The following is a 47,328-nucleotide window of genomic DNA, read 5'->3' as shown; positions in this document are numbered from 1 at the left end:
TCCAGGTTATGAGGACGAAATCATCTCACAAGATGAGATTACTATTTTAGGACGAGTCTGGTGGCAATCATCTATACTTAACTAAGAGCCCGATAATCAGACAAAAACATACCATATCAATCAACCAGCACAGGTTGGAATGATAACAATTGATAACACAGACTACTCCCCCGCCACAACAGCCCGTTATTGGGCTGAGACCGTTTCACCTCAATAATGTAGCGTTACCTTTAGCGATAACAAATAATAACCAAAAAACACAAATTAATAACTTTAATTATTGACACTGATGATAACATATATTATCATTACCACATCAAAACCAATCAAGTTAACAGCGTCATTAAACAAGACTACGAGTTATTTAATGTGTTAACAAGATTCAAGTAGCTAGCAGGGGCATATGAACATACTGCGGTTTTGATACATGTCACAGGCATGACGGTAAACTGCGGCTGATGGCAGTGTTAATTGCACATAACACAATTAATACTGCCATATCTTATCCTATCAGCACTCACGCACACTGTTGTTAGGAAAAGGACAGCGGGAAAGACTGCGAACAGACCACATCCTTCGCCCCAACATGTTGGGGCCTTTTTTAAGGAAATATCATGATTAATAGAGATTTTATTAATATTAAAACCAAAAACAGATTTGACAAAGATTATCAATTAACTAAACACGAAATCCGATTTATCTACTTTGCCAATCTAATATTAATCTTTATGGGATTGGTCGCCTTGTTAATTGCTTTTTATTAATGACAATTGGGTGAATCATGCGTCAGTTGCAACAATTAGTCGAAAATAGCTACGAAGCGAGTTATTACAAAATGCTCGATAAAATCGAACAACAAGATGCTCAAGAGGAATGGATTGATAAACGTGCTGATGAGCTAATGGGCAATTTTAGTAATGAAAATGATTGGCAAATATTGGCATTACTTAAATTAAAATTAGACAACCATAGTGTTGATGCAAAGATATATCACCAATTTATTATTGATATTTGTTATTCTCAAGCACAGTTTGAATTTAAACAACATTCACTAATGTTATTAAATAAAAATGCTTATTAATGTAGCTTAATTAAATTAACAGAAAATAAATTAGATGATAAACAACTCAGTATTCATGCTAAAAAACAGAGACAGATATAAAAGAATAGGTTGATATTAAAACAGATATACAATACAGATTACATTAATTTACAATTTTCCTTATTAGCAAAAATACCAGTCTTTTATCAAACAGTTAATCTGAGCGAGATACTGAATAACAAAATAAAGTTATTAAATCATCGTTGAATTTGAAAATCTTATTTCATTATTGAGGATAATTTGTATGGTAATAAAAAACAGTCCTGAAAAGGATATAGAATCAATCTTAAATGATTCTAATGTATTTGCTCAAAAAATTAACAAATACTGCCGTAATTGCAACAATCCAACTCCTGATGGATTAGCATATTGCAACCAGAATTGTAAAAATGAATTTGAAATCAAACATCGCAATGATTTTAAAGATTAACTACCTCATTATTTATATAAATAAAAAACATTAAAATTGTGAAAAATAATGGCATTTATTCAATAGATGAATTATCAAATTAATCTATTAAAATAATACATTCAATCTTTACATTATGTTCTAAAATAATTTTTTGATCTTATACCATAAAAGTACTTAAAAATAATAATTATAAAGAATAGCAAAACTAAAAAATAACCATAACGTTACGCTAACATATAACTAAATGTTTGATCCAAATAGTCACAAAAGAAGCTTGTCATAGTTTGTCCACTATAAACGGTTAAGTATGCTTGTGTTTTTTATGGATGTTGCTTATCGCAATAACAAAAAAGTCATAACATAATTGGTAAGCTAAAAAAGTAAAGCATAATTGAATAAGTAATAAATATTTTTCAATTTTAGATAAATCAATTGCTTTCAATAAAACGCCCTGAAATTGTTTAATCTTGTTTTAAGAATAGATAAGACCTAGATATTATCCAAACTTAGTACACAATGATAACGAAGTATCAAAAAACATCGCCTAATGACAACGCAATAGATTTGAATTTTCTGATACAGATATGTTTATCATCACATTTAACGCAGTTTTAAACACTCTATAAATTTATAGATATTGTCGAAGACGGACATACAAATTGACGTTTGATACTAATATCGATTCAGAGTAATTTTTTAAGATTTTAAAAAAATCTATAATATAATTTTAAATGAAATAAAAAATATAACTGAATACAGACAATAAAAAAGCCCTAACTATCAAGTCAGGGCCTAACACTGTTAACTTGTTAAGATTAAATTGATGTTATCAGTTACTTACTTTTTGTTTTATACTCATCATAATATTCCTGAGCCAGTTTACGCATTGATAAACCGATTGCGGCATATTGATACTCATTTAAATTGGCCAAGGAAGCACGCGCAGACGGATGCTGCACCGCAAATCCTTTACCTGGAAGCAATACCACTCCTGCTTCATCGGCAATTCTAAATAGCATTTCAGAAGGATTTTTATTTTTTAAGATCCATTTAGCAAACTTATCATCATAAAGTTCTCGACAAATATGTTCTAAATCAATTAGCGTATAGTAATCGACATTGTTTTCATCTGTTTTGTGTTTCAAACCTAAATGCTGATAAAGTGAAGCCGCACGGCGACGAATAATCGTCTTTAACGTCGCCTTATAACTTTGATCGGCATCCATCATTTCACATAACGCAAAAAGAACCATTTGTACTTGCTGTGGCGTTGACAAACCGGCAGTATGATTTAAGGCAACCGCTCGGCTATCTGCTACTAAGCGATCAATAAATTTGAGATTTTCAGGATCGGTAACAATTGAGCTGTAACGTTTATCAAGAATCTTTCTTGTCTTACTTGGTAATGCTCTAATAGTTTTGTCGATAACATTATCATGGCTAAGCGCAATTACTCCTAAACGCCAACCTGTCGCGCCAAAATATTTAGAAAATGAATAAACTAAAATGGTATTTTTAGGGCAAATAGCAAATAAAGATTGAAAGTTATCAGCAAAAGTCCCATAAACATCATCAGTTAAAATGATCAAATCAGGGCGTTTTTTCACAATATCAGCAATAATTTTTAAGCTTTTATTATCGATTTTAACTGAAGGTGGGTTAGACGGATTAACAAGGAAAAAAGCTTTAATGGATGGATCTTCTAATTTACGTAATTCAGATTCAGGGTATTGCCAATTTAGATTTGGATCTGAATTGATTAGTACCTCAACGAGTTGATAATCATTTAAACTCGGTATTTCAAGATATGGGGTAAAAATAGGCGCGCCGATAGCTATTTTGTCCCCTTTTTCAATTAATCCATTCTCTTTCATTGAATTAAATATATAGGCCATAGCAGCTGTGCCACCTTCAACTGCAAAAAGGTCTAATTCATCACGATGTAAATACTGCGCACCCATTTGCTCAAGCACATAAGATTTTACCACTTCCTCACTTAAGGTTAACATTCGATCGGGAACGGGATAATTACATCCTAAGATGCCTTCAACCATTTCTTGCAAAAACTTATTCTCATCAAGACCTAACTGATCACGAATATAAGAAAATGCTTTACCTAAAAAAGCAACACCAGGCGTTTGGTAATTTTGTCGAATAAAATGCTCAAAACGCCCAGTTAGACCGGCTTTAATGGGAAAGCCACCTACCCCTTCATTCAAGTAAGAATAAGACATTTCTGATTCTTGAATAGCAAACACGCCTAATTGAAAAAACGCCTGACGAGGAAAAGTAGCAAGAAAATTAGGATTACCACGACCGGCATTTAACATAACGCGATCTGCACGACTTTGTGCAAGTTTAATTAAATTATCTTTTAACTCAAAAGGACTCAAATTGGCATACTTTGAAAAGTCTGTTGTGTTTTTCATGATCTGTACCTTTACTTTTATATTCCAATTAAACAAAAGCCACAACTAATGGACCTAACAAAGTTAGGAAAACATTAGCTAAAGCATAAGTAATAGCAAAAGAATTGGTTGGTGTAGAATTTCCTGCCTTATTTAGCACTTCACCGAAAGCTGGATTAGCACTACGAGCTCCCGCCAATGCACCAGCAAATACCGCTACATTTTTATAGCCAAGAACATATTTACCAAAGTAAATAGCTAATAACATAGGCAAGACAGTAACAACCACTCCAATTAAAAATAGCGATAACCCTTGTTCTTCAATGGTATTAATTGCCTGTAAACCAGAACTTAAACCGACTACAGCAACAAAACCAGCTAAGCCAAAATCTTTCAATAATTGAATAGCACCACTTGGAATGTTACCAACAGTTTGATGAATTGAACGGTACCAACCAAATAACAAACCTGACAACAAAGCCCCACCACCAGCGCCTAATGTAATTGGGATATCGCTCACACGGATAACAATTAAACCGATAATAAGACCAACTACCAAACCTAAACCATGGAAAATCCAGTCAGTTTTTTCACTACGAGTAATCGGTGCACCAATTTTATCAACAACACGTTTAAGATCGCCATCAGAACCATAAATAGTTATCACATCACCTAATTTTAAATAAATATCATTATTTAGTGGCAATGACTCGCCATCTCGATGAATAGCAATTAGATAGATACCATGCTTTAATTGAATAACCTCTTCCGATGATAGGACTTGTGTTAAATTTTCGCCAACATAACGTGAATTACGCATCTCAACGTCTTGAGTATTCATCACAACATCCATACCCGATACTGAATTAATTTCAGTGCCAAGAAGATCACTTGCTTGAATCATTGCATCACGGTGGCCAACAACTAAAATAATATCCCTAACTTCAATAACTGTGTCTGGTGTGGCTTCAATAATTTTATTGCCACGCTTTATTTTTTCAATACTTATACCATTAACTGTTTTCTCAATTTCGCTAACATTCTGATCAATTTTATTCGTCACGCGATATAAACGACCGGTAATATCTGATAGTGCTAAATTTTGATTAGAACCTAACAATAAAGAACCATGCAATTGTTCTGCTTGTGCTTTTATAGCGTCATCAGCAATATCTTTTCCCATGATTTTTGGCAAAATATTGACACAAATAATAATGGCGCCTAAAGAACCAAAGATATAGGTTACTGCATAACCAATAGTGACATTAGCTTGCATTTTATGAAGTTCTTCAACACTTAACCCTAATTGACTTAATGCATCAGATGCGGTGCCCATAATGGCAGATTGAGTAAGGCCACCAGCAGCAAGCCCCGCAGCTAGACCTTTATCTAAATTAAACACTTTAGCTAACACAACAACTGTCGCTAAACCTGCAACGGCAATAAATAACGCTAAAAAGATTTCACGCAAAGTTTTGACACCAAGCGAACGAAAAAACTGTGGTCCGCTTTCAAAACCAACCGCATAAATAAAGAGCGCGAAAAGAACCGCCTTAACGCCAGCATCAACTGTCACGCCAAAAACACTCAATGCAACGGCAACCAGTAACGAACCTGCAACACCACCCAGTTGGAATTTACCAATCCGAATAGCACCAATTAAATATCCTAAACTCAAAGAAAGAAATAAAAGAATTTCGGGTGAGTGTTGAATCCCATTTAAAATCCAGTGTGAAAGCCATTGAAACATAATAATTGTCCTCAAGTGCTAAAAAGATGAATTAAGAATGTAAGAAAAGAAATAAAAAGGGACTTAAAGAATATTCATTCAATTTTATGAATACGTTTATATATTAAACTGCTATTGCAAGAATAGAAAGTTAATTTTTATAATTGATATTATTTATAAAAAAATAACAATGCAATATCTCATTTTTTTATAACACTACGATATTTATAAGATCTACACTTTTGCTTGTTTGCCCGTCGTTAATCGTTAGGCAACTATAACCCTATAAATACAACGAATAGAAATATTTTCTTTGATACTTTACATAAAAAAGAGAATGGGAAAAGTTTTCACTCAGTCAGTATAAACAATTAACATAATCATAATTGTTTATTTCCAAAAATGTTTTATCCGAAAAACTATTTTCAAAAAATATTATTTGAACAAATAAGTTAAATATAAATATCTTACTTTTGAAGTTTCCCTTACATATAAGGCTAACTCGTATGTAGTTTTTTACTATGCGATATATTTTTGTTGAATAATAAAAATTGTAGAAAATAAAAAGGGCTTTACAGCCCATTTCCTTGTCTAAAAAATAGTCTTTCCATACTTTTTACCACGTTTTTTGACAATTTTTCAGAGAGTTTTTGCTTACGTTGATAACTGACCGAGATAATTTTATGGGTATCTAAATGCGATAAGATAAAGTCATCACTGGTACTAATTTCGTCAACTAAACCTTTATCTTTAGCTTGAGTAGCAAACCAATGTTCGCCGGTAGCAACTTCATCTATATTGATATTAGGCCGATATTCTTTCACAAAATCCTTAAATAATAGATGCGTTTCTTCCAGCTCTTGCTTAAATTTTTGACGACCTTCATCCGTATTTTCACCAAACATCGTTAATGTACGTTTGTATTCACCTGCTGTCTGTAATTCAATATCGACATCATGCTTTTTAAGTAAACGGTTGAAGTTTGGAATTTGCGCAACCACACCAATTGAACCAACGATTGCAAAAGGTGCCGCGACTATTTTATTGGCGGTACATGCCATCATATATCCACCACTTGCTGCGACTTTATCGACAACGGCGGTGAAAGGAATATTACGTGTTCTAAAACGTAATAGTTGCGAAGCCGCTAAACCATAACCATGAACGACCCCGCCTGGGCTTTCAAGCTTAACGACAACTTCATCTTCGGGTTTAATAATGGCTAAAACCGCAGTAATTTCTTGGCGTAATTCGTCAACTTCATGTGCATCCATACTGCCATTAAACGATAACACAAATAGCTTTGGCTTGGACTTTTGCTGTGGTTCGCTTAAGGCTTCAATAGCTGAACTGTCTACAGCCGTGGTATCTGTCGTTTGTTCACTGCTTTTTATTTGTTGTTTCTTTTGTTTAATCGCTAATTTTGCTTGTTTTTTCTCATTTTTTTTCTGTTTTTTTAGATCTTTATTAAACTGTTTAGCCTCAACTTCATCCATGCTAGAGACTAACATATCATCTTTAACTTGTTCGTATTCTTCACTGATATCTTTAACAGATAGGCGTCCTGCTGCTGTTACCGATTTTCGACGTTGACTAATAATAAAAATCAGTACCGCTAAAATAGCGACTACCACTGTCACGGTCTCAGCTAAAAAAAGTGCATATTGTGAAAAAAAATTCATTTAACAATTATCCTTAGAGTGAATGTTACAATTATTATAACAATATAATAAAGGAATGTGCCGAAAATTAACAAAGATAAAATTGTTGCTTTATTCGGCAAATCAAATTATTTATACTGATAGCCTAATTTACTGTTATATGAGAATTAAAATGTCTTTACGTCCAATTACCGAAATCGCCAAGCAAGCTAATATTCCTGAGGAGTTTGTACTACCTTACGGCAAATATGTCGCAAAAATTGACTTATCACTTATAAACGCCAACCAAAATAGAGAAAATGGTAAATTAGTCCTTGTAACAGCCATTACGCCAACGCCTTTAGGTGAAGGGAAAACCGTCAATACTATTGGACTAAGTGAAGGTCTAAACTATATTGGGAAAAAAGCAATTGCTTGTATTCGTCAACCAAGTCTTGGTCCCGTTTTTGGCGTTAAAGGTGGGGCCGCCGGTGGTGGGCAAGCCGAAGTATTACCCATGGAAACCTTAAATCTACATTTAACAGGTGACATTCATGCAATTACTGCGGCTCACGATTTAGCTTCTGCTGCATTGGACTCTCGTTTATATCATGAAGATCGTTTAGGTGATGAATTTACCGCACAAACAGGGTTAGCCCGATTAAATATTGATATCAATCGTATCGTTTGGAAACGTGTTATCGATCACAACGATCGTGCTTTACGCAATATTACTGTTGGAGTTGGTGGAGGCTTAAATGGCGTTGAAAGACGTGATGGTTTTGAAATAACAGCTGCATCAGAATTAATGGCAATTTTAGCGTTAGCCTCAGATTTACAGGATATGCGTGCTCGTATTGGTCGCATTATATTAGCTTATAATACGCAAGGCCAACCAATAACTGCCGAACAGCTTGAAGTAGCTGGCGCAATGACTGTATTACTAAAAAATGCCATTAATCCAAATTTAATGCAAACAGTTGAGAATACGCCGGTGTTAATTCATGCAGGTCCTTTTGCTAACATTGCACATGGAAACTCCTCGGTGATTGCTGACCGCATTGCATTAAAACTTGCCGACTATGTGGTTACTGAAGCTGGATTTGGTTCTGACATGGGAATGGAAAAATTCTTTAATATCAAATATCGTCAAGCAGGTATCAAAGCCGATTGCGTGGTATTGGTGGCAACTGTTCGAAGTTTAAAATCTAACAGCGGTAAATATAATATTAAACCGGGTCAAGCAATTCCAAAAGAAATCTCTGAATCTAATGTTGAATTACTTGAAATTGGCGCCGCTAACTTAGCATGGCATATCAAAAATGCCAAAAGTTATGGGCTACAAGTCATAGTTGCGATTAACCGTTTCCCACATGATAGCGAAGAAGAACTCGCATTCTTACAAAAATATGCCGTTGAACATGGCGCATTTGCTTGTGAGGTTAGCGAAGTGTTTACTAAAGGTGGCAAGGGTGCTGAAAAATTAGCTAACCATGTAATTAAAGCGTGTGAGATGCCAAGTGAAATTAAATTACCTTACCCTAACACAATGCCACTAATTGATAAAATCCAAACTATGGTGAAAAAATACGGTGCTAACAAAGCTAACCTATCAGCTAAAGCAATCGAAAATATCAAAGAAATTGAGGCATTAAAGCTCGATCATCTACCGCTATGTATTGCTAAAACACCAATGTCAATTAGTGCTGATGCCAACTTAAAAAATGTGCCAACCAACTTTGACGTTGACATAAGCCATTTAGCAATTTCAGCAGGGGCGGGATTTATTCGTGTTTACGCAGGCAATGTGATGACTATGCCAGGGCTTGGGACTAATCCGGCTTATCGACAAATCGATATTGACAAAGATGGTAATATTGTAGGTTTAAGTTAATGCAAGAAGTGATTATGCAAACCAAACAACAATATAAAGCGTTTATTGATGAACAAAACTGTATAGGTTGTGGCAAATGCATCCGCGTCTGCCCGACAGATGCAATTGTTGGCAGCAAGCAAGTATTACATACCATTTTGCCGAAGTTATGTACTTCATGCAGTAATTGCATCAATACCTGCCCTACCGACTGTATTACCCTAAGTACTTTAGGTGAGGCATTAACCGAAAGTGAAGAGTTACAATTAACACAAAAAAAACAACAACGGTTAAATCACAATCAACTGGTACCGCCAACGATCTTATTTCCGCGCACAATGGAAGTTAAAAACACAAGTGATACGAGTCAAAAAGATCGAAAACAATCCATTGCTGATGCAATAGCCAGAGTTAAGGCAAGAAAAAACCTCGCTAATTAGCGAGGTTTTCAATTTAAGCAGAATAAATGCTAACAACCCATTGAACTGTTAGCATTCTCAACAATTAGTCTTTATTGTTACTTCTAAATGCGCGCTTACGATCATTTTCAGTTAAATGACGTTTACGTAAACGAATAGACAATGGCGTAACTTCGACTAACTCATCATCATCAATAAACTCTAATGCTTGTTCTAATGACATTTTCACTGGTGGTGAAAGCGTGGTTGCCTCATCAGTACCTGATGCTCGCATATTGGTTAGTTTTTTACCCGTTAAACAGTTAACAGTTAAATCATTAGAGCGTGTATGAATACCAATAATTTGACCTTCGTACACTTCGGCACCATGACCCAAGAACAACTTACCACGGTCTTGCAAGCTATAAAGTGCATACGCTAATGCTTTACCGGTACCGTTAGAAATCATCACACCATTATTACGTTGACCAATTTCACCAGGACGAACATCATCATAATGACTAAAAGTCGAATAAAGTAAACCAGTACCTGAAGTCATTGTCATAAATTCCGTTCTAAAACCGATAAGACCACGACTAGGAATGACATAGTCTAAACGCACACGCCCTTTACCATCTGGTAACATATTAGTTAGATCACCTTTACGCAAACCAAGTGCTTCCATCACTGAACCTTGATGTTGTTCTTCAATATCAAGCGTTACTTGTTCAAAAGGTTCTTGTTTTTTACCGTCGATTTCACGATAAATAACTTTAGGACGCGAAACACCTAACTCATAACCTTCACGGCGCATATTTTCAATTAACACAGATAAGTGCAACTCACCGCGACCCGACACTTTAAATGCATCAGGATCAGGCGTTTCCTCAACACGAAGTGCCACATTATGAACCAGTTCTTTTCTTAAACGTTCAAGAATTTGACGAGAAGTGACAAACTTACCTTCCTTACCGGCAAAAGGTGAACTATTAACATTAAAGAACATGGTAACCGTTGGTTCATCTACGGTTAACGCAGGTAGAGCTTCAACACAACTATTATCACAAATCGTATCAGAAATACCCAATTCACCAAGACCAGTTAAAGCAATAATATCACCCGCTTCGGCAACTTCAGCTTCATAACGTTGCAAGCCTAAATGACCTAAAACTTGACCCACTTTACCAGTACGTTTGTTGCCCTCACTATCAACAATTGTTACTTGTTGATTTGGTTTAACTCGACCACGTTTAATACGGCCAATCCCGATAACACCAACATAATTATTATAATCAAGTTGTGAGATTTGCATTTGGAATGGACCATCTAAATCGACTTTTGGTGGCTCAACATATTTCACAATTGCTTCAAATAATGGTGTCATGTCTTGCGCCATATGCTCATGATCAAGACCTGCAATACCCATTAATGCTGAAGCATAAACTATTGGGAAATCCAACTGTTCATCAGTTGCACCCAAATTAACAAATAGATCAAAGACTTGATCGACAACCCAATCAGGTCTTGCGCCTGGACGGTCAACTTTATTAATAACAACAATTGGTTTTAACCCATAAGCAAACGCTTTTTGTGTTACAAAACGGGTTTGTGGCATAGGACCATCCATTGCATCAACCAGCAATAAAACCGAATCAACCATCGACATTACGCGTTCAACTTCACCACCAAAATCGGCATGTCCTGGGGTATCAACGATATTAATGCGATACCCATTCCAATTAATAGCCGTATTTTTAGCTAAAATAGTAATTCCACGCTCTTTTTCAAGCGCATTTGAGTCCATTATTCGCTCGTTATCATCACCACGCAAATTATCAAGCGTGCCCGATTGTTTCAACAATTTATCAACCAATGTTGTTTTACCATGGTCAACGTGCGCAATAATGGCTATATTTCTTAAATTTTCAATCACAATTAAAATCCCAATTAGGAGACAGATTCTTTAGGCGCAATATTGTACACCTTTTTACTCGAAATGTTGATCTATATCACAAAGTTTATTTATCAGACTATTTATTGGTAAAAAATCAATAAAAATCTTATTGTTTTACACCATCTAAAACTGATGGAGCACAGACTTGCTGATAAAATTGTGCGGCAAATTCATCAACCTTAGCCCAATTGGTATATTCAATCACAGGTTTAGTCACATCAGTATCGCCCTTTCCTAACCACATAATAAAGCGAATCATATTACGATCGAACCAATTATATTGAGGATAATAAAGTGCACCAGCAAAAACCGCTTTAATGGTCGGATTCCAGGCAATTTTAGCTAAAAACTTTTTAGTATATAAATTGGTTTCTGGCGTATTTTTATTTGGCTTACGAGCCACCACATTGACACCAAAAAAACCAGATCGAATGGTATTTAATTGCTGATAATTATCATCGATAAATTGCTTCATCACTTTACTATAAAAACCATAACGTATTGAAGATCCCAACAAAACTGCCTGATATTTAGTTAAATCAATATGGCTATCAGGCAAAAGTTGAATAACATCACAGTCGCATTTATCACCAAGCTGTGTTTTTATGCGTTGCATGATTTTGAGGGTTTGCTTTTCATGCGTAGTATAAAGTAATAAAACTTTCACAACATGACTCATAACATTGCTTCCTTATCTAATAAGACATTGGCAAATTTCACTATTACTTTTTTCATGATAAAAATTAATAAATTCGGGGTGATTTCATTAAAAACTTTGATTATAGTAATAAACAAATTTACACAAAATTAAAGAAACCGGACAGATTATGACGATTTCAGTTCCAAAACTTAGTGCTATTATTTTGGCGGCAGGGAAAGGCACACGGATGTACTCCAACCTACCTAAAGTTTTACATAAAATTGGCGCTAAACCGATGTTACAACATGTTATTGACACAGTTCAACAACTAAATATCGATCAGATCAATATTGTTTATGGTCATGGAAAAGAGCAATTAGAACACGCACTCAAAAATCAACCTGTGCACCTTATTTATCAAGCAGAGCAGCTCGGTACGGGACATGCAGTACAACAAGCTATTCCTCATATTGCAGATAACCAAGACATTTTAATTTTATACGGTGATACCCCGCTCATATCACAACAAACTTTAGAAAACTTAATTACCAGCAAACCAGAACAAGGCATAGCACTATTAACGGTTATACTTGATGATCCAACAGGTTATGGCAGAATAGAACGGAAAAATGATCAAGTCGTTGCCATTGTCGAACAAAAAGATGCGTCACCAGAGCAACAAAAAATAAATGAAGTCAACACCGGCATAATGCTTGTTACTGGTAAACTACTTAAAAAATGGCTATCGCAAATAACCAATAACAATGCCCAAAAAGAATATTACCTAACCGATATCATTGCGCTGGCACATCAAGATGGCTACCCTATCCTGACATCTCACCCCGTGCAACAATTTGAGGTAGAAGGTGTAAATAACCGCTTACAATTAGCCACCCTAGAACGCCAATACCAGCATCAACAAGCACAAAACTTATTACTAGCGGGTGTAACATTACTCGATCCTAACCGCTTTGATTTACGCGGTACACTTACCCACGGTAAGGATGTCACCATCGACAGTAATGTTATCATTGAAGGGCAGGTAAAGTTAGGCAATAACGTCACCATTGGTGCAGGTTGTATTTTAAAAAATTGCACTATTGACGACAATTCAATCATAAGTCCTTACAGCATAATCGAAGATTCAACCATCGCACAGCAATGCACTATAGGTCCATTTGCTCGACTCAGACCGGGTTCACAGCTTGATGAACAAGCCCATGTAGGTAACTTTGTCGAACTCAAAAAAGCTCATCTAGGCAAAGCAAGCAAAGCGGGACATTTAAGTTATCTTGGTGATAGTGAAATCGGCAACAACGTCAATATTGGCGCAGGCACCATCACCTGTAATTACGATGGCGCAAACAAATTTAAAACCATTATACAAGATGACGTATTTGTCGGCTCCGACTCTCAGCTAATTGCTCCAGTTAACATTGGTAAAGGTGTCACTATTGCTGCCGGCACAACTGTCACCACCAACGTTAAGGATAATGAATTGGTAATAAGCCGAGTAAAACAAAAACAGATTTCTGGTTGGAAACGTCCAACAAAGTTAAACAATAAGGAATAAATTATGTGTGGAATTGTGGGTGCTATCGCCAAACGTGATATTGCTGAAATATTACTGGAAGGATTAAAACGTCTGGAATACCGAGGATATGACTCAGCAGGACTTGCTATTATCTCACCAACAGGCGAACTGCAACGCGTTCGGCGTGTAGGAAAAGTACAAGCATTAAAAGATGCGGTTGAAGCCCATCCACTTAAAGGCAGTACAGGAATAGCCCATACCCGCTGGGCAACTCATGGTGAACCTGTCGAACGCAATGCCCATCCACATGTATCAGATTTTATTGCTGTTGTTCACAATGGTATCATCGAAAACTTCGAACCTTTACGTGAAAAACTCATTGCCAAAGGTTACCAATTTCGTTCAGAAACTGATACAGAGGTGATTGCCCACTTAATTCACGACATCATATCAACTGAAGGTTGCTCATTATTTGAAGCAGTACAAAAAGCCATACCTCAATTAAGAGGTGCTTACGGCACCGTTATAATGGATACACGTAATCCCGATATTTTGGTTGCGGCTCGTTCAGGCAGCCCTCTCGTGATTGGCTGTGGTGTTGGTGAAAACTTCATTGCTTCCGATCAACTTGCCTTACTGCCGGTTACACGTCAATTCATCTATTTAGAAGAAGGTGATATCGCACTAGTAACACATCGCACCGTGACCATATTAGATAAAAACTTTCGCGAAACAACGCGCCCTTGTGTTGAATCTGATGCTAGATACGATGCCGGAAGTAAAGCTGGTTTTAATCACTATATGCAAAAAGAGATTTATGAACAACCAAACGCCATTAAAAATACCCTTGAAGGTCGTATGCAACATGGCAAAGTTGACTTATCCGAACTGGGTGAAAAAGCTGAAACCATCTTAAAACACGTAGAACATGTACAAATTGTTGCATGTGGAACAGCGTATAATGCCGGCATGGTTGCGCGATATTGGTTCGAAGCTTTAGCGGGTATACCTTGCGACGTCGAAATCGCTTCAGAATTTCGTTACCGTAAACCTGCTCGTCGAAAAAACAGCCTATTTATTACCCTATCCCAATCAGGCGAAACCGCAGACACTCTAGCAGCACTACGGTTAGCGAAAGAAAATAACTACCTAAGCACATTAGCTGTTTGTAATGTGGCGGCATCAACACTAGTACGTGAAGCAGATTTGGTACTCCTTACCAAAGCAGGGGTTGAAATTGGCGTAGCATCGACTAAAGCCTTCACGACGCAATTAACCGTACTCCTTTTATTAGTTGCCAAACTTGGGCGACTCAATGACATGGCCGAAAGCACCGAGCAAGCAATAGTCCATGCACTACAAACCTTACCAAATCGTATAGAACAAGTTTTAATGACAGAGCCAGAAATCAAAAAACTCGCGGGGCAATTTGTCGATAAGCATCATGCGCTATTTTTAGGACGAGGTGATGAATACCCAATAGCCATGGAAGCGTCCTTAAAGCTAAAAGAAATATCCTACATTCATGCCGAGGCTTACGCAGCAGGCGAGCTCAAGCACGGCCCATTAGCACTCATCGATGCAGATATGCCTGTCATCGTGATGGCACCAACGAATGAAATGCTAGAAAAATTAAAATCCAATATCGAAGAAGTTCGAGCGCGAGGCGGTCAACTATACGTATTTGCCGAACAAGAAGCAGGATTTGTCAGTGATGACACAATGCACATCATCAACCTACCACATATAGAAGAACTCACTGCGCCAATCTACTACACGGTTCCAACACAGCTACTGGCGTATCACGTAGCATTAATTAAAGGAACAGACGTCGATCAGCCAAGAAATCTGGCAAAATCGGTAACAGTAGAGTAAGTTTCGCTATATAAAATGTGAGGAATTAATGTAGGTTTTGATATCATCATCAAAACCTATGTTTCCACATTAAACCAATCAGATAAAGATTGAAAACACTTACCCAAAAAAATCTTTATAACAATTAAACCACTTTTTCCCCTGATAAAAACGCATATTTGACTGCTACAAAGCCAAAATTGAATTGGTCGTTAACCAATCAGTGAGTCATTAAAAATAACAAAATCACCAATATTCTAACTTACGATAAAAAGTAGTATTGGTCACACCATCGGGCGTTATGCAATACCCATATGTCCAATCACCGTGTTGATTATGTTTAGCAAATGTACATTTGATATTGTATGAATTCGAATTGTCAGTTTGATTATTTTTAGATTGACCATTATTCACATCATCATCAATGCTTTTACTTTTGACTCTTATCAACCAACCAGCTGGATTATAGAAATATTCACCTAAACTACACCCATCATCCCAGCATTCAGTATAACGAACAACTTTATTATTTGCGTATTCATATCGCCTTTTTAACGGTTGTTGCCAAACCGCATCATCAGTATTTTTCTCAATAAGTTGACCTGACTGATTATAGATAAGTGAACTGACATTTTGTTGCTTATCATCAACAATCGAAGTAATGTTCTGCTGTTCATTTAATTTAAACCAAAGTTTTTTATTAAGATATTTGATTGAATGAACGGAATAATCAACATCAATATTATACTGTGCATCACTGGTAATAGCTTTTTCAAAAAAACCTTGCTCATTTGCATGGTAAATTGTTTTTAACGGGCCATCATTATCTTGAGCGTAAGTTGTAATTATCTGTTTTTTTATTATTTTTTCAGTAGGCATGAATTCAGGATCGGAAAAGATATTATAACTATTATTAATATGGATAGGATTAATTTCGTTTGCAAAGCACAATCCATTAAATAAAAAAAGACAACTTAAACTGATTAAAAATTTTTGCATAATTCGATTCTGATTATTTTTTGTTATTTAAATTTATAAAAATTATACAATTAATCTTACAAAGATGCATTAATAAAACTTACGCTTTAAACATAGTTTACCGATACCCCTTATGGCTTCCGCAAAAATTGTGATCTTAATCACAAAAATAAAAAATAGCCCCATACAAACACTGTGACCCTGATCACATTTGTCAATTTTTTTGGATGAATCAAATAACGATATCCTTCTACAATAGCTGCATAATGATTATATCAATCAATAAGGAAAGATTTAAATTATGACAAGTGCAAACATCAAATTGAAAGTCCAAAATTTTGGGCGATTCCTAAGTAATATGGTGATGCCCAATATTGGCGCATTTATCGCTTGGGGCTTTATCACCGCGATTTTTATACCTACCGGTTGGTTTCCAAACGCGACCGTAGCTAAATTAGTTGAACCTATGATTACCTATTTATTGCCACTGTTAATTGGATATACAGGCGGTAAATTAGTCCATGGTGAACGAGGTGCGGTTGTTGGTGCAATCACAACGATGGGCGTTATAGTCGGTTCGTCAATTCCAATGTTTTTAGGTGCAATGATAGTCGGTCCACTTGGAGGATGGGTCATTAAACATTTTGATAAAGCTGTTGATGGTAAAATCAAAAGTGGATTTGAAATGTTAGTGAATAACTTTTCGGCCGGTATTATTGGCATGTTACTCGCTTTATTGTCATTTTTTGCAATTGGCCCTTCTGTTGTTGTCGCATCAAGTGTATTAGCGCAAGGTGTCGATTTTATGGTCCAGCATAATTTGTTACCATTAACTTCAATCATTGTTGAGCCAGCTAAAATATTATTTTTAAATAATGCCATTAACCATGGTGTATTTTCACCTTTAGGAATTCAACAAGCAGCTGAGCACGCTCAATCAATATTCTTTTTGATCGAAGCAAATCCCGGTCCTGGTTTAGGTTTGTTAGTTGCTTATATGTTATTTGGTAAAGGCGCGGCTAAAGGCTCAGCAAGTGGCGCGGCAATTATTCATTTCTTTGGTGGTATTCATGAAATTTACTTTCCCTATGTGTTGATGAATCCTCGCTTAATTATTGCCATGATTTTAGGTGGCATGACTGGTGTATTTACATTGACGTTATTTGGTGCTGGATTAAGTTCTCCCGCTTCACCTGGATCTATTATTGCGGTTCTTGCTGTAACACCCAAAGATTCGATTGTTGGTGTAAGTGTTTCAGTACTTGCGGCGGCGGCTGTTACTTTTGTGGTTGCATCAATTCTATTAAAAACGACTAAATCTGCAACGAAAAGTCTTGATGAAGCAAAATCCGATATGTCGGCAATGAAAAGTGAAGCAAAAGGTAATAAAAATAGTGAATTAGATTTAACTCAAGTGAAAAAAATCATTGTTGCCTGTGACGCTGGAATGGGCTCAAGCGCAATGGGTGCTGGCGTTTTACGAAAAAAAATTCAGGATGCTAATTTAGATATTAATGTCAGCAACACCGCGATTAATAATTTACCGATTGAAGTCGATATTGTTATCACTCATAAAGATCTCACCGATCGAGCTAAACAATATGCCCCTAACGCACATCACATATCATTAACTAACTTTTTAGATAGTGAATTGTATACTCAATTAGTTAATGATTTAATCCATGCTAACAATAAAAAATCATCGACTGTATCAAGCGACAACTCACAATCGTTTGGGCATAAACCCTTATTTAAGCTAAGCGAAAAAAACATTTTCCTAAACTTAACAGCCAACACCAAAGAAGAAGCGATTCGTTTTGCAGGTCAAAAACTCGTGGATAATGGATATGTAAAACCCGCTTACATCGAAGCAATGCTTGAACGTGAAAAATTAACTTCTACTTATTTAGGTGAATCGATAGCTGTGCCACATGGTACTATCGAATCCAAAGATGAAGTCATTACAACAGGTATTGTATTTTGCCAATATCCATCGGGTGTTCAATTTGGTGAAGAAGAAAGTGATAAAGCCAAAATAGTCATTGGTATTGCCGCTCGCAATAATGAGCATCTAAGTGTCATTGCAAAACTAACTAATGCACTTGATGATGAAAGCATTATTGCTAAACTGGCTAGTACAAATAGTATTGAAGAAGTTTTAGCGATATTAAGCTAAAACAAGGTGTAATTCATTTATTATGAAATTACAACTAATAAATTGATTATTAAATATATTGTTAAGGGTCATTATTATGCAAGCATTACACTTTGGTGCCGGCAACATCGGCCGAGGTTTTATCGGAAAATTACTCTCAGACACAGGCATACATGTTACCTTTGCTGATGTAAATCAACAAATTATAGATGCCATTGCTGAGCGCCATGAATATCCGGTAAATGTGGTTGGCGAGCAATCGACGACAGAAATAGTTAAAAATGTCGATGCTATCAATAGTACATCAGCAGAAGTTATCGACTACATCACTAAGGTCGATTTAATTACGACAGCGGTTGGCCCACAAATTTTAACGAGAATTGCCCCTGCTGTTGCCCAAGGTATTATTGCCCGACACCAACAAGGTCAGACAAAACCACTCAATATCATTGCTTGTGAAAACATGGTACGCGGTACTAGCCAATTTAAGCAAGAAATTGTTAAAGCCTTACCTCAGCACCTACATCAATGGGTAAATAGTCATATTGGTTTTGTGGATTCTGCTGTTGATCGCATAGTACCGCCTGCAACATCAAAAACAGGCGATATACTTGAAGTTACCGTTGAAACTTTTTCTGAATGGATTGTGGACGAAACCCAGTTTGTTGGCACCATTCCATCAATTAACGGAATGCAACCAGTTGATAATTTGATGGCTTTTGTCGAACGCAAACTATTTACGCTAAATACGGGACATGCTATTACCGCTTACTTAGGCTTTTATAATAATATTAGCACCATTCGTGATGCAATTTTAGATGAACGAATTCGGTTAATTGTTCGCGGAGCAATGGAAGAAAGTGGTTTAGTATTAATCAAACGTTATAATTTTGATGAACAAAAACATATGGCGTATATCGAAAAAATCTTAACCCGTTTTGAAAACCCTTATTTACACGATGATACTGCTCGAGTAGGACGCCAACCAATACGCAAATTGGGTGCCGGCGATCGTTTAATTAAACCGCTTCTTGGAACCGTTGAATATCAAGTTAAAAATACGAATTTACTTATTGGTATTGCAGCAGCACTTAACTACCGTAACAACGATGATGAACAAGCAGTCGAGTTGGCCAAACTTATCTTAGAAAAAGGTGTAAAACAAGCTTTTTCCGAGCTCTCAGGTATTGATGCTAATAATCCTATTGTTAAGCAGATTGAAGAAATTTATACTGCAATGCAAAATCATCAATTTATTTAACTTCTAATGCCCGAATCGATATTACAAGAAGATACGATACTTGAAAAACTTAACCAGCAAGCTGATATTTACAACTTGCTGGTAGTTGCAATTAAATTAATTAATGACAGTGTTAATCAATTGATTCTAAAGGTTTTTCGTAAAGAGCCGCATGCTATAAAATTTGTGATCCCCTCGTTAGTGGGTAAAAATGGACCGCTTAATGATACCTCTGTATGCTTAAAACTACTGTATGCTTTAGGCATTATCAGCCGTGAAGATTATGAAGACATAGAACTATTAATTGCCATTTTAGAAGAACTTGAACAAGATGATAAAAGCTACTCCTACCTAGATGATGAAATTCTAGGACCAATTAGCTTATTACATGACATGGTACTGCCACCTAATTGGGCATCACAACACGAAAAGGCCAAGCAATCGGGTATTGTTGACACCTTAAAATCGTCCATGTTTCACAATCGCTATCAACAAATGATTCGTTCAGCATTAATCATCGCGATCACAGATTTGACACTTCGAATTGTTAATAAACAAAAAATTGATTATTTCCCATAAATTTTGCAGTGATTTGACTTAATTTACCTGAAAAAGTAATGCGTTTTAATCATGGCTTTTGTTATTACATTCAATGTTGGCTAAAAGCTTATAACTAACGATTTAATTGAGTGATTATTTTTTTCATAAAATTATCGATTATTTAGTCATTTTATTATTCTATTTGAGCTTTATTTCCCTCAGTTACTATTAGTCGGTATAATGCCTACAATTTTATTGTTAAGTGGATTATGCATGAAAACATTATTTGCCAGTACTTCACGAGGTCTGGAAGAGTTATTAAAAAAAGAGTTGGAACAAATTGGCGCTAGCGAGTGTAAAATTGTGCAATCGGGCGTCTATTTTAATGCTGACGAAACAACATTATATCAATCGTTATTATGGTCTCGTTTAGCATCACGTATTTTATTACCTATTGCCGAATTTGATATTTATAGCGATTTAGATCTTTATTCGTGTGTAGTTAATATTAAATGGACGGATATTTTTGCGGTCGATAACTCGTTTGTGATTAATTTTATTGGCGTAAATGATTTTATTCGCAATAGTCAATATGGTGCCTTAAAGATTAAAGATGCCATAGTTGACCATTTTACAAGACATACTAATGAGCGACCTAATGTAGCTAAGCAAGATCCTGATATTCGTCTTTATGCTTATCTTAATAAAAATCGCGTTACACTTTCTTTAGATTTAAGTGGTGACAGTTTACACCAGCGAGGCTACCGCCAACAAACTGGGCAAGCACCGTTAAAAGAGAGTTTAGCTGCGGCAATCATTATGCGCTCTGGCTGGCAAAACGATGAACCATTAATCGATCCTATGTGTGGATCGGGCACACTTCTAATCGAAGCGGCAATGATCGCATCAAAAATTCCACCAGGATTATACCGTAAACAATGGGGATTTTTTGCTTGGAAAGGATTCAACCCAACACGCTGGAATGAACTACTTTTTGCCGCTAAACACAATGTTTGCAAAAGCACGACCCCATTTATCGGTTACGATAATAATTCGGTTGTTCTTCAGCGCGCTGAACAAAATGCAATTCAAGCGGGAGTAGGTGAATTAATTACTTTTGCTATGCAAGATGTCACTCAACTCACTAACCCTTTGCCTACAGCGCCTACAGGGATGATTATTAGTAACCCACCTTATGGAGAACGCTTAGAAAGCGAACCTGCACTTATTGCCTTACATACGGCATTAGGTCAACGAATTAAACAAAACTTTGGTGGGTGGCGATTATCATTATTCAGTGGTGCACCACAATTATTAGATTGCTTACAGATGCGCGCCGATAAACAGTTTAAAGCCAAAAATGGACCTTTAGATTGTGTGCAAAAAAATTATGTTATTGCTAAACGAGATAATTCACAATCACTCAATTCACCAACTTTACCAGCTTTGGATTTCACTAATCGATTACGTAAAAATAAACAAAAACTGGAAAAATGGGCGGCACAACAACAGTTAGAATGTTACCGTCTGTATGACGCTGATTTGCCGGAATATAATGTTGCAATCGATCGATATAAAGATAAAGTCGTGATTCAAGAATATGCTGCGCCGAAAACTATTGAAGAACAAAAAGCCAGACAACGTTTGTTTGATACTATCAACGCCACGATGTCAGTACTTGAACTTAATGCCGATCAATTAGTGTTAAAAACCCGTGAAAAACAGAAAGGTAAACAGCAATACCAAAAACTTGCACAAAAACAAGATTACTTTTTAGTGCATGAATATGCTATTAACCAACGTCGTACCCAATTTTGGGTCAATGTCACTGATTACTTAGATACGGGTCTATTTTTAGATCATCGTTTAGCACGTAAAATGATTGGCGAAATGAGTGAAGGTAAAGATTTTCTCAACCTATTTGCTTATACAGGCAGTGCAAGTGTTTATGCTGGGCTTGGCAACGCTAAATCAACAACTACAGTTGACATGTCTCGCACCTACTTAGAATGGGCGGATCGTAACTTAAAACAAAATGGTTTAACAGGTAAAAAGCATCGTTTAATTCAAGCTGACTGCTTGCTTTATTTAGCACAAAGTGAAGAACAATTTGACTTAATTTTTATCGATCCACCAACGTTTTCAAATTCAAAAAGAATGCATGATACGTTTGATGTGCAGCGTGATCACCTAAAATTGATGACTGATTTAAAACGCTTATTACGACCTAACGGCACGATTGTTTTTTCCAATAATAAACGCGGATTTAAAATGGATGCTGACGGCATGCTAAAATTAGGACTGACCTATCAAGACATTACCGACAAGACCCAGTCGCTAGATTTTAAACGTAACAAACATATACATTGCTGTTTTATTGTTAGACATAAAAAATAAAATATTCCGGAAGGTGACAAATTTAGGATGCAGTCTAATCTGCATCTCTTTACTTAAAATTTTTAAAACGTGAATGTGAAAATTTACGACTTTACAATGTGTTAATTACAGAATAACGGTCTAAAAATTAAAACTAAACGTGGAAGTTCGATACAATGGTGATGCTTTGCCTATTTGCAAATAAAACTTGTTTTGTGCTTGTTGATGCATAGGTTATCTTCGTTGAAGATGATGACTGCCCGTTCAAAATATCCAAAATGTGCTGAACTTGAAATTTGTGTAATACAAAATGTGAAGCAATAAACTTTTTTAGACACAAAAATTGAGGAACAGTATTTTTGGACCAAAAAACACAGATGTCCTCATCAAAGGACATCATAAAATAAAACTAACGAACTACTAATACTGAAGTCTGAGCGCCTCGTACCACGCCCGATGCATTGGATCCTAAAAGGTGAGTGGTAATATTTGGTCGCCTTGATCCTAAAATAATAAGATCAGGTTTGATTTCGTCAGCTAAAGCTAGAATTTCATCTCGTGGATTACCAAAAGCAATTGAAAATGATAAATTTTCACGCGGTAAATTAATCGAATCAATTAACCTGTGTAGTGCTTGCTCGGTTTGTACGGTTGCTTGATCTTTAAATTCATCAAATCCAAATGAATAGGCATTAACTATGGCCGATGCGACAGGTAAAGTATGAAAAAAAATAACTTTGGCATTGGATAATTTCGCTAAACATTCTAAATGCGGAATGACTTTTTGGGTTAATTCGTCCTCAAGGATATCAATAGGAACCAAAATTTTTTTATACATAACTGTTACCTCGCTGTGTAAAAATTTATAACTTACCTATTTTTTTTAATAGCTCTTGATTCATTCATCATACTCGCTTTTAATTGATTAACGAATGATTTTTTGCATCAAAATCACTTCCTTAGCTGAATTAAGGTTATGAGGCTTGCACAGTTGAAATCCAAGTTTTCGATACAAAGCAACGATATCTGTCATTGCCGATAAAATGTTGGTACAAACTTTTTCATAACCAAGTAATTTTGCTTGTTGCACAGCAAGTTTAATCAACTCTTGGCCAATACAAAGTTGTTTATATTCATTTTTTACATATTTATGTATTAATTCAGCAGTGGAATTATCATAATGGCGAAGACCAATACAACCTGCAATGCTTGCCGAAGTCGAAACACCGATGTGAGCAAGTATTAACATTCCTTTAGGGTATAATGCAGTGTGTACAATGGATTTAAATGCATTCTCCATAGTTAACGTGTACAAACTTGGACAAAAAAGATTAGCATATTCAGAAAAAAGTTGTTTCCCTTGTTCAAAATCACATGCTGTTTTAGCAATCTTATAAGTAACTAAAGGCATAAGACATTTCCTGAGCATTTACAATGACTGTTCAATAAACTTACACCTATTTTTCGATTAAATCATATTCATTATTTTTATTAATGCCATAGGTAACGTCATTGTTATAACAGTGTAGATGTTACTTTAAACTTTAAGCTGGTTTAGTTAATTGATTGTTAAATAATAAAGCGATAACATAACAAGCAATCAATGGTTAATGATAATTACTTAGTTAACTCTCTAAATCATAAGTCGTTATCATTATCTACGTATGATCGAATTAAAATTGGAGGCATATGACTAATATCATTTACAGATGTAATATTAAACCCACATTAACACAAGCTATTACGCTATATAATAATTGCAGTTTAGGTGAACGCCGCCCTATTGATGATCATAAGCGGTTTCAAGCTATGTTAGATAATGCAAATCTAATTGTTACTGCATGGGATAAGGATACCCTTGTTGGTATTGCCCGTTGCTTAACCGATTTTGTTTATATTACTTATTTAGCTGATCTTGCAGTTGATAATAGATACCAAAAACAAGGTATTGGTAAACAATTAATCAAAGAGGTACAAAATTATACAGGTTTAGATTGTGCGATTACTTTGCTGGCAGCACCGCAAGCGGTAGAGTATTACGGTCATATCGGTTTTAATTGCCATCCCTCAGCTTGGATAATAAAAGAAGAACTTAAATGAGAATAATCTTAGCATCAACGTCACTTTCTCGAAAAAAAGTATTAGAAAAGTTAGCTATTGCTTTTCAATGTGTTCCACCTATTTGTGATGAAACGCCATTACCGAATGAATCAGCAGAACAACTAGTCATACGCCTATCAAAACTTAAAGCACAATCATTGATAACTCAATATCCTAATTGTTTAATCATAGGATCTGATCAAGTGGGAGTTTTAGAGGATAAAATTGTTTGTAAACCCCATACTGTTGAAAACGCCCGCCAACAATTACGTAACAGTAGTGGTAAATCCTTCTATTTTTACACGGGTATGACGGTTATTAACACCGCTAGTGGACAATCGAACACAATATGTGAACCTTTTAAAGTGACGTTCCGCCATTTAACCGATGCAGAAATTAATGCCTATATAGCAAAAGAAATGCCACTACAATGTGCTGGAAGCTTTAAATGCGATGAATTAGGGATTACGTTATTTGATAAGTTAGAAGGTGATGATATTAATTCATTGGTGGGATTGCCACTATTAAAGCTCAATAAAATCATGATAGAAATGGGCTGCAATCCACTTTTCATGTAATACACATATTTTATGTTATATATGCAAACTATTCGACCAATCGACCAGCTGCCATTTTCATTATTTTTTGGCTATAATTTGCAACATCATGGTCATGTGTCACAATTAATAGCGCTGTTCCTTGCTGATGAATTTCGGTTAATAGTTGCATAATTTCAGTCGAGCTTTCGTCATCTAAATCACTTGTGGGTTCGTCAGCAATCACGATTTGTGGCTGACAAATCAAAGCACGTAAAATAGCAATACGCCGCATTTCACCACCAGACATATTTGCTGGATAAGCATCTTGCAGATGGCTCACGTTTGCTTTCTCTAACAGTTGTTGTGCATAAGTTAGGCTTGTTTGATTGGCGCGCTTAGTTAGATAAAAAGGTAATCGTATATTTTCAAGCGCAGTCAAATTAGGTAATAAACTACTGCCTTGAGGAATATAACCAATATTCTGATTTCGAAATGCTGAAACTTGCTCATCATTAAGTTCAAAAAGATTAGTATCATTAATGGTAATTTTGCCCTGAGTTGGCGTCAGTAACCCTGCAATCATATTAAGTAAAGTCGTTTTACCACTACCGGATTTACCCATAATACAAACAAAATCACCCTGTTCCATATTGAAGCTAATATTATCCACAGCTGAAAAAGTTTGTTGTGCGCGACGATAATCTTTACGCAGATTTTTAACGCTAAGTAACATTATTCCCCCTCTCTTAAAGTGCTGTAAGTATCAAATTTAGTCATAGATAAGGCAGAATAAATACAAGATAGCGGACCAATAATCACTGTGAGAATAAACACAATTACGGCATATATTATTGCATCAAATAACGAAATATTGACACATGGCAAACCAATTGATTGACAAATTAATAAACTAAAAGCATAAATCAATATAGCAGCAATCACAATGCCAGCAATACCACCTAATGCACTAATTATTAATGACTCTTTTAATAACATTTTAATCAAATCACTGCGTGATGCCCCAAGTATGCGTAATAAACTGATCTCGCGTTTACGTTCGTTTAATGAGGATGAAAAAATAACAAAGATCACAATAATAGCTAACACCCAAAAAATAGCCGATAAACTGTACACAATAGTTGAAAATCCACTTAACCATTTTGCAATATTACTTAACATACCTTTAGTCATGACAAAATCGATATTATAGTCCATGGCAAATTTTGGCATGATTTGATTAATAATATCTTTAGGTTGATAGTCATGATTTACTTTAATAAAAATAGAAGAAGCATAATCAGTAAAATGATCAACATCACCTTCTATTAATTTAGCCTCTTTCATTAGTTTTTGCGCAGCTGACATTGTCATAAAAACTGAAGTGTCAAAACCCATGCCTGTGCTATCCATTTTAGCTGCTATTTTAAAAGGCTGATTGAAAAATAGGATCTCATCACCCACTTGTGAAGTAATTTTAGCACCTACAACAACTTGATTGTCGGTTAATGGCTGGCTTAGTTGGGTTTGTAACCATGGTTTAATAACAAAATCACTTTGCTCATCAAAGCCAATTAATTGTACTTTAGTCGTACAACATCCCGCATTCAATGAAGCAATAAAAAGCTGCGGTGAAATAGCTTCAATCCCTTTAATATTTTTAATTTTATCAATTAAATCCACTTTTAGATAAAAACTACTTGGCTCACCCCGTAATAAAGCAACTTCCATATTCTTTTCATAACCATAAGGCACAATAAGAATATCAGCCCCTAACCGATCGGCCATGCCTGAAATGCCTTGACTAAGATTTTTCATTAATACACTGCCACCAAATAGTGTGGCTGAAAAAAGGGTAATAACAATAATCAAACAACAACTACGAAATGGTCGTCTTTGAATATTTTTCCATGCTAAATGAGAAATAGTAATCGGCTTTTCTTGCATGTTAATTTCCTGCAATTATTGAGCTCTTTATTTATCTATTAATATTTATAATGATAAATTCTAAGCGTTAACTTGTTTAAACTAGTCATAATTTTGCTAGCTTATTTGTTACTCGTATCTTTTGGATATTTTATTTAAATAGACTAAATTGATGATTGATACCACAAATGATAATCCAGAGAGTAAAACCAAAGCAGGTTTAGCACCCATATTGCATCGCATCATCTCGTTAGGGCAAACACCAATTAAAATAGTTGGAATCGCGGCTGCTAATAACGAGATGCAAGCTAATGACATTGTTAATCCCATACGAACAAATATCGTGCGGCTAAATAGCATTAAAACTCCAATGGCTATGACTAAACTACCGATGCCAAGTTCTGCTCTTAACGTCCAAAAACATCTCATAATTTTAGCGGGTGCACTATGCATATGTTCACTACCTGCTGCTTGGCTCATTGCATCAACCGGCATAGCTGAAGGTTCTGGTAAAGGGCAAACAGGTAAAATATACATTGGAAACAATATCAATAATGCGCCTAGCATGATAAAAAACAGGGATGAAATCATGCGATTTTTCATATAATAAACCTCATTTAATGGTTAATTATCAATAATACTTGCCACTTTACCGTGTTCAAGTACAACTGTAGTTTGAGCATGCCGAGATACCTCAGGTGAGTGAGTCACCACTATAATAGTGCTCCCTTCTTCATGCAGTTGATGTAATAAATTCATAACCATTGCTTCATTGTTTTCATCTAAATTACCGGTTGGTTCATCGGCTAAAATTAGTTTAGGATAGTTAATTAATGCTCGAGCAATACAAACACGTTGCTGTTCACCGCCTGATAATTGTCTTGGTAAATGTTTTGCTCTGGCCGCTAAACCAACGCGCTCTAGAGCCTGTAATGCTTCTTTTTCGTCAACCATACTGTGATAATACTGCGCTACCATTACGTTTTCTAACGCTGTTAAGTATGAAACCAGATGAAATTGTTGGAAAATCAATCCAATTTTATCACGACGGATTTCGGTCAACTGGGGTAGAGAAAGCTGGGTAATATCTTGCCCATCAAAAATTACTGAGCCTAATGACGGTTTATCCATACAACCGATAATATTCATCAATGTCGTTTTACCACTACCTGAAGGTCCCATAATAGATAACCATTTACCTTCCTCAACAGCTAAATTCACGTCTGAAAGTGCATGTAGTGAGCCATATATTTTTGATACATTCTTTACTTCGAGTATATTCATACTTAGATCCTATTCACCTCGCAATACGAGTGCGGGTTCAACTTCAAGAGCACGTTTTACCGGAATTAAACATGCTATTACCGTAACAAGAGCAGAAATAATAATTGTTGTTGGAATAAGATAAAACTCAATAATTATTGATCGCCCAAAGACATTAGTACTAATAACTTGTGCAAAAACAAGCCCACAAACTACACCTATCATGCCACCAATGATACCTAATACCAACCCTTCAGCTAAAAACTCTTTAGCTATGCTTTGATTATTTGCCCCAATTGCTTTTTTGAGTCCAATTTCTTTACGGCGCTCCATCACAACAGTCATCATCGTTGTCGCAACGCAAATCATAGTAAGCACTAACACCACAAAAGTGACCAAATAAAGTAATGATGAGAGTTTACCTAAAACTGAAGACTCTGATTGTGTTACCCATTTTATTAAATGGGGATCGATAGTATTAATGTGGCTTTTGATTGTTTCAACATAGTGTTTTAATTCTGCTTCAGTAGCAGTTATACTCACTTCAACCACTTCAGCCTGATCGGATTCTTCAAGTAGCACTTCTAAATCATGTAAATCAATAAATATAAATCCATCTTCAGCTCGCCCTGTTTTAATAATACCTGTAATTTTAAGATCTTCATCAAAGCGCGAATCTTGTTTAGATTTACCCGAAATCGGCATCGTACTGCCAATTTTCAGTTTGGTAAAATTAGCAATATCGGTACCAATCATGATTTCATTCGGATTTTTAGGTATTCTTCCTTCGATTTGCCAATAAGGGCTAGTTTTGGTCACTTGTTCGAAGTTAGTACCCACAATGGTATAAGGATGCTGATTGCTACGAATAGCATCATAACGGAAAGGCGTGACGCCTAAAAGCTTGTCTTGAGGAAGTAAATTTACTGCTTGTTTCACATCAGCAAGTGGCATAGTCGGTTGATTATTAGCGGGCATAAATAATAAATTTGCGCCATAAGAACGAAACTCTTGCCCCATTTGACGCGGAATATCATAGCATAATGTTATCATTCCAAGTAAAACAGTAGCACCAATAGCAACCCCTAGCAATGCAATCATAATTCGCGATCGGCGACGAATGAGTGAGCTAAAAATGGTTTTGATAATAAAGCGTCTATTTTTATTCATCATAAGCGACTTACCTTTGTTTTTATCGACCATGTAATACATCTGTTGGACGTAAAAACATCATTATTCGTAAAGCGGGTAAACTACCGACAAAGGTAATTAAACCGACCATAATTAATACTAACGGAATAATAATCATTTTCGGCTCGACAAATGAACCAAATACCGTGTGACCAATAATTTGAGCAAACCCCAAGCCAATAAAGTAACCAAAAACTCCACCTAACAAGGCAATAATCAATATTTCAGTTAATATCAGCATTACGACCGCTGTATTTGTTGCCCCTAATGCTTTAAGTAAACCAATTTCAGTGCTTCGCTCAATAACATTGGCAGTAACTAAATTTGAAATCGCCAACGCCGAGCAAATTAACGATAAAATGGTTAATAGCAACATAAGTAATTGTGTTTTTTGCAGTATAGAACCTTCAGATTCAGCGACTTGCATAATCGCTTTAACCCGAACATCTGGCATTAATTCTTCAAGTTGATAAGCAATTGAACTAATGTAAGCGGTACAATACCAAGTATCCCATTCAGTTCTTGATAAACTATTTGGATCTTGTGCTGCTTTACGTGCCAATTCGTTTTCTGGTGTGGTTAATGCACTCACTTCAACTCGTTCAACAAGCCCTTCTTTATTTGCTAACTTTTGGACCACCGGCAGGGAGACATAGAGCTGTGAATCTTCTACTCCACCACTGTGGAAAATATTATTAACTGTTAACGTTAATGAATTATTTGTTTGTGGAGAGGTAATATTGATGGTATCACCTAACTTTAAATTCCACTGTTTAGCGACAGTTTCGCCCACCATGACACCTTGTAAATTATCATCTTTCATGGTGTTACCTTCAATTGTCCACCATGATTTCATGGCTAACATACCGGTATCAACTTCATCCCCAGTTGGAATAGTCAGGTGTTTATTAAACCAAGTGCCCACAATGGTAATAGGTTTACCATTCAAATTAGCTTGAGCTGTTAGATAGGGAGCAAAATCGACAATGTTATAAGCCCAGAAGATCATCTTAATTTTGACTAAATCATCTTGTTTAATGTACTGCATAGCTTGTTGTTTGCCATTATTATCGTCGAGTTGGTACATTTCACTAACAAGCGCTGTTCCGCGAGGGACAATATTTAAATTAGCACCATAAGCCTTTAATTCTTGATTCACTTTATCACCAACATCAAACATAACATTTAACATGGCTGTTGCAAGTGAAACACCGAGTGCTACTGTCAAAGCAATTAAAAATAATTTCTTTTTTTGACGCACTAATACACTAATTAACATTCTGCGAAACATAAACTCTTCCTTTGGTAACCTTTACTTAAAGCGTGCTTTTTCCGCTTCTAGGTTTGCGGGACGAATAACCATATTCCCATTAATAATTTCATACTTAAGTGGAACAGGATTACAACCACCTGAAAAACCAATCGTTGCAATATTCATCACGACATCACATAAAATACAGACAACTTGATTACCGCGTTGATAGTAACCACTTGCACCGCAAATATCACAGGCATCAAAACCCACACCATAGGCGTTTTCGCTTTTTTTAATCACAATAAAACGAACTAATGTACCATCGGTAGCCTTGTAACCATATCGATGTAAATTACCATCATTGACATTATCTAATGGAATAACAATTAAACCATCGGCATTAGGGGAAACTGGTTCAGCAGGCGTAAGTTCAACACCTTTTTCAAAAATGTAACGTGCTCTTGTTACCGTATAAGCAGTTATTGCTGCACCAGCAATTAGTAATAACGAAGTACGTCTATCACTACGTAACTGTGCGTTAAGTTTACGAATTTGTGCTGGATTGCTGCCAACTAATGACGTTGTTTTGGATTGGATATATAACGCTATGGCTAATAACAATACTATTGCCATAAAAATAAAGATAAAGAAATTAACGTGACCTAATACAAAAATCACCAATTCCATCATCCATTTTTGTGGTTTAATAAATCGCCTTACAATTAAAATTTGGATCAGATTGATACTATTTTGAATCGTAAATATAAGCAAAGCGATCAGAATTGTTGTTTGAACGAATTTATTTGATAAACGCCTACATAGACGGAAGGTAAATACAGCGATTAATCCAGCAATGAGTAAAGCAAAGCAATAACCAACCCATTTGAATAAATAATCGTTATTAAAGATAGACTCCATCCCAACTGAAAATTCGAAGGGATAAAGCATTAAATTCGGTAAAAATTGTGCAGCAATTAATCCAATAGCAAGCACAGATAGTAGGGTAAATAAAATTTTGCCGAGCTGGCAATTGATTGGTGTTTTTAGTATTGCGCAGATAAACAACGGTATCGCAATTATCATCCACAAGGTGATGATGCCAAGGTCATAAAACTCACGAACAGCAAAACCTGTATTTCGCTTCAAAATAGCATAAATTAATGCTGCAAGTAGTCCTATTATAAAACCGAAGGTAAAAATTTTGTTATTATAATTAGGTATTGCTCTAACTATCATCGCACTTAACAGTGCTAATACAACAATGGGAACAAAAGTATTATCGGTGATTTTTATAAGGTATTGAAGCATATTAATTGCCTAATGGTTACAACCTATTATGGCGAGTGAAAACCTCGCCATAATAAATACTACAAAATATTAAGTATAACTGATACTATTTTTTAAATATCATTACCATGCTCGAGGAATATAATCAAAATCCCAAGAAACTTCAATTGGTTTAGTCCAAAAACGTCCTTCGACTCCGGTTTCTTTATCTACATGCAATAAATAACCTTGTTTTTCTGGATTTTCGATAGTAAATGTGACTTTATATTTACCTGCACCATCAAGTTTAATATTGTTACCATAATGCGGACCATCTGATGCGTTCATTGGCATAAAGTTACCTTCGATGGCTTTATCACTACCTTGTTTTTGGATCTTATATTTAACCGTTAAGTAAGGAACAAAATCGCCAACACCATAACCAAGTTTATTGCCTTCTGCTGCTGAAATATCTGCTTCAATGTGCATATCAGATTTTGATGCAGGTAAACCACCCATGCCAGCTGGCTCCATATCTACAGGTTGAAAATAAACCGCACCAATATGTAATGGTCCAACTGTCACTTCATCACCGATTGGAAACTCTTCAAAACCTTTTTGTTCACCTGGAGCAGGTGCTGCTGCATACGCAACAGATGATAATGCAAGTATTGACGAAATACCCGCAACTAGTACTAATTTTTTCATTGAAAACTCCTTTACTTTTATTTAATTACTTATCATTAAAGCAATCACTACTTTCTTTGCTATTTAAATTGACTTCGAAATATCATTAATCAACATCTAACCAACTTTTAAGCAACAAATTAAATGGATCAAACGTTTTGTTTATTATGTTTAGCTTTTAAATAAACCACTGATATGATAACAACTAATATCATAAATATTTGTGGTATTAACGTTTCAATGGTTGGATAAATCCCTAAAATATCGATTGAATGCACAAAATCAACCGGCGTTACAGGAATTATATCGGCTTCTTGTAACTCTTTTACTCCACCTCCAGCAAAAGCTATAGCCATAATATACATTAGTGTACTTGTGCCAATAAAAAATGGTCTAATTGGTAATTTCATGGTACCAAAACGAATTAGCATAAAGATAATAGCAAGCACAATACAACCTACAGCTAAACCATACCACACCATATCCATATGATCTTTAGCTTCAGCCAACATTGCTTGGTAAAATAAAATAGTTTCAGCACCTTCACGGAAAACAGCTAAAAAGGCGGCAAATCCCAATGCAAAACGACTACCCGATGAAACTGCCGTTTGCACTTTACCTTCAACATAGTTTTTCCATGCTTTTGCTTCAGCCTTTGAAAACATCCAATTACTGACAAAAAATAGCACGACGGTGGCAAGTAACATTGCAACACCTTCTATCATTTCTTGATTAGCGCCACTAATATCAAAAATAGAGTGAAGCGCAATTGCCGCTAAAACACTGGCAAATATTGCAAATAACGAGCTCATGTAAACAACTTTAACCATAGGTAAGTTGCCTGAACGCACTAAATAGGCCGATATAGCAGCAATAACTAAAATAGCCTCTAATCCTTCACGGAAAATAATAATAAATGAAGCTAATAAAATACTCCAACCGCTCTCTTTTTTACCATCGAGCTCATTGGCATCTTCATGTAGCATTTTTAATAAAACGTCGATTTCTGCTCGTACTGTTTTATTTGGTGCACCATCAGTCATTAAACGTTTTATTTTAGCAAATTGGTATTCGGTATCGGTACCACGTTTGCCAGAAATATATGACATTACAGCCCTTTCGACACCATGCTTTTCATAAAAACCAAAATAGGCGTTATTTACGCGCTCTTTTGCTCTATCACTGTCTTTCATAAAATAGATATCGTAGGAATCATTGAGTATGCTATCCATTTCATCAATGATAGCATTCCAGCTTTGATATTTTTTTTCAGCAGCGTAAGAGGAGGGAGCAAAAACAATCACACTTGTAATTATCAACAATACTACTGCAAGAAATCGTTTCACTTTTTATTCCTTTTATTTTCCTAGTAACATAATACCAATTGGTTTACTATTTTCAGGCAATTGCAACGCTTGGGATATGGCATCTGGTTTAATAGAATGGATATATCTGGCGCTTAATTTTAACGCTGCAGCACTAAGGTAGATGTTTTGACTCATTGCACCCACAGCTATTTGGGCAAAATCATTAGCTTGATCTGCTGGCGTATCTACAAGGGAGTTTTGATCGAACACAAAAATTAAAGAATAAGCTGCACGCTTGGTAAAGTTTTGCATCGCAATATCGGCACGGATGTCTTTATTATTAATTTCACGTAAATATTGACCATCCCATTCATATAAAAAGGTCCCTTTTTCACTAGCAACATACAAACGAACATAAGGCGCTTTACCATTCGCCATTGGTACCGTCCACCCTGTTTTACCACGATTTAAGCCACTTGCAGCCCAAAGCACTGTGGATAATTCATCATCGGATAAATTACCTATAGGAAAACCACCACCGGGGGTTGAAGCTCGTTTTTTTAGACTTTCAAATAGCCCCATTCCATCTTTGGTTTGAGGATTGGGTAAAGAAATATCTCCATAACATAACGATATTGAAAATATTGATGACAATAAAACAATAACTAATTTGCGCATCATGCAAGGCACAGTCCACCTCTAGCTAACTTGTAATGATTGCGATATCTTATTGCTAATAATGTTAATGATCAACAACAAATAATAATAATTATCATTTGACAATCAAAAAATAGTTATAATTTATTTTTAATAAGATAACTTAATATTTCAGTGGGAATTTTTATTTGATTTGATTTTCAATGTTTTACTTATACCTATCAATACTTAAATTGGTTATATTTTAACCTTAATTTGCGATTTGCTCCGACGCCAATATGGCGTCTGCACTAATTTTAAGAAAAGCTCAGAGATTTTGTCGAAAATAAATTTAATTCAATACAGATTATTGAATTAGGATTTTTGTTATATCTTGATGTTCAATAGCTATCTTCGTAGAATGGGCAAAATTTTTATTTTGGGTTTGTTATGCAATTACATTTAGTGGTTAATACCTTTGGCGCTGATTTGCAGCGACGTTATGGTGAAAAAATTTACAAACTCACGTTACATGGTGGATTTACCTGTCCTAACCGTGACGGTACTATTGGTCAAGGAGGGTGTACATTTTGTAATGTCGCCTCCATTATTGATGAGTCAATTCAAGTTAAGTCGATTGCAGATCAGTTAACTTCACAAGCTCAACAAATGAAAAAATCGAAACGTTACCTTGCCTACTTTCAAGCTTATACCAGTACTTATGCCGAAGTTGAAATCTTAAAAAATATGTATGAAGAGGCGCTAAATAGTGCTGATATTGTTGGGCTTTGTGTGGGAACCCGCCCTGATTGTGTACCCAATGAAGCACTTAATTTATTAGCTAATTATCAAGCTAAAGGCTATGAAGTTTGGCTAGAGCTAGGTTTACAAACCGCACATGATAAAACGTTGCATGCAATTAATCGTGGACATACCTTTACTGATTATCAGCAAACAGTACAAAAAGCACGTAAGCTGGGTATTAAAGTGTGTACCCATTTAATTATTGGTTTACCAAAAGAGAGTAAACAAGATAATTTAGTGACTTTAGATCAAGTGCTTAATTCTGGTGTGGATGGTTTAAAACTGCATCCATTACATATTGTCGAAGGCAGTATTATGGCTAAAGCGTGGCGTGCAGGCCGGCTTGATGTATTATCTTTGGAGCAGTATGTCGATATTGCAGGTGATGTTATCAGGCAAACCCCAGCGGATATTTTATATCACCGCATCTCGGCTAACGCCAGAAAACCGACCTTACTTGCCCCTGATTGGTGTGAAAACCATTGGCAATCGATGAATGCTGTCGATCAAAATTTACGTCAATTTGGCGTGCAAGGAAGTGCCATTGGTGACAGTTATTGTTTTAAAGCATAAAAGAGTTTAATGGATAATATCCAGATAGTTAAACATGCATTAAGTGATTTACTAACCGAAAATATTGCTATTAATTAATTGTAAAATATTTTGCCAGCAATTATCAGTAAACCATAGATGGAAAACGATTAGCTACAGTGAATTTATTGCCCATAGGCAATTACTGCATAGTGTAGTCAAATAATTGTCGTTATAGATGCAATAAGTCAATCCGGGGATCAGGTTTACACCCATCATTTTGTTAAAGTGACAAAATAGACAAACGTATCAGCAAGTTTGAGGTTTTTACTTTATTTGAGATCGCCAATCACAAAATCATCATTTGTAATGAATAAACTCGGTAATTTTGTGGTAATAGTGATGATAAAGATCTAGGTGCCTAACATTGATTTTAGGTTGGTTGAAATATTGAGTTCAATCACCATAAAAATAACTAGGCGGCGAGTTATCTTTTTCTGTTAATCAATGAGATCCGCTTAAGGCAATTATGTTTAACAATTGGTATAAAACATTCGGCACATAGGCCGAATGAGTATAATGCTTCAATTCCAGCAGTATAACTATCTCAAATTTTATTGAAAAAATTCGTTAATCTTTATTGATTATCTTCTGTTTTTCCTCGCGTTATTAACTTTTTAAAAATGCTGAGCGGTAATTTAGTTATAGCAAAACCACATAACATAATGATTGTACAAATAATAAAACGGGTTGAAATGATTTTATGCTCATAAATAGAGGAAATCAAAATTGCAACGACTGGAAAAATAATAAAAATGAATGATAAAACAACAGGGCTCATTCTTTTCAACAAAAAGAAATAAGCGATAAAACCAAACACCGAAGCAAAAATACCTAAATAAATTAATGCGAGCCAACTAGTTAAAGAAATAAGTTGGAAATTGTTTTCTTCAAACAAGAAACTTAACAAGCACAGTACAATTCCAGCGACGCCGATAGGTAAGGTATTAAAAGTAAATACATTGATGCCTGCACCTGCTTTTTTGGAATATACATACAAAAAACCATGCATCAATGCTGCTAAAAGTATTGATATAACACCTAAAAAATCGGTATACGAAAGAATAAATCCTTCAGAAACTAAAATATATATTAAGCACAAAAAGCCTACTGTAATACCGATTAATTGATTCAAATAAATCTTATCTTTTAAAATTATTTTAGCAAAAATAATAGAAAAAATAGGCATAGTACTAAATAGAAGTGATGTTAAACCTGACGATACATACTGTTCACCAAAACTAATTAAGAAATAAGGAATAGTAAAGTAAAATAGGGTTAATAACAGGAAAAAATGTAATGATTTTCGAGGAAACAATATTGGTGATTTAGCGATAATAGTAATTAATACTAAAAACGGAAATGCAATAACAAAACGTAAACCAGCCGCTAACAGTGGGTTAACGGTTTCAACAGCAAACTTAATGCCAATCCATGTTGTTCCCCATGTAAAACAGACAACAATAAATAACAATAAAATAATATATTTATTGTTAAAAAAAACGTCCTTATTCATTTTAAATTTTACTAACCAGATTATATGTAATAGGTTTGGCAATATAATATAAAATGCATAAGATTGTAAACATCAAAGTATCTCAAGAATTAATAAGCATTTTTTACGGTCAAACGTTTTACTTTCGTTAACTTTGTATCGATAAGCAAATGGTGATTGAGTTATTTTGTTTTTAAATATTTGGCAATTAAAATTCTTTCACTAAATTAGTGGATATTTAGATCAACTGAGAATAAACAAGATAAATCGTCTAAAAGCAAGTCTTGCTTTAACCAGATTCAAGCTAAATATACGTTCATTTTAATTAGATATTAATCATCATTAACTTCTTTTTACCCGTTAAAAATAACTGATTTTTCAATACCAATAAAAGATTATGGTTAAGTTTGATCATAAGCTGCAACATAGAATGACACTGATCCTATAACAACTATCATTATTGATTTAACGTTACCTCTTACCTCTATTTTTTGCTTATAGGGTGAAGTAATATTAATAATATTGAATTTTTTGTCGATAACAGAATGTTCAATAAACGTGATGAATCTTTGTGAAAAAGGATTCATCATTCAAATGATTTACACTTATCGATTATTTCGCTATGAATAAGATTACTCGATACTTATAAACTCGTCAGTACTAAGCATTGTGATAAGGCTCACTACTAAAAATCAAACTTTGCGCAACAATCAATACTGAGTATATAATACCCCTTTATTACTCGAGGCAATTTGCATGCAATTAGCTTTTTGTATCTATAAATATTTTCCTTATGGCGGTTTGCAACGTGATTTTTTGCAAATTGCTAAGGCTTGTTGTGATCGTGGTCATAAGATCCGTGTTTATGTCATGGAGTGGCAAGGCGATATACCTGATGAATTTGAAGTTATAAAGGTCGCCAAAAAGGGCTTTTCAAACCACAGCCGAAATCAATCTTATTATAATTGGGTTAAAGCTCATCTTGAGTCCAACCCTGTTGATTGTATTGTCGGTTTTAACAAAATGCCTGGCTTGGATGTCTATTTTGCTGGCGACACATGTTTTGCCGAAAAAGTAGCACACAAAGGTTTGCTTTATAAATTATCTAAACGATGTCAACACTATTTAGCTTTCGAAGATGCAGTATTTAATGCCGCTCATCATACAAAAATAATGGTGCTAACTAAACAGCAAATTAGTGATTTTGAAAAATATTATCAGACTCAACCTTCACGATTTTATCTGTTACCACCGGGCATTGCATCGGATAGAAAATACCAGTTAGCATCGCCTCTTAAAGGTCAACAATTTAGACAAGCCAATCAAATTGCGCTTGATGCTTTTGTGATAGTGCAAATTGGATCTGACTTTAAACGTAAAGGGGTTGATCGTTCGTTAAATGCTATTGCCTCCTTACCCATTGAGTTGAGGCAAAAAGTAATTTATTTAGTCGTTGGGCAAGATAATGCGCAACCTTATCAAAAAATGGCTAAAGCTTTGAATATTGGCAATCAAGTCAGGTTTTATTCTGGCCGTAATGATATCCCTGATTTTCTTTTTGCAGCCGATCTATTATTACACCCAGCAAGGCAGGAAGCTGCTGGCATGGTATTAATTGAAGGTTTAGCCGCAGGTGTACCAGTCATTGTCTCTGGTATTTCTGGTTATGCTTATCATGTCTACGATGCCGATGCTGGTTTTGTACTGATTGAACCTTTTGTGCAAGCAGATTTAAATTGCGCGCTTGACAATGCGATAACCAATCAAGCGCAACGATTGATCTGGCATAATAATGCTATATATTACGGTCAAACTACTGATTTATACCACTTAGCTGAGCGTGCTGCCGATATTATTTTAGATTGTGATAATCATGAACGAAATTAAACTTAAATCACCTTTTGCACAATTATGGAAAGATAAAGATCCCTTTCAAGAAGTTGAATTAATATCGGGAAAAGTTTATCGGGAAGTAAAACAACGTAAAACATTAAATTTCCAATTTAATGATGAATCTTATTTTATTAAGATTCATCGAGGTACAACAGTTAAAGAGATTGTTAAAAATCTTTTATCACTACGTTTGCCTGTTTTAGATGCTAAACAAGAATGGGATGCGATTGCTCGTTTAGAACAAGCCAAAGTTAATACTATGGATGGACGAGCATTTGGTCGAAAGGGCCTAAATCCCTTAACTCGCCATTCATTTATTGTTACTAAGGATTTAAACCCAACCATTAGTTTAGAAGACTTTACAAAAACATGGCTAACTTCGCCACCCAATTATCATTTAAAACGTTCACTAATTATCTATTTAGCTAATATGACAGCAAGAATGCATGCAGCTGGTGTTAATCATCGTGATTGTTATTTATGTCATTTTTTACTTGATATACCATTATTTGAACATCAAAAACAGATTAAGTTATCAGTGATTGATTTACACCGAGCTCAAACACGTAACAAAGTGCCTAGACGCTGGCGTGATAAAGATCTGATCGGACTTTATTTTTCATCAACGAATATTGGCTTAACAAAGCGCGATATTTGGTTATTTTTGAAAGTCTATTTCAATAAACCCCTAAAAACCATTTTGCTTGATGAGCATAAATTAATTAGCAATACTGAACAAAAAGCAGAAAAAATACGTAAACGCACCGAGAAGTATAATCTTTAACAATAAGGAAATACGATGTTTATTGAACAAATTGATATAGTAGGATTTAGGGGTGTAAGTCAATTATCGTTAAAATTTAATACAGAAGCAAGTGTGCTGATTGGTGAAAACCGATGGGGGCGATCGAGTTTAATTAGCGCTTTAATGTTATTGTCGCTAGACAATAAATTTTATGAATTTGTTGATTCTGACTTTTATCGTGATAAAGATAAACCTAATGACAATCATATCAGTATTAAAGTAACGTATTGTCAATCCTATGCCAACGAGTTCAATAATCAAGCTTATCAAGCATTATTGCCTGTTACTTATCAATCTAAAGAAGATCAATTACGACGGATAACTTATCAAATCACCGCCAAACAACAAAATAGTAAAATTGTAACTCAGCATCTGCTAGTCGACCAAAACAATAATCCTTTTACTATTGAAGATCATAAATTGCTGATTGCTATTGTTCTTAATCTTAATCCTGTAATGGCATTGAAAAACACCTTAAGTGCAGATGATTTACCCATCACTAACCAACCTTTATCAGAATACTTCATTAATGAACTGTCTAATCAATTAAAGCAACATTCAGCCTCGATTAGTGAAGAGGAATTACAACGAGGATTAAAAGCTGCACGTGCTTTGTTAGAATACTATTTTATCGATCCAGCTCAACGTTATCGTTATAAACATTTACCACAAAAAACAAGCCCACATCGTGAAGATTGGAATTCACTTGAACGTATCAATAATGCTTTAGATAATATTAATGATGATTATTTACGAACCGCTTTATTAGGTATTTTTGATTCAATTGTTTACGCTAAAGGTGAGAATCCCCTTTCACCTAGCTCGATGCCAATTCTCATTTTAGAAGAACCTGAAAGCCAATTACATCCCATTATTTTATCGGTTGGTTTTCGCCTGCTTAAACACCTGCCAGCACAAAAAATTATTACCTCAAACTCCAGTGACTTAGTATCATTATTTCCATTAGAGAGTATTTATCGGTTAATCCGTCTACCCGGTCAAATTGTGACAAAATATGTTGCCCCTCATTCACTGAGTGCTGATGATAGTCGCCGTATTTTATTTCATGTACTTTATCGTCGACCATTAGCGCTTTTTGCTCGTTGCTGGTTATTAGTTGAAGGTGAAACAGAAGTATGGTTGTTGCGTGAATTAGCCGAACAAAGTGGTTATCATCTAGGTTCTGAAGGTGTGCAATTACTAGAATTTGCGCAATGTGGTTTAAAACCTTTAATAAAATATGCTAATAAGATGGGGATCCATTGGTATGTGATTACTGATGGCGATATGGCTGGAAAAAAATATGCCGATACGGTTAAATCGCTCACCCCACAAAATGAAGATTCGAATGACTATCTTACGATATTACCGGCCAAAGATATCGAGAATTTTTTGTTTAAACATGGCTTTAGTCATGTGTACAAACAGGCAGCTTATAATACAATTGAACATATCGATATGCCTGTATCTAAAATTATTCAAAAAGCCATCCATAAAAGCTCAAAACCGGATTTAGCTATTGCTGTTTGTGATGATGCAAAATCTAGAGGTATAGATGCGATACCAAGCTTATTAACCCATACTTTCGCCAAAATAATTCAGTCATCAAAAGATTTTATTCAACGTTGAAAACAATAAGCTCATAAATTAGATAAAACGCCACCAAATTTGATTGGCGGCGCAGTTAAATTATGAAAAAACACTGTATTATAGCGTGAATAAATTATTTTACTCATGCTTTCAAGGAGACACACAAACAACACGATGTGTTAATGTTGATGGCATATTATAGCCGATATAACCTTGTGAATACATTCCATTATTAATATCATAAATCAAACCATACATATTGGGTACAGCAAGTGATGTCCAGTATATACCTGAACCATCCCAATTTTTTGCAGCAGGATAATCAGTAGACGTGTTACTCAGATACCCCCATTCATTCATTAAACCACCAACCCACTTATCACCATTTTTATAACTGATTTGACGACGATAAGAGTTACCCTGACCTGGAATTCCATTCTCCCAGCCATATCCATTTCCATTAGTAAAATCTTCAACTCCTGGTATTCGATAGGTAGCCCCCAGATTATTACAAAATGCTTTGGCATTTTCGTAACCATTTGCCTGTTCAATCTTAGTTATGTACCAACGCTCGATTTTAAAATTATAAAGCAACTGACTATGATTATTATCAGAATAGAGTTTAAACTCTGAGGGAGTGAAAGATTTATTAGTAGAATCTTGGGTTGGTCCATTTAATAGAATTTTTAATGCCAACTGTGGCTGCCCATTCCAATTCTGTGTCTGTTCTACAGTTAATGACAAATTAACGGTTTTATTACCATTTTCAGGGAAAACGGTAGCACCATTTGCAGCAATAACTTGATTTGGCGTAATACCTGCTAATAATAAATAAAAATGAAGACCATTTGAACCGGTTGTAGGAAAGTTATTTGCAACATTATCAATATTATCGACTCTAAATCCTTTCTTACTCACCCAATTTGGTCCATATGACTGATCCATAGAAAAGTTGGGCTGAGCATAACACACATAAGGCATATCTATCTTTGGGGTAATATAGTAAACACTTGTTGCAGCATTAAAACGCGTAGTATTCGGTATGCCATACTGGGTTGATAATAGACCATCAGTTGTTTGAATATTGAGTTGATAAGGTGCATCACAGGGATCTAATGCTGTAATTGTATTATTACTAATCATACTGGTAACATTTTGCCCTTGCTTATTTATCCATGAAAGCGTTAACGATCCGGTAGCCGTTACGTTGCCATCACCATCATCATCCCCCCAATAGTTATATAATTTGATTAAACTGTTTAAAGCAACACTCGGATAATTACTATTCCCCTCTTTTTTAAGTGGAACAAATGTTTTTATATTAACAAAATCTAACTCTCCTTTATTTAAAATAATTGGATTTGTCATAGTTGAATCATTAACGATCGCATTTGGATATAAATGTGCCATATCACCGGATGACACATACTGACGACCATCTGGTAACGTTACACTTAACAAACCTTCTGTACTTGTTACTTTCGTTTTACCTTTATCAAAAGTTAAATAAGGTTTACTACCATTAATCTTGTTAATGGTCACCGCAGTTAACGCATTAACGTTAACCGTAAAAATCATAGATATTAAGCTAACAACAGCAATATAAGAGCTAAAATTGTTTTTTGCTAATGGGATTTTTTTAAAAAGAATAATCCATCTAAAAAAGATAAATAACACTAATTGGTGAGAAAAAGTTAAGATAATACTGATGAAAAATAAACAAACTAGTTTGATACTATTCATTGGCAACCTATTATTAAAAAGTTTTTATTCAGAAAAATATGGTGTTTTCCTCTATATTAATTTTAGATATCCTTATCATAACCTGTTCAATATCGACCAAAATTTAAATATCTTTAATTTTTTTTCAAATTATTTTGAGAATCAAAATTTACATTACGTTTTAGCTATGATTATTTGAGCGTTAATATTGAAAATCATTATGTGTTAATCATTCAATATGATGAAAAAATGGATAAAATTTCAATAGATAGATGAGGGCAAAAAAAGTTAGAAACTATCTTTTAAATTAATTAAAAGACACGTTTGGTGAAAAATGCTTGGAAAGTATTTGCTTAACGAATATGGATATAGTTGATATCAATGCTAAAGGATTTCCACTGCAGTAAACAGCAGAAATCCTGCAAAACATGATTATTTTGTGATTTTTTTGTATTTGGCACGTCTCGGCTCTAAGGCTTCTGCACCTAAGGTCCGTTTTTTCCACTCTTCATATTCGGTAAAGTTACCTTCAAAGAACTCAACATGCCCTTCGTCTTGGTAATCGAGAATATGGGTTGCAATGCGATCTAAGAACCAACGGTCATGCGAAATCACTAATGCACAGCCCGGAAACTCCAATAACGCATTTTCGAGTGCTCGCAGTGTTTCGACATCTAAGTCATTGGTTGGCTCGTCGAGTAACAGTACATTGCCACCAACTTGTAATAACTTGGCTAAATGCACTCGTCCACGCTCACCACCAGAGAGTTCACCGACTCGTTTTTGCTGATCAACGCCTTTAAAATTAAAGCGTCCAACATAGGCTCGGCTTGGGATTTCAAAATTACCAATACGCATAATATCTTGCCCATTGGATATTTCGTCCCACACTGTTTTTTTATCATCCATGCTGTCACGAAACTGATCGACTGACGCCAATTGCACCGTATCACCTAAAGTAATGGTACCTGAGTCAGGTTGCTCTTTACCCGATAGCATTCTAAACAGTGTTGATTTACCCGCACCATTTGGACCAATAATCCCAACAATCGCGCCTTTAGGAATACTGAATGAAAGATTATCAATCAATACCCGATCACCATACGACTTGGTTAAATTACTCACTTCGATCACTTTATCGCCTAAACGTGGCCCAGGTGGAATAAACAGTTCGTTAGTTTCATTACGTTTTTGGTAATCATTACTGTTTAATTCTTCAAAACGCGCTAAACGGGCTTTACTTTTTGCTTGGCGGCCTTTCGGGTTTTGGCGCACCCATTCCAGCTCTTTTTCAATCGATTTGCGGCGCGCTGATTCGGTTGCGGCTTCTTGAGCCAATCGCTGATCTTTTTGTTCAAGCCATGAAGAGTAGTTACCTTCCCATGGAATGCCTTCGCCACGATCAAGCTCTAAAATCCAGCCGGCGACATTATCTAAGAAATAACGGTCGTGGGTTACAGCCACCACTGTACCTTCATAGTCATGTAAAAAACGCTCTAACCAAGCCACCGATTCAGCATCTAAATGGTTAGTCGGTTCGTCGATTAATAACATATCGGGTTTTTCCAGCAATAACTGACAAATGGCAACACGGCGACGTTCACCACCGGATAAATTCTCAATTTTGGCATCCCAATCAGGCAGGCGTAGCGCATCGGCAGCGCGTTCTAGTTGGTTGTCCAGATTATGTGCATCTTGCGATTGTATAATTGCTTCAAGTTCAGCTTGTTCTTTAGCAAGTTTATCAAAATCGGCATCAGGATCAGCGTAAGCTGCATAAACTTCATCTAACCTTGCTAATGCCTTTTTGGCATCGCCAACGGCTTGTTCAATTGCATCACGCACAGTTTGTTTTGGATCTAATTTCGGTTCTTGTGATAAATAACCGATTTTAATACCTGGCTGTGGACGCGCTTCACCCTCAATTTCGGTATCAACGCCCGCCATAATACGTAATAACGTTGATTTACCTGCCCCATTCAAACCCAGCACACCAATTTTTGCGCCAGGGAAAAAACTTAAAGAAATATCTTTTAAAATATAACGTTTAGGAGGAACAATCTTCCCCACTCGATTCATTGTATAAACATATTGCGCCATAAAACATCATCCGCTTATTGGGTTAAACCTAGTAAAAGAGACCTTTTACTATAAAAGTATGGCGTATATTGTAACGATTCTGACAATAGGGTCTAGGGTTATTTATAACAATTAACTGATTAACTAGTGATGGAGCGAGTTATTCACCGCAATTGATAGGCTACTTATTATTGACAATATTTATCTGACTTAAATAATAACAAGTTCATCAATAGGTTAACAAAAAAACAACTCTTTCACATAACAATTTTACCCGTTTGACGACTCAGCAAAAGTAAAATCTGAGACAATGGGGCTGGATTTTCGAAATAACAGTTTTACGACCTAAGTGGTATTTTGACTATAATTGTAATGTAGTTAAATACCACGTTATGGGCAATTTGTCAGATTATCAATATCTAACCTGACAAACGACTAACAACATATAATTTATTAGGTAATTCTTTTATCTTGTAGGGAGTGTGCTAATTCCATTTTCGCCCCGGCAGAAAATTTGTGCTGATTGACCTTGACCAAGATCAAAACCGTCATCCTTAACGCTTCCCAACAAACCATAATCGATTACAGCAAATGGCTTGTTTGTACGATACATTTCAGCTGTCCAAAGATAGGTTCCGAAGTAATAAGGCCCGCCCCATTCACTCATAAAAGTACCTAAATCTCGAGCAGCGGGATATTTGTTGGAATCAACACTTGCGTTAGCTGTCCATTCTGGTGTGTTAGCTTGTAAAGAGTTGGTCAATTCATCTCTTCGATACAGATATTTTTGTCGCCAAGCTTTGCCTGCTTCTGACATATCATTAACCTGAGCGGATGTTGTTTTCGGTATTGCTTGACCATCTATTATTCTTCTACATTCATCGTAGGCTAAATACCCATCAAATATATCTAAAAATCCTTTTACTTTCGTAGGTATTATTGCCCATTTTTGTGGTATAGGGAGCGTAATTTTACCGATGTTTTGCCAAGTTTTGCCTTTATCAGCACTATATTCCATATTAATCGTTAAGGGTGTTGTGGGCTTAGTGACACTGTCATAACGTACTTGGCAATTTGCACCTAAGTCTTTACTTGCGACCGGAGATTGCAATGTAACCCAGTTAGTACTATTGCTGCTATCTAGTTGACAGCGATACAGACTTTGATCGGCTCCCGAGCCGATTAACATGAAAGCTGCATCTTTAAAACCGGTTATTGGTTTAAATTGTTCAGCTTTAAATCCACCACCTTGTTGCAAGTTATTCGACGATGGGCTTGTGCCAGGATCCCATACCTCTGGGTTATAACCATTAGGATACTTAGTCATGTAAGAACTATTCTTATAAACA

General features: G+C 35.5%; 39 protein-coding genes. 17 read left to right on the top strand and 22 right to left on the bottom strand.

Translation table 11 applies throughout. The features are described 5' to 3' along the window. The first annotated feature begins 614 nt into the window (after positions 1-614). From J3U56_RS11370 to J3U56_RS11360, 3 genes are all read left to right on the top strand, one after another. Positions 615-764: a hypothetical protein gene (locus J3U56_RS11370; RefSeq protein ID WP_179854744.1), complete on the top strand. Its 150-nt coding sequence runs from the start codon at positions 615-617 to the stop codon at positions 762-764. Between the two features lie 17 nt (positions 765-781). Then, positions 782-1,081, top strand: a complete 300-nt coding sequence (locus J3U56_RS11365) for a hypothetical protein (protein ID WP_267343907.1) — start codon at positions 782-784, stop codon at positions 1,079-1,081. A gap of 265 nt (positions 1,082-1,346) precedes the next feature. After that, positions 1,347-1,532, top strand: a complete 186-nt coding sequence (locus J3U56_RS11360) for a hypothetical protein (RefSeq protein ID WP_065798700.1) — start codon at positions 1,347-1,349, stop codon at positions 1,530-1,532. Positions 1,533-2,347: 815 nt separating this feature from the next. On the opposite strand, the gene J3U56_RS11355 is transcribed toward J3U56_RS11360, so the two are convergent. From J3U56_RS11355 to sohB, 3 genes are all read right to left on the bottom strand, one after another. Beyond that, positions 2,348-3,943, bottom strand: a complete 1,596-nt coding sequence (locus tag J3U56_RS11355; RefSeq protein ID WP_267333466.1) for a bifunctional aspartate transaminase/aspartate 4-decarboxylase — start codon at positions 3,941-3,943, stop codon at positions 2,348-2,350. Between the two features lie 28 nt (positions 3,944-3,971). After that, positions 3,972-5,672: an aspartate-alanine antiporter gene (aspT, locus tag J3U56_RS11350; protein WP_267333467.1), complete on the bottom strand. Its 1,701-nt coding sequence runs from the start codon at positions 5,670-5,672 to the stop codon at positions 3,972-3,974. Between the two features lie 551 nt (positions 5,673-6,223). Continuing rightward, positions 6,224-7,333 (bottom strand): protease SohB, encoded by a 1,110-nt coding sequence (gene sohB, locus J3U56_RS11345; protein WP_267367781.1) that lies wholly within the window; start codon positions 7,331-7,333, stop codon positions 6,224-6,226. 139 nt (positions 7,334-7,472) lie between these two features. Between sohB and J3U56_RS11340 the strand changes: the two genes are divergently transcribed. Continuing rightward, positions 7,473-9,185 carry a formate--tetrahydrofolate ligase gene (locus tag J3U56_RS11340; protein ID WP_416380359.1) on the top strand — a complete coding sequence of 571 codons (1,713 nt, stop codon included), beginning with the start codon at positions 7,473-7,475 and terminating at the stop codon, positions 9,183-9,185. Further along, complete coding sequence (locus J3U56_RS11335; RefSeq protein ID WP_065634698.1) at positions 9,185-9,604, top strand: RnfABCDGE type electron transport complex subunit B; 420 nt, start codon at positions 9,185-9,187, stop codon at positions 9,602-9,604. The genes J3U56_RS11340 and J3U56_RS11335 overlap by 1 nt, the downstream gene beginning before the upstream one ends. Positions 9,605-9,668: 64 nt before the next feature. Here J3U56_RS11335 and typA read toward each other — a convergent pair whose 3' ends face one another. Continuing rightward, on the bottom strand, positions 9,669-11,495 hold the full coding sequence (gene typA / locus J3U56_RS11330) for a translational GTPase TypA (protein WP_323849443.1): 1,827 nt from the start codon (positions 11,493-11,495) through the stop codon (positions 9,669-9,671). A 127-nt stretch (positions 11,496-11,622) separates the two neighbouring features. Continuing rightward, positions 11,623-12,195, bottom strand: a complete 573-nt coding sequence (hemG, locus tag J3U56_RS11325; RefSeq protein ID WP_267333470.1) for a menaquinone-dependent protoporphyrinogen IX dehydrogenase — start codon at positions 12,193-12,195, stop codon at positions 11,623-11,625. Between the two features lie 148 nt (positions 12,196-12,343). Between hemG and glmU the strand changes: the two genes are divergently transcribed. Both glmU and glmS read left to right on the top strand, forming a co-directional pair. Next, entirely contained in the window at positions 12,344-13,729 is a 1,386-nt protein-coding gene (gene glmU, locus J3U56_RS11320; protein ID WP_267333471.1) for a bifunctional UDP-N-acetylglucosamine diphosphorylase/glucosamine-1-phosphate N-acetyltransferase GlmU, read from the top strand. Positions 13,730-13,732: 3 nt separating this feature from the next. Next, positions 13,733-15,565, top strand: a complete 1,833-nt coding sequence (gene glmS / locus J3U56_RS11315; RefSeq protein WP_267333472.1) for a glutamine--fructose-6-phosphate transaminase (isomerizing) — start codon at positions 13,733-13,735, stop codon at positions 15,563-15,565. Positions 15,566-15,790: 225 nt separating this feature from the next. Here the strand turns inward: glmS and J3U56_RS11310 are convergent, their stop codons facing one another. After that, a complete protein-coding gene (locus tag J3U56_RS11310; RefSeq protein ID WP_267343911.1) occupies positions 15,791-16,543 on the bottom strand; it encodes a hypothetical protein in 753 nt (250 codons plus the stop codon). 280 nt (positions 16,544-16,823) lie between these two features. Here J3U56_RS11310 and J3U56_RS11305 point away from each other — a divergent pair, with 280 nt between their 5' ends. From J3U56_RS11305 to rlmKL, 4 genes are all read left to right on the top strand, one after another. Beyond that, positions 16,824-18,698 (top strand): PTS mannitol transporter subunit IICBA, encoded by a 1,875-nt coding sequence (locus tag J3U56_RS11305; protein WP_267333474.1) that lies wholly within the window; start codon positions 16,824-16,826, stop codon positions 18,696-18,698. Between the two features lie 76 nt (positions 18,699-18,774). Continuing rightward, positions 18,775-19,938, top strand: coding sequence for a mannitol-1-phosphate 5-dehydrogenase (locus J3U56_RS11300; RefSeq protein ID WP_267343912.1), 1,164 nt, complete (start codon positions 18,775-18,777; stop codon positions 19,936-19,938). Between the two features lie 6 nt (positions 19,939-19,944). Beyond that, complete coding sequence (locus tag J3U56_RS11295; protein WP_267333476.1) at positions 19,945-20,496, top strand: MltR family transcriptional regulator; 552 nt, start codon at positions 19,945-19,947, stop codon at positions 20,494-20,496. Between the two features lie 234 nt (positions 20,497-20,730). After that, the gene (gene rlmKL / locus J3U56_RS11290; RefSeq protein ID WP_267343913.1) at positions 20,731-22,854 is read left to right on the top strand and encodes a bifunctional 23S rRNA (guanine(2069)-N(7))-methyltransferase RlmK/23S rRNA (guanine(2445)-N(2))-methyltransferase RlmL; all 2,124 of its coding nucleotides are present in this window, start codon (positions 20,731-20,733) and stop codon (positions 22,852-22,854) included. A 388-nt stretch (positions 22,855-23,242) separates the two neighbouring features. Here the strand turns inward: rlmKL and J3U56_RS11285 are convergent, their stop codons facing one another. Next, a complete protein-coding gene (locus J3U56_RS11285; protein ID WP_267333478.1) occupies positions 23,243-23,671 on the bottom strand; it encodes a universal stress protein in 429 nt (142 codons plus the stop codon). Positions 23,672-23,758: 87 nt separating this feature from the next. Next, positions 23,759-24,244 (bottom strand): GNAT family N-acetyltransferase, encoded by a 486-nt coding sequence (locus tag J3U56_RS11280; RefSeq protein WP_267343914.1) that lies wholly within the window; start codon positions 24,242-24,244, stop codon positions 23,759-23,761. A 278-nt stretch (positions 24,245-24,522) separates the two neighbouring features. Between J3U56_RS11280 and J3U56_RS11275 the strand changes: the two genes are divergently transcribed. Beyond that, positions 24,523-24,933 carry a GNAT family N-acetyltransferase gene (locus J3U56_RS11275; protein ID WP_267343915.1) on the top strand — a complete coding sequence of 137 codons (411 nt, stop codon included), beginning with the start codon at positions 24,523-24,525 and terminating at the stop codon, positions 24,931-24,933. Continuing rightward, positions 24,930-25,511, top strand: coding sequence for a Maf family protein (locus J3U56_RS11270; RefSeq protein WP_267343916.1), 582 nt, complete (start codon positions 24,930-24,932; stop codon positions 25,509-25,511). Before J3U56_RS11275 ends, J3U56_RS11270 begins: the two co-directional genes overlap by 4 nt. A gap of 28 nt (positions 25,512-25,539) precedes the next feature. On the opposite strand, the gene J3U56_RS11265 is transcribed toward J3U56_RS11270, so the two are convergent. The 10 genes from J3U56_RS11265 to J3U56_RS11220 form a co-directional block, all read right to left on the bottom strand. After that, positions 25,540-26,205 (bottom strand): ABC transporter ATP-binding protein, encoded by a 666-nt coding sequence (locus tag J3U56_RS11265; protein ID WP_267343917.1) that lies wholly within the window; start codon positions 26,203-26,205, stop codon positions 25,540-25,542. After that, on the bottom strand, positions 26,205-27,416 hold the full coding sequence (locus tag J3U56_RS11260; RefSeq protein WP_267367776.1) for an ABC transporter permease: 1,212 nt from the start codon (positions 27,414-27,416) through the stop codon (positions 26,205-26,207). The genes J3U56_RS11265 and J3U56_RS11260 overlap by 1 nt, the downstream gene beginning before the upstream one ends. A 108-nt stretch (positions 27,417-27,524) precedes the next feature. Continuing rightward, entirely contained in the window at positions 27,525-27,998 is a 474-nt protein-coding gene (locus J3U56_RS11255; RefSeq protein ID WP_267367773.1) for a DUF4418 family protein, read from the bottom strand. Positions 27,999-28,019: 21 nt separating this feature from the next. After that, on the bottom strand, positions 28,020-28,679 hold the full coding sequence (locus tag J3U56_RS11250) for an ABC transporter ATP-binding protein (RefSeq protein ID WP_065634679.1): 660 nt from the start codon (positions 28,677-28,679) through the stop codon (positions 28,020-28,022). Between the two features lie 9 nt (positions 28,680-28,688). After that, a complete protein-coding gene (locus tag J3U56_RS11245) occupies positions 28,689-29,831 on the bottom strand; it encodes an ABC transporter permease (protein WP_267367770.1) in 1,143 nt (380 codons plus the stop codon). A gap of 19 nt (positions 29,832-29,850) precedes the next feature. Continuing rightward, positions 29,851-31,140 carry an ABC transporter permease gene (locus tag J3U56_RS11240; protein WP_267367768.1) on the bottom strand — a complete coding sequence of 430 codons (1,290 nt, stop codon included), beginning with the start codon at positions 31,138-31,140 and terminating at the stop codon, positions 29,851-29,853. 21 nt (positions 31,141-31,161) lie between these two features. Beyond that, a complete protein-coding gene (locus J3U56_RS11235; protein WP_267333487.1) occupies positions 31,162-32,412 on the bottom strand; it encodes a Fe-S-containing protein in 1,251 nt (416 codons plus the stop codon). Positions 32,413-32,514: 102 nt separating this feature from the next. Then, on the bottom strand, positions 32,515-33,078 hold the full coding sequence (locus J3U56_RS11230) for an iron transporter (protein ID WP_065634676.1): 564 nt from the start codon (positions 33,076-33,078) through the stop codon (positions 32,515-32,517). Between the two features lie 128 nt (positions 33,079-33,206). Further along, positions 33,207-34,403: an FTR1 family iron permease gene (locus tag J3U56_RS11225; RefSeq protein ID WP_267333488.1), complete on the bottom strand. Its 1,197-nt coding sequence runs from the start codon at positions 34,401-34,403 to the stop codon at positions 33,207-33,209. A gap of 12 nt (positions 34,404-34,415) precedes the next feature. Continuing rightward, positions 34,416-35,045 (bottom strand): nitroreductase family protein, encoded by a 630-nt coding sequence (locus tag J3U56_RS11220; RefSeq protein ID WP_267367766.1) that lies wholly within the window; start codon positions 35,043-35,045, stop codon positions 34,416-34,418. 405 nt (positions 35,046-35,450) lie between these two features. Here J3U56_RS11220 and J3U56_RS11215 point away from each other — a divergent pair, with 405 nt between their 5' ends. Further along, entirely contained in the window at positions 35,451-36,377 is a 927-nt protein-coding gene (locus J3U56_RS11215) for a TIGR01212 family radical SAM protein (protein ID WP_267367764.1), read from the top strand. Between the two features lie 595 nt (positions 36,378-36,972). On the opposite strand, the gene J3U56_RS11210 is transcribed toward J3U56_RS11215, so the two are convergent. After that, the gene (locus J3U56_RS11210; protein WP_267343924.1) at positions 36,973-37,911 is read right to left on the bottom strand and encodes a DMT family transporter; all 939 of its coding nucleotides are present in this window, start codon (positions 37,909-37,911) and stop codon (positions 36,973-36,975) included. Between the two features lie 735 nt (positions 37,912-38,646). Between J3U56_RS11210 and J3U56_RS11205 the strand changes: the two genes are divergently transcribed. From J3U56_RS11205 to J3U56_RS11195, 3 genes are read left to right on the top strand one after another with little or no spacing between them, the layout of a single operon-like run. Then, a complete protein-coding gene (locus J3U56_RS11205) occupies positions 38,647-39,777 on the top strand; it encodes a glycosyltransferase family 4 protein (RefSeq protein ID WP_267367761.1) in 1,131 nt (376 codons plus the stop codon). Continuing rightward, a complete protein-coding gene (gene rfaP, locus J3U56_RS11200) occupies positions 39,764-40,567 on the top strand; it encodes a lipopolysaccharide core heptose(I) kinase RfaP (RefSeq protein ID WP_267333494.1) in 804 nt (267 codons plus the stop codon). Before J3U56_RS11205 ends, rfaP begins: the two co-directional genes overlap by 14 nt. A gap of 15 nt (positions 40,568-40,582) precedes the next feature. Continuing rightward, positions 40,583-42,217 carry a DUF2813 domain-containing protein gene (locus tag J3U56_RS11195; RefSeq protein ID WP_267367758.1) on the top strand — a complete coding sequence of 545 codons (1,635 nt, stop codon included), beginning with the start codon at positions 40,583-40,585 and terminating at the stop codon, positions 42,215-42,217. 111 nt (positions 42,218-42,328) lie between these two features. Here the strand turns inward: J3U56_RS11195 and J3U56_RS11190 are convergent, their stop codons facing one another. The 3 genes from J3U56_RS11190 to J3U56_RS11180 form a co-directional block, all read right to left on the bottom strand. Then, a complete protein-coding gene (locus J3U56_RS11190; protein ID WP_267367756.1) occupies positions 42,329-43,921 on the bottom strand; it encodes a hypothetical protein in 1,593 nt (530 codons plus the stop codon). Positions 43,922-44,332: 411 nt separating this feature from the next. Beyond that, positions 44,333-46,000, bottom strand: a complete 1,668-nt coding sequence (gene ettA, locus J3U56_RS11185; protein ID WP_267343928.1) for an energy-dependent translational throttle protein EttA — start codon at positions 45,998-46,000, stop codon at positions 44,333-44,335. A 445-nt stretch (positions 46,001-46,445) separates the two neighbouring features. After that, the coding region (locus tag J3U56_RS11180; RefSeq protein ID WP_267367753.1) for a hypothetical protein at positions 46,446-47,328 on the bottom strand (883 nt) is incomplete at its 5' end.

Source organism: Gilliamella sp. B2824 (assembly GCF_026536245.1).
GTDB lineage: Bacteria > Pseudomonadota > Gammaproteobacteria > Enterobacterales > Orbaceae > Gilliamella.
Note: the sequence above shows the minus strand (reverse complement) of the source record. Positions and strands in the feature narration are given on the sequence as shown.

Bases quoted from the DNA above. Each gene is read 5' to 3' on its own strand.
- glmU (WP_267333471.1), top strand. From the start codon at position 12,344: ATGACGATTTCAGTTCCAAAACTTAGTGCTATTATTTTGGCGGCAGGG.
- J3U56_RS11245 (WP_267367770.1), bottom strand. From the start codon at position 29,831: ATGATGAATAAAAATAGACGCTTTATTATCAAAACCATTTTTAGCTCA.
- J3U56_RS11365 (WP_267343907.1), top strand. From the start codon at position 782: ATGCGTCAGTTGCAACAATTAGTCGAAAATAGCTACGAAGCGAGTTAT.
- J3U56_RS11270 (WP_267343916.1), top strand. From the start codon at position 24,930: ATGAGAATAATCTTAGCATCAACGTCACTTTCTCGAAAAAAAGTATTA.
- hemG (WP_267333470.1), bottom strand. From the start codon at position 12,195: ATGAGTCATGTTGTGAAAGTTTTATTACTTTATACTACGCATGAAAAG.
- J3U56_RS11195 (WP_267367758.1), top strand. From the start codon at position 40,583: ATGTTTATTGAACAAATTGATATAGTAGGATTTAGGGGTGTAAGTCAA.
- J3U56_RS11310 (WP_267343911.1), bottom strand. From the start codon at position 16,543: ATGCAAAAATTTTTAATCAGTTTAAGTTGTCTTTTTTTATTTAATGGA.
- J3U56_RS11260 (WP_267367776.1), bottom strand. From the start codon at position 27,416: ATGCAAGAAAAGCCGATTACTATTTCTCATTTAGCATGGAAAAATATT.
- J3U56_RS11190 (WP_267367756.1), bottom strand. From the start codon at position 43,921: ATGAATAGTATCAAACTAGTTTGTTTATTTTTCATCAGTATTATCTTA.
- J3U56_RS11300 (WP_267343912.1), top strand. From the start codon at position 18,775: ATGCAAGCATTACACTTTGGTGCCGGCAACATCGGCCGAGGTTTTATC.
- ettA (WP_267343928.1), bottom strand. From the start codon at position 46,000: ATGGCGCAATATGTTTATACAATGAATCGAGTGGGGAAGATTGTTCCT.
- J3U56_RS11250 (WP_065634679.1), bottom strand. From the start codon at position 28,679: ATGAATATACTCGAAGTAAAGAATGTATCAAAAATATATGGCTCACTA.
- J3U56_RS11295 (WP_267333476.1), top strand. From the start codon at position 19,945: ATGCCCGAATCGATATTACAAGAAGATACGATACTTGAAAAACTTAAC.
- J3U56_RS11210 (WP_267343924.1), bottom strand. From the start codon at position 37,911: ATGAATAAGGACGTTTTTTTTAACAATAAATATATTATTTTATTGTTA.
- J3U56_RS11305 (WP_267333474.1), top strand. From the start codon at position 16,824: ATGACAAGTGCAAACATCAAATTGAAAGTCCAAAATTTTGGGCGATTC.
- glmS (WP_267333472.1), top strand. From the start codon at position 13,733: ATGTGTGGAATTGTGGGTGCTATCGCCAAACGTGATATTGCTGAAATA.
- rlmKL (WP_267343913.1), top strand. From the start codon at position 20,731: ATGAAAACATTATTTGCCAGTACTTCACGAGGTCTGGAAGAGTTATTA.
- J3U56_RS11220 (WP_267367766.1), bottom strand. From the start codon at position 35,045: ATGATGCGCAAATTAGTTATTGTTTTATTGTCATCAATATTTTCAATA.
- J3U56_RS11355 (WP_267333466.1), bottom strand. From the start codon at position 3,943: ATGAAAAACACAACAGACTTTTCAAAGTATGCCAATTTGAGTCCTTTT.
- J3U56_RS11215 (WP_267367764.1), top strand. From the start codon at position 35,451: ATGCAATTACATTTAGTGGTTAATACCTTTGGCGCTGATTTGCAGCGA.
- J3U56_RS11285 (WP_267333478.1), bottom strand. From the start codon at position 23,671: ATGTATAAAAAAATTTTGGTTCCTATTGATATCCTTGAGGACGAATTA.
- J3U56_RS11280 (WP_267343914.1), bottom strand. From the start codon at position 24,244: ATGCCTTTAGTTACTTATAAGATTGCTAAAACAGCATGTGATTTTGAA.
- J3U56_RS11205 (WP_267367761.1), top strand. From the start codon at position 38,647: ATGCAATTAGCTTTTTGTATCTATAAATATTTTCCTTATGGCGGTTTG.
- J3U56_RS11265 (WP_267343917.1), bottom strand. From the start codon at position 26,205: ATGTTACTTAGCGTTAAAAATCTGCGTAAAGATTATCGTCGCGCACAA.
- J3U56_RS11335 (WP_065634698.1), top strand. From the start codon at position 9,185: ATGCAAGAAGTGATTATGCAAACCAAACAACAATATAAAGCGTTTATT.
- J3U56_RS11240 (WP_267367768.1), bottom strand. From the start codon at position 31,140: ATGTTTCGCAGAATGTTAATTAGTGTATTAGTGCGTCAAAAAAAGAAA.
- rfaP (WP_267333494.1), top strand. From the start codon at position 39,764: ATGAACGAAATTAAACTTAAATCACCTTTTGCACAATTATGGAAAGAT.
- J3U56_RS11370 (WP_179854744.1), top strand. From the start codon at position 615: ATGATTAATAGAGATTTTATTAATATTAAAACCAAAAACAGATTTGAC.
- J3U56_RS11340 (WP_416380359.1), top strand. From the start codon at position 7,473: ATGAGAATTAAAATGTCTTTACGTCCAATTACCGAAATCGCCAAGCAA.
- sohB (WP_267367781.1), bottom strand. From the start codon at position 7,333: ATGAATTTTTTTTCACAATATGCACTTTTTTTAGCTGAGACCGTGACA.
- J3U56_RS11360 (WP_065798700.1), top strand. From the start codon at position 1,347: ATGGTAATAAAAAACAGTCCTGAAAAGGATATAGAATCAATCTTAAAT.
- J3U56_RS11230 (WP_065634676.1), bottom strand. From the start codon at position 33,078: ATGAAAAAATTAGTACTAGTTGCGGGTATTTCGTCAATACTTGCATTA.
- J3U56_RS11235 (WP_267333487.1), bottom strand. From the start codon at position 32,412: ATGCTTCAATACCTTATAAAAATCACCGATAATACTTTTGTTCCCATT.
- J3U56_RS11275 (WP_267343915.1), top strand. From the start codon at position 24,523: ATGACTAATATCATTTACAGATGTAATATTAAACCCACATTAACACAA.
- aspT (WP_267333467.1), bottom strand. From the start codon at position 5,672: ATGTTTCAATGGCTTTCACACTGGATTTTAAATGGGATTCAACACTCA.
- J3U56_RS11255 (WP_267367773.1), bottom strand. From the start codon at position 27,998: ATGAAAAATCGCATGATTTCATCCCTGTTTTTTATCATGCTAGGCGCA.